Origin of the sequence: Candidatus Enterovibrio escicola (assembly GCF_002464935.1) — a bacterium.
GTDB lineage: Bacteria > Pseudomonadota > Gammaproteobacteria > Enterobacterales > Vibrionaceae > Enterovibrio > Enterovibrio escicola.
The window spans coordinates 1-57,671 of sequence record NZ_NBYY01000010.1; the positions used below are offsets into that span (position 1 = coordinate 1).

54 protein-coding genes, 1 other RNA gene and 7 pseudogenes (1 of these 62 running past the window's edge) are annotated in these 57,671 nt (G+C 41.2%); 38 read left to right on the forward strand and 24 right to left on the reverse strand.

The window, feature by feature from the left end; all coding sequences use genetic code 11:
- Positions 1 to 56: 56 nt before the first annotated feature.
- The 10 genes and pseudogenes from BTN49_RS03750 to BTN49_RS03790 form a co-directional block, all read right to left on the reverse strand.
- A pseudogene (locus tag BTN49_RS03750) lies at positions 57 to 268 on the reverse strand (transposase); the annotation flags it as partial.
- 98 nt (positions 269 to 366) lie between these two features.
- Positions 367 to 483, reverse strand: a pseudogene (locus BTN49_RS13795) (IS982 family transposase); the annotation flags it as partial.
- 91 nt (positions 484 to 574) lie between these two features.
- The gene (gene hpf, locus BTN49_RS03755) at positions 575 to 862 is read right to left on the reverse strand and encodes a ribosome hibernation promoting factor (RefSeq protein ID WP_097356071.1); all 288 of its coding nucleotides are present in this window, start codon (positions 860 to 862) and stop codon (positions 575 to 577) included.
- Positions 863 to 889: 27 nt separating this feature from the next.
- Positions 890 to 2,377, reverse strand: coding sequence for an RNA polymerase factor sigma-54 (locus tag BTN49_RS03760; RefSeq protein WP_097356072.1), 1,488 nt, complete (start codon positions 2,375 to 2,377; stop codon positions 890 to 892).
- A 77-nt stretch (positions 2,378 to 2,454) separates the two neighbouring features.
- A complete protein-coding gene (gene lptB, locus BTN49_RS03765) occupies positions 2,455 to 3,180 on the reverse strand; it encodes an LPS export ABC transporter ATP-binding protein (RefSeq protein WP_097356073.1) in 726 nt (241 codons plus the stop codon).
- A 15-nt stretch (positions 3,181 to 3,195) separates the two neighbouring features.
- The gene (gene lptA / locus BTN49_RS03770; RefSeq protein ID WP_097356074.1) at positions 3,196 to 3,705 is read right to left on the reverse strand and encodes a lipopolysaccharide transport periplasmic protein LptA; all 510 of its coding nucleotides are present in this window, start codon (positions 3,703 to 3,705) and stop codon (positions 3,196 to 3,198) included.
- Complete coding sequence (lptC, locus tag BTN49_RS03775; RefSeq protein ID WP_097356075.1) at positions 3,686 to 4,252, reverse strand: LPS export ABC transporter periplasmic protein LptC; 567 nt, start codon at positions 4,250 to 4,252, stop codon at positions 3,686 to 3,688. The genes lptA and lptC overlap by 20 nt, the downstream gene beginning before the upstream one ends.
- Positions 4,249 to 4,812, reverse strand: a complete 564-nt coding sequence (gene kdsC / locus BTN49_RS03780) for a 3-deoxy-manno-octulosonate-8-phosphatase KdsC (protein WP_097356076.1) — start codon at positions 4,810 to 4,812, stop codon at positions 4,249 to 4,251. The genes lptC and kdsC overlap by 4 nt, the downstream gene beginning before the upstream one ends.
- A complete protein-coding gene (locus BTN49_RS03785) occupies positions 4,812 to 5,780 on the reverse strand; it encodes a KpsF/GutQ family sugar-phosphate isomerase (RefSeq protein WP_097356077.1) in 969 nt (322 codons plus the stop codon). The genes kdsC and BTN49_RS03785 overlap by 1 nt, the downstream gene beginning before the upstream one ends.
- Positions 5,777 to 6,679 (reverse strand): calcium/sodium antiporter, encoded by a 903-nt coding sequence (locus BTN49_RS03790; RefSeq protein WP_097356078.1) that lies wholly within the window; start codon positions 6,677 to 6,679, stop codon positions 5,777 to 5,779. The genes BTN49_RS03785 and BTN49_RS03790 overlap by 4 nt, the downstream gene beginning before the upstream one ends.
- Before the next feature lie 455 nt (positions 6,680 to 7,134).
- On the opposite strand from BTN49_RS03790, the gene mlaF reads away from it, so the two are divergent.
- From mlaF to murA, 7 genes are read left to right on the forward strand one after another with little or no spacing between them, the layout of a single operon-like run.
- On the forward strand, positions 7,135 to 7,932 hold the full coding sequence (gene mlaF / locus BTN49_RS03795) for a phospholipid ABC transporter ATP-binding protein MlaF (RefSeq protein ID WP_097356079.1): 798 nt from the start codon (positions 7,135 to 7,137) through the stop codon (positions 7,930 to 7,932).
- An 8-nt stretch (positions 7,933 to 7,940) separates the two neighbouring features.
- On the forward strand, positions 7,941 to 8,711 hold the full coding sequence (mlaE, locus tag BTN49_RS03800; RefSeq protein ID WP_097356131.1) for a lipid asymmetry maintenance ABC transporter permease subunit MlaE: 771 nt from the start codon (positions 7,941 to 7,943) through the stop codon (positions 8,709 to 8,711).
- A gap of 5 nt (positions 8,712 to 8,716) precedes the next feature.
- The gene (gene mlaD, locus BTN49_RS03805; protein WP_097356080.1) at positions 8,717 to 9,199 is read left to right on the forward strand and encodes an outer membrane lipid asymmetry maintenance protein MlaD; all 483 of its coding nucleotides are present in this window, start codon (positions 8,717 to 8,719) and stop codon (positions 9,197 to 9,199) included.
- 2 nt (positions 9,200 to 9,201) lie between these two features.
- Positions 9,202 to 9,852, forward strand: a complete 651-nt coding sequence (locus BTN49_RS03810; protein ID WP_097356081.1) for an ABC transporter substrate-binding protein — start codon at positions 9,202 to 9,204, stop codon at positions 9,850 to 9,852.
- Complete coding sequence (locus BTN49_RS03815) at positions 9,852 to 10,175, forward strand: STAS domain-containing protein (RefSeq protein WP_223823778.1); 324 nt, start codon at positions 9,852 to 9,854, stop codon at positions 10,173 to 10,175. Before BTN49_RS03810 ends, BTN49_RS03815 begins: the two co-directional genes overlap by 1 nt.
- A 2-nt stretch (positions 10,176 to 10,177) precedes the next feature.
- Positions 10,178 to 10,435 (forward strand): BolA family protein, encoded by a 258-nt coding sequence (locus BTN49_RS03820; protein ID WP_097356082.1) that lies wholly within the window; start codon positions 10,178 to 10,180, stop codon positions 10,433 to 10,435.
- A 15-nt stretch (positions 10,436 to 10,450) separates the two neighbouring features.
- Entirely contained in the window at positions 10,451 to 11,707 is a 1,257-nt protein-coding gene (murA, locus tag BTN49_RS03825) for a UDP-N-acetylglucosamine 1-carboxyvinyltransferase (protein WP_097356083.1), read from the forward strand.
- Between the two features lie 295 nt (positions 11,708 to 12,002).
- Here murA and rpsI read toward each other — a convergent pair whose 3' ends face one another.
- From rpsI to zapE, 3 genes are all read right to left on the reverse strand, one after another.
- Positions 12,003 to 12,392, reverse strand: coding sequence for a 30S ribosomal protein S9 (rpsI, locus tag BTN49_RS03830; RefSeq protein WP_097356084.1), 390 nt, complete (start codon positions 12,390 to 12,392; stop codon positions 12,003 to 12,005).
- A 12-nt stretch (positions 12,393 to 12,404) separates the two neighbouring features.
- Entirely contained in the window at positions 12,405 to 12,833 is a 429-nt protein-coding gene (gene rplM, locus BTN49_RS03835; protein ID WP_097356085.1) for a 50S ribosomal protein L13, read from the reverse strand.
- Positions 12,834 to 13,067: 234 nt separating this feature from the next.
- Complete coding sequence (zapE, locus tag BTN49_RS03840) at positions 13,068 to 14,171, reverse strand: cell division protein ZapE (RefSeq protein ID WP_097356086.1); 1,104 nt, start codon at positions 14,169 to 14,171, stop codon at positions 13,068 to 13,070.
- Between the two features lie 182 nt (positions 14,172 to 14,353).
- On the opposite strand from zapE, the gene zapG reads away from it, so the two are divergent.
- The 10 genes and pseudogenes from zapG to BTN49_RS20290 all read left to right on the forward strand — a co-directional run bounded on the left by zapG (position 14,354) and on the right by BTN49_RS20290 (position 23,790).
- Entirely contained in the window at positions 14,354 to 14,767 is a 414-nt protein-coding gene (zapG, locus tag BTN49_RS03845; protein ID WP_097356087.1) for a Z-ring associated protein ZapG, read from the forward strand.
- Positions 14,768 to 14,878: 111 nt separating this feature from the next.
- A complete protein-coding gene (locus BTN49_RS03850) occupies positions 14,879 to 16,243 on the forward strand; it encodes a Do family serine endopeptidase (protein ID WP_097356088.1) in 1,365 nt (454 codons plus the stop codon).
- A 693-nt stretch (positions 16,244 to 16,936) separates the two neighbouring features.
- Positions 16,937 to 17,221 carry a hypothetical protein gene (locus BTN49_RS20270; RefSeq protein WP_394336634.1) on the forward strand — a complete coding sequence of 95 codons (285 nt, stop codon included), beginning with the start codon at positions 16,937 to 16,939 and terminating at the stop codon, positions 17,219 to 17,221.
- Entirely contained in the window at positions 17,196 to 17,423 is a 228-nt protein-coding gene (locus tag BTN49_RS20275) for a PDZ domain-containing protein (protein WP_394336633.1), read from the forward strand. The genes BTN49_RS20270 and BTN49_RS20275 overlap by 26 nt, the downstream gene beginning before the upstream one ends.
- A 23-nt stretch (positions 17,424 to 17,446) precedes the next feature.
- A pseudogene (locus BTN49_RS21895) lies at positions 17,447 to 18,013 on the forward strand (IS982 family transposase); the annotation flags it as partial.
- Positions 18,014 to 18,264: 251 nt separating this feature from the next.
- The gene (petA, locus tag BTN49_RS03870) at positions 18,265 to 18,855 is read left to right on the forward strand and encodes a ubiquinol-cytochrome c reductase iron-sulfur subunit (protein ID WP_097356134.1); all 591 of its coding nucleotides are present in this window, start codon (positions 18,265 to 18,267) and stop codon (positions 18,853 to 18,855) included.
- A complete protein-coding gene (locus tag BTN49_RS03875; RefSeq protein ID WP_097356135.1) occupies positions 18,855 to 20,120 on the forward strand; it encodes a cytochrome b in 1,266 nt (421 codons plus the stop codon). Before petA ends, BTN49_RS03875 begins: the two co-directional genes overlap by 1 nt.
- Positions 20,117 to 20,854, forward strand: coding sequence for a cytochrome c1 (locus tag BTN49_RS03880; RefSeq protein ID WP_097356090.1), 738 nt, complete (start codon positions 20,117 to 20,119; stop codon positions 20,852 to 20,854). The genes BTN49_RS03875 and BTN49_RS03880 overlap by 4 nt, the downstream gene beginning before the upstream one ends.
- An 87-nt stretch (positions 20,855 to 20,941) precedes the next feature.
- On the forward strand, positions 20,942 to 21,580 hold the full coding sequence (gene sspA / locus BTN49_RS03885) for a stringent starvation protein SspA (protein ID WP_097356091.1): 639 nt from the start codon (positions 20,942 to 20,944) through the stop codon (positions 21,578 to 21,580).
- Between the two features lie 1,354 nt (positions 21,581 to 22,934).
- A pseudogene (locus BTN49_RS20290) lies at positions 22,935 to 23,790 on the forward strand (IS982 family transposase).
- Positions 23,791 to 23,841: 51 nt separating this feature from the next.
- Here the strand turns inward: BTN49_RS20290 and BTN49_RS03900 are convergent.
- From BTN49_RS03900 to BTN49_RS03910, 3 genes are all read right to left on the reverse strand, one after another.
- The gene (locus BTN49_RS03900; protein ID WP_097356093.1) at positions 23,842 to 24,414 is read right to left on the reverse strand and encodes a BON domain-containing protein; all 573 of its coding nucleotides are present in this window, start codon (positions 24,412 to 24,414) and stop codon (positions 23,842 to 23,844) included.
- Positions 24,415 to 24,430: 16 nt separating this feature from the next.
- Positions 24,431 to 25,024: a phosphoheptose isomerase gene (locus tag BTN49_RS03905; protein ID WP_097356094.1), complete on the reverse strand. Its 594-nt coding sequence runs from the start codon at positions 25,022 to 25,024 to the stop codon at positions 24,431 to 24,433.
- Positions 25,025 to 25,423: 399 nt separating this feature from the next.
- Positions 25,424 to 27,154: a penicillin-binding protein activator gene (locus tag BTN49_RS03910; RefSeq protein WP_241896439.1), complete on the reverse strand. Its 1,731-nt coding sequence runs from the start codon at positions 27,152 to 27,154 to the stop codon at positions 25,424 to 25,426.
- A 142-nt stretch (positions 27,155 to 27,296) separates the two neighbouring features.
- On the opposite strand from BTN49_RS03910, the gene rsmI reads away from it, so the two are divergent.
- Both rsmI and rnpB read left to right on the forward strand, forming a co-directional pair.
- On the forward strand, positions 27,297 to 28,160 hold the full coding sequence (gene rsmI, locus BTN49_RS03915) for a 16S rRNA (cytidine(1402)-2'-O)-methyltransferase (protein ID WP_097356096.1): 864 nt from the start codon (positions 27,297 to 27,299) through the stop codon (positions 28,158 to 28,160).
- A gap of 52 nt (positions 28,161 to 28,212) precedes the next feature.
- Positions 28,213 to 28,591: RNase P RNA component class A (gene rnpB, locus BTN49_RS03920), an RNA gene on the forward strand.
- A gap of 187 nt (positions 28,592 to 28,778) precedes the next feature.
- On the opposite strand, the pseudogene BTN49_RS20295 reads toward rnpB, so the two are convergent.
- A pseudogene (locus tag BTN49_RS20295) lies at positions 28,779 to 28,886 on the reverse strand (IS1 family transposase); the annotation flags it as partial.
- A gap of 11 nt (positions 28,887 to 28,897) precedes the next feature.
- Entirely contained in the window at positions 28,898 to 29,023 is a 126-nt protein-coding gene (locus BTN49_RS20300; protein ID WP_097356137.1) for an IS1 family transposase, read from the reverse strand.
- 764 nt (positions 29,024 to 29,787) lie between these two features.
- Here BTN49_RS20300 and rsmH point away from each other — a divergent pair.
- The 14 genes from rsmH to lpxC all read left to right on the forward strand — a co-directional run bounded on the left by rsmH (position 29,788) and on the right by lpxC (position 46,307).
- Positions 29,788 to 30,741, forward strand: a complete 954-nt coding sequence (gene rsmH, locus BTN49_RS03940) for a 16S rRNA (cytosine(1402)-N(4))-methyltransferase RsmH (protein ID WP_097356097.1) — start codon at positions 29,788 to 29,790, stop codon at positions 30,739 to 30,741.
- Complete coding sequence (ftsL, locus tag BTN49_RS03945; RefSeq protein WP_097356138.1) at positions 30,741 to 31,052, forward strand: cell division protein FtsL; 312 nt, start codon at positions 30,741 to 30,743, stop codon at positions 31,050 to 31,052. The genes rsmH and ftsL overlap by 1 nt, the downstream gene beginning before the upstream one ends.
- On the forward strand, positions 31,052 to 32,803 hold the full coding sequence (locus BTN49_RS03950; protein ID WP_097356098.1) for a penicillin-binding transpeptidase domain-containing protein: 1,752 nt from the start codon (positions 31,052 to 31,054) through the stop codon (positions 32,801 to 32,803). Before ftsL ends, BTN49_RS03950 begins: the two co-directional genes overlap by 1 nt.
- Positions 32,803 to 34,284 carry a UDP-N-acetylmuramoyl-L-alanyl-D-glutamate--2,6-diaminopimelate ligase gene (murE, locus tag BTN49_RS03955; RefSeq protein WP_097356099.1) on the forward strand — a complete coding sequence of 494 codons (1,482 nt, stop codon included), beginning with the start codon at positions 32,803 to 32,805 and terminating at the stop codon, positions 34,282 to 34,284. Before BTN49_RS03950 ends, murE begins: the two co-directional genes overlap by 1 nt.
- A gap of 2 nt (positions 34,285 to 34,286) precedes the next feature.
- Positions 34,287 to 35,648 (forward strand): UDP-N-acetylmuramoyl-tripeptide--D-alanyl-D-alanine ligase, encoded by a 1,362-nt coding sequence (locus tag BTN49_RS03960; protein ID WP_097356100.1) that lies wholly within the window; start codon positions 34,287 to 34,289, stop codon positions 35,646 to 35,648.
- Positions 35,642 to 36,724, forward strand: a complete 1,083-nt coding sequence (mraY, locus tag BTN49_RS03965) for a phospho-N-acetylmuramoyl-pentapeptide-transferase (RefSeq protein ID WP_097356101.1) — start codon at positions 35,642 to 35,644, stop codon at positions 36,722 to 36,724. The genes BTN49_RS03960 and mraY overlap by 7 nt, the downstream gene beginning before the upstream one ends.
- Positions 36,725 to 36,727: 3 nt before the next feature.
- The gene (gene murD, locus BTN49_RS03970; protein WP_097356102.1) at positions 36,728 to 38,068 is read left to right on the forward strand and encodes a UDP-N-acetylmuramoyl-L-alanine--D-glutamate ligase; all 1,341 of its coding nucleotides are present in this window, start codon (positions 36,728 to 36,730) and stop codon (positions 38,066 to 38,068) included.
- A complete protein-coding gene (gene ftsW / locus BTN49_RS03975; protein ID WP_097356103.1) occupies positions 38,065 to 39,261 on the forward strand; it encodes a cell division protein FtsW in 1,197 nt (398 codons plus the stop codon). The genes murD and ftsW overlap by 4 nt, the downstream gene beginning before the upstream one ends.
- A complete protein-coding gene (gene murG, locus BTN49_RS03980) occupies positions 39,248 to 40,324 on the forward strand; it encodes an undecaprenyldiphospho-muramoylpentapeptide beta-N-acetylglucosaminyltransferase (RefSeq protein WP_097356104.1) in 1,077 nt (358 codons plus the stop codon). The genes ftsW and murG overlap by 14 nt, the downstream gene beginning before the upstream one ends.
- Before the next feature lie 12 nt (positions 40,325 to 40,336).
- Complete coding sequence (gene murC / locus BTN49_RS03985) at positions 40,337 to 41,800, forward strand: UDP-N-acetylmuramate--L-alanine ligase (RefSeq protein WP_097356105.1); 1,464 nt, start codon at positions 40,337 to 40,339, stop codon at positions 41,798 to 41,800.
- 215 nt (positions 41,801 to 42,015) lie between these two features.
- The gene (locus BTN49_RS03990) at positions 42,016 to 42,783 is read left to right on the forward strand and encodes a cell division protein FtsQ/DivIB (RefSeq protein WP_097356106.1); all 768 of its coding nucleotides are present in this window, start codon (positions 42,016 to 42,018) and stop codon (positions 42,781 to 42,783) included.
- A 17-nt stretch (positions 42,784 to 42,800) separates the two neighbouring features.
- Positions 42,801 to 44,069, forward strand: a complete 1,269-nt coding sequence (gene ftsA, locus BTN49_RS03995; protein ID WP_097356139.1) for a cell division protein FtsA — start codon at positions 42,801 to 42,803, stop codon at positions 44,067 to 44,069.
- Positions 44,070 to 44,102: 33 nt separating this feature from the next.
- On the forward strand, positions 44,103 to 45,275 hold the full coding sequence (gene ftsZ, locus BTN49_RS04000) for a cell division protein FtsZ (protein ID WP_097356107.1): 1,173 nt from the start codon (positions 44,103 to 44,105) through the stop codon (positions 45,273 to 45,275).
- A 114-nt stretch (positions 45,276 to 45,389) separates the two neighbouring features.
- On the forward strand, positions 45,390 to 46,307 hold the full coding sequence (lpxC, locus tag BTN49_RS04005; RefSeq protein ID WP_097356108.1) for a UDP-3-O-acyl-N-acetylglucosamine deacetylase: 918 nt from the start codon (positions 45,390 to 45,392) through the stop codon (positions 46,305 to 46,307).
- 77 nt (positions 46,308 to 46,384) lie between these two features.
- Here the strand turns inward: lpxC and BTN49_RS04010 are convergent, their stop codons facing one another.
- Positions 46,385 to 46,855: a DUF721 domain-containing protein gene (locus BTN49_RS04010; RefSeq protein WP_223823782.1), complete on the reverse strand. Its 471-nt coding sequence runs from the start codon at positions 46,853 to 46,855 to the stop codon at positions 46,385 to 46,387.
- Positions 46,856 to 47,356: 501 nt separating this feature from the next.
- On the opposite strand from BTN49_RS04010, the gene secA reads away from it, so the two are divergent.
- From secA to BTN49_RS21900, 3 genes and pseudogenes are all read left to right on the forward strand, one after another.
- Entirely contained in the window at positions 47,357 to 50,095 is a 2,739-nt protein-coding gene (gene secA / locus BTN49_RS04015; RefSeq protein WP_097356109.1) for a preprotein translocase subunit SecA, read from the forward strand.
- A gap of 130 nt (positions 50,096 to 50,225) precedes the next feature.
- Positions 50,226 to 50,651 (forward strand): 8-oxo-dGTP diphosphatase MutT, encoded by a 426-nt coding sequence (gene mutT, locus BTN49_RS04020; RefSeq protein ID WP_097356110.1) that lies wholly within the window; start codon positions 50,226 to 50,228, stop codon positions 50,649 to 50,651.
- A 564-nt stretch (positions 50,652 to 51,215) separates the two neighbouring features.
- A pseudogene (locus BTN49_RS21900) lies at positions 51,216 to 51,400 on the forward strand (IS1 family transposase); the annotation flags it as partial.
- Positions 51,401 to 51,609: 209 nt separating this feature from the next.
- Here the strand turns inward: BTN49_RS21900 and BTN49_RS17275 are convergent.
- The 5 genes and pseudogenes from BTN49_RS17275 to BTN49_RS04055 all read right to left on the reverse strand — a co-directional run.
- Positions 51,610 to 52,361, reverse strand: a pseudogene (locus BTN49_RS17275) (IS5 family transposase); the annotation flags it as partial.
- Between the two features lie 201 nt (positions 52,362 to 52,562).
- A complete protein-coding gene (gene yacG / locus BTN49_RS17280; protein ID WP_223823783.1) occupies positions 52,563 to 52,739 on the reverse strand; it encodes a DNA gyrase inhibitor YacG in 177 nt (58 codons plus the stop codon).
- Positions 52,740 to 52,767: 28 nt separating this feature from the next.
- Positions 52,768 to 53,508: a cell division protein ZapD gene (gene zapD / locus BTN49_RS04045; RefSeq protein ID WP_097356114.1), complete on the reverse strand. Its 741-nt coding sequence runs from the start codon at positions 53,506 to 53,508 to the stop codon at positions 52,768 to 52,770.
- Positions 53,505 to 54,119, reverse strand: coding sequence for a dephospho-CoA kinase (gene coaE / locus BTN49_RS04050; RefSeq protein ID WP_097356115.1), 615 nt, complete (start codon positions 54,117 to 54,119; stop codon positions 53,505 to 53,507). Before coaE ends, zapD begins: the two co-directional genes overlap by 4 nt.
- A complete protein-coding gene (locus BTN49_RS04055) occupies positions 54,120 to 54,989 on the reverse strand; it encodes a prepilin peptidase (protein WP_097356116.1) in 870 nt (289 codons plus the stop codon).
- A 1,276-nt stretch (positions 54,990 to 56,265) separates the two neighbouring features.
- Between BTN49_RS04055 and BTN49_RS04060 the strand changes: the two genes are divergently transcribed.
- Both BTN49_RS04060 and proC read left to right on the forward strand, forming a co-directional pair.
- A complete protein-coding gene (locus tag BTN49_RS04060; RefSeq protein WP_097356141.1) occupies positions 56,266 to 56,973 on the forward strand; it encodes a YggS family pyridoxal phosphate-dependent enzyme in 708 nt (235 codons plus the stop codon).
- Positions 56,974 to 57,068: 95 nt separating this feature from the next.
- On the forward strand, positions 57,069 to 57,671 hold the 5' portion of the coding sequence (gene proC / locus BTN49_RS04065) for a pyrroline-5-carboxylate reductase (protein WP_097356117.1). It continues 216 nt past the right edge of the window; only the first 603 of its 819 coding nucleotides appear in the window; its start codon is at positions 57,069 to 57,071; its stop codon lies off the right edge, out of view.

Here is a 57,671-nt window from a genome sequence, read left to right on the forward strand (position 1 = left end):
AGGGGATTTCAGAGCAGGACATTCATCAACGTAAAAACCGAATTGAGATAGCCTTATACTCCACGAAGAGGGAGTTTAAAAATGCCTTTCACCATCAGTTCCGTTTTAATCGAGGTATCCGAAAATATAAACTCACGGCTACAATGACCAGGATGCTTTGGACAATGCCATTCCTTAATAGTAGCGACATCTATCCAAAGACATCTATCCAAAAAGTGACTGAGCCACGGTTTACTAATTCTTGATTATATTGTTGCCAGTTGCTGATCTTGTGCTTTCCCTATCCCATCAATACTTCCCGCTTAACTCCATTATGATCTGATCGTAGGAATTGAGATTAGTTCAGATATTTGGGACACAATGCCGGCGAGACGGCTTGTTTCTTTGTTTGATACCGTAAGAAATTAGGTATTTTTTCCATGCAGGGAGGAAAGTTTGGCAGAAGTCGTCGATATCAACGAAAACAGCGTCTAAGTTGTTCATACCTAGGTTCTTATGCAGTCACTAGTTTTTCTCAAACGATCAGATCGCGACTTTAGCATTTAGTTCATTTCTTATGTGCAGCTCAGGTTAGTTAATGATGATTCATCTTTTTCTTGTGTTTGTTTAACTGCTTAGCCAGCTTATCGCTAAGCGAATCAACGGACGTATACATGTTATCTGAGTTAGATTTTGCGTGAATTTCTCCATTGTTTATATGAAGTGTGGCTTCGGCAATTTGGTGGAGTTTTTCGCGGCTAAGCACGATATGCACATTATTAATATGCTCAAAAAAACGCTCAAGCTTATCAAACTTCTGTATCACATGCTTTCGGAGGGACTCGGTGATTTCGACATGGTGTCCAGTGAGATTGATGTGCATAAACAACTTCCTTTTTGTTGAAATGCCCTACAGAAGGCATTTACGCTGATGAGACGGGGCAATACGCATAGACTCACGATATTTTGCAATTGTTCGTCGTGCGACTTGGATTCCTTGTTTTGCCAAAAGTGTAGCAATTTTACTGTCGCTGAGTGGTTTTACTGTATCTTCTGCAGCAACTAATTTTTTAACCAGTGCTCGTATTGCGGTGGAACTAAACTCACCGCCATTGTCAGTACTTACATGGCTAGAAAAAAAGTATTTTAATTCAAAGATACCTCTTGGGGTATGCATGTATTTTTGGGTCGTAACCCGAGATATGGTGGATTCATGCATGTTCACAGCTATTGCGATGTCATTAAGCACCATTGGTTTCATTGCTTCTTCACCGTACTCAAAGAAATCTTGCTGATATTCAACGATACAGCGTGTGACTTTGAGTAGGGTTTCATTGCGGCTTTCTAAACTTTTTATTAACCATTTAGCCTCTTGCAAATTATTTCGAATAAATTGTCTATCTGCACCACTGCAGCTATTTTTTATTAGAGCGGCATATTTTTGATTTATCTTTAGTTTTGGTATGTTATCTGGATTTATTTGTACGATCCATTTATCGTGTTCTTTGAATACAGATACGTCAGGAATTACATATTCAGCTTCATTGGTGACAATGAGATTTCCAGGGCGGGGTTCAAGGCTATGAATGAGATTCATGATTTCTTTGAGCTCTGGTTTTCGTAATTTGGTTTCTTTCATGATCTGGCGGAAATCTCGGTTTGCCAGCAAATTCATGTGAACTTTTAGTACTGACTTCGCCTCTGCTAGCCAAGGTGTGTATTCCGAAAGCTCGGCAAGTTGTAGCAACAAGCACTCTTGCAGCGAGCGTGATGCGACGCTTAGTGGGTCGAAATGCTGCACACGTTTTAGTACTGCTTCAACTTCATCAAGTTCGACATGGTCACTACCAAGACTCTCGAGAATATCTTCACAGGATATGGTTAAGTATCCTTTGTCATTAACCGCATCGATAATAGCTGTCGCGATCGCGAGGTCGACATCAGTAAACGGAGTTAGTTGAACTTGCCAATTAAGATAATCTTGGAGTGTTTCTGTGGTTTCACCCTGATACACGGGAAGTTCATCACAGAATGGAATGCCTATGCTTCCTGTATTGGCACTATAGACGTCATCCCAAGTAGTATCCACAGGGAGATCATTTGGCATTTCTTGCTGATTAATAGCATCGGCACTGTCTAGGTTATCTTCATGGTTTAGATGGTTTTCATTGTCTGTTGGGGCACTAAGACGCTCATCGTTTTCATAATCTTCTGACACATCATTGTTTGATGTGTACTCTGTAGGGTCTTCTTGTTCGAGGAGCGGATTTGCTTCCAGTGCTGCTTGAATCTCTTGTTGAAGATCTAATGTCGACAACTGTAGTAGGCGTATTGCCTGTTGCAGTTGTGGTGTCATAGCAATTTGTTGGCCAAGCTTTAGTTGAAGCGAGGGTTTCATAGTAATTTTGACACCTTTCCTATTCATGTTATCAGTGCATTATGTTAGACACTATTAAGCTAACACTTTTCTTTTAACTATAGCCTGAACTCATCTCCGAGATATACACGTTTTACATGCTCATTGTTGAGCACTTCATCAGGAGTACCATGAGCAATCAAATTCCCTTGACTTACAATGTAAGCGTATTCACAAACACTCAGTGTTTCACGTACGTTGTGATCTGTAATTAAGACACCTAAACCTCGGTCTCGAAGGTGTTCTATGATCTTTTTTATATCGATAACGGAGATAGGGTCAACACCTGCAAATGGTTCATCCAGCAAAATAAATTTTGGATTAGCAGCAAGGGCTCGTGCAATCTCCACTCGGCGTCGTTCCCCTCCTGAGAGAGTCAGACCCATGCTGTTTCGAATGTGTTGAATGTTAAACTCTTCGAGCAGATCCTCAGCTTTGTCCTGACGTTGCTCTTTTGTTAAGTCTGAACGTGTTTGAAGTACTGCCATTAGGTTATTGTATACACTCAGTTTTCTAAAAATAGAAGCTTCTTGAGGCAAGTAACCGATCCCCATTCGAGATCGGTTGTGCATTGGTTGTAAACTGATATCTATATCATCAATATGAATGGATCCTTCATCAAGGGTAACCAAGCCAACAATCATATAAAACGACGTGGTTTTTCCAGCTCCATTTGGACCAAGTAACCCAATGATTTCACCAGATTCAACTTTGAGACTGACATCAGCAACGACTTTTCGTCCGTTGTAGCTTTTCGCAAGGTTCTTTGCGGTAAGTATTGACATAAAGTATTAGTTCTTTTATTGTTTAGTGTGTGGTTGTAAAATGGTAGTGACACGACCGTTAACATCACTTTCTGCTACCAACTGTTGCTTATCAATCTGGTAGGAGATGAGCTGACCTTCAATCTTATTACCACCTTCTTGGGTCAATACAGCGTGGTTTCTCATCCTTAGAAAGCTTTTATCCACTTCATATTGAAGATCGTAGGCTTTACCAATCATTTTCTTGCCATCATCCATGGTTTGTTCGAATTCTGCAGGTTTACCAGAGGCATCAATAATTTCGCTCCCTTTTTTTCCACTAGGGCGAGTGACGATGACCTTGTCGGCGTTTAAACGAATTGAACCTTGGCGTAGATGTACGTTACCGTCGAAGACGACGGTGCCGGTTTTCATGTTCAAACTTTGGGTGTCTGAGTAAATATAAATAGGTTCCTCAGAATCACTTGATAATGCGAATACTCTGCTAAAAATTAGGATTTTTAGTATTAGTATAAAAGTGATAAGTTTATTCAATGTCTGGTGCATACTTGCTTTTCACTTGGTCAGTCAGTTCCATTTGATGGGATATAAAATTTCCTTTTGCCCGTTGTCCTCGGATTTGAAATCCTACACCAGTGATTTCCGTTTCGGTTTCAGACCAAAAATCCCGAGTAGTAAGATTTAGAGTTAATTTATCTACCTTGATAATTGCCATTCGAGCGTTAGGTAACAGGTTAAAAATTCTGACGTGACCTGTCATATTTAGGTAGTTGCTACTATCTAGAACTGCAAAATCTGAATGGATTCGCCATTCTTCTACAGTACTATCATTGTATGTCCATAAAGTGGGTTTATGAAAATGGGTTTCATCAAGTTTTTGATAGTGTTTGACGTGAATTGAATTCAATGTGTAGCTGCGCATACCGTGCTCGTTGTAGCGGGTAGATTTGATATTGTCAGCAGTAAATAATGGTTCTTCTGCATCTAGTTTGACCTTTATTTCTGACTCTAAATGATATTGACTCAGCAGGTAGTGACCTGTGAATCCACATATGACAAGTAGTGCAATACGACCGAGATGCCGAAGAATCATATGTTTAGCCTTTTATTCATATTAAGTTCTTCTCGTGCTTCAAGGATTAGATCACAGACTTCACGTACGGCACCATAGCCACCAAGTGTGCGAGTGATAAAATCAGCACGTTGTGCTAAAACTAAGTGTCCATCCTTCACACAAACAGACAAACCTACCTGTGACATGACTGGCCAATCTGTTAAATCGTCACCAATGTATGCTATGGTCTTTGTGGCAATACTAAGGCGATCAATCAAATCTTCAAAGGCAGTATTTTTATCATCTTGACCTTGATAGACGTGTTTAATACCAAGGTCTGACATTCTTTGCTCAACAATAAAGGATTTTCGGCCAGTAATAACTGCAACTTCAATACCTGCATTCATTAAAGATTTTATGCCATAACCATCGCGGATGTGGAAGGCCTTAAGCTCTTCCCCTTGATTACCCATATAAATACGACCATCAGAAAATACACCGTCAATATCACAAATTAGCAATTTGATACCAGCTGCGGTGTTAAACACGGTTTCAAGAATAGGTCCATATAAGCTTCCAACTGTTTGCGCCTTAGCCACTACATTACTCCTGCTTTTAAAAGATCATGCATGTTTAGTGCACCAACCAATTTGTTGTTGTCTGTAACGAGAAGACCGTTTATTTTTTTTTCTTCCATTAGTTTTAGACCTTCAGCGGCAAGCAGTTTTGCATTAACACAGGTTGGGTTAATACTCATGACATTACCAATGAGAGTGGAATGCAGATCATAACGCTGGTCAAGAAGACGTCTTAGATCTCCATCCGTAAAAATACCACAAATCGTACCGGTGTTATCAATAACGCCGGTCATACCTAAGCCTTTAGCAGACACTTCCAACAATGCATTGCGTAGGGATTCATCCACAAATACGGTTGGTAATGCATTACCAGTGTGCATCACATCCGAAATATGTAGCAATAGTTTTCGGCCAAGTGGTCCTCCGGGATGAGAAAGCGCAAAATCATCTATGGTGAAGCCTTTTGCTTGCATCAGCGCAACGGCAAGGGCATCTCCCATGACAAGTGTTGCGGTAGTGCTGGACGTGGGGGCTAATCCGATAGGACAGGCTTCTTTTGGAACTTTAATGCACAGGTTTACCTGTGCAAGGCGTGCCATGCTTGAGACAGGATTACCTGTCATGGTGATTAGCGTAATACCTCGGCGTTTAACCACTGGTAGAAGAAGGAGGACTTCGGACGTTTCGCCAGAGTTTGAAATGGCCAGTACGACATCTCCTTTTCCAATCATGCCTAAATCGCCATGGCTGGCTTCTCCGGGATGAACAAAAAAGGACGAAGTACCTGTACTGGCAAGGGTGGCTGCAATTTTATTACCAATATGACCTGATTTACCCATCCCCATTACAACCACTTTTCCGGAGGCTGCCAGGATAAGCTGGCAGGCTTTGACAAAGTTTTCATTGATATACTGTTCTAGCTGCACAAGTGCGTTAAGTTCAGTTTGTAGTACAGCTGTGCCTGCTTTGCGAAAATCAAAATCGGTCATAACGTTTCCGAATTAGGTTGTAATATCGGTGAGCAGATAGCCTCAAAAGTACACGAAGATGACCAGTGATGTGATTTTCGTTTCCAACGATTGAGGGGATGGGACTTACTAACTCTAAACAAAAACAACAGTACAGAAACTGCAAATATTAAACAGAAATCACGCTCTATGGTTAATAAGGGATTCAGAACTGATGGATTAATAATTTCTGCTAGAGTTATTATGGCAGGGATATCGAAAATATTCGAACTCATGATATAGTTAAAAACTAGATTATCTTCACCTTTAAGTACACTGGAAATCAATGCGAATAGTTCTGGATGACTTATACCTTCAGCAACGATAATTAGGTCAATAATCAGATCACTTATTCCAACGGTTTTGTAGATGAAAAGAGTGACTATATAGGAGGATACGATTATACCTGCGCTAGAGATAACAAGAATAAAACCCATAATCAGCGAGATAGTTGCTATGATGTTGCTTACGTCTTGTGGGGTTTTCGTTTCTTGTTTTGTAAGCATTAGGCTAAACGCTGTATTCTCTTGAACAATTTTCAACAGGATGAGCCAGAATGTATTAAACAAGATGGAAAGCAAAATACTTTTGTGAAATCTGAGCGTAGCATTCCATGAAATTACGCTAGAGATTGGGATAATAATCAGCATCAGAGGTAATTGTCGATGAATGAGGTTTGAGCTTATAGACAAAGGTTGAATGAGTGTAGAGATACTAGGAATAATAGTGATATTGGTTATGTTTGAATGAAGTATGTCACCGACGGCTGCATGGCTGTTATCACTTAACACTTCCTGAGCAGAGAAACTGTAGACTAACCTGTAAGGATAGCTTGCTAACAAACATAAGCCACTGACAAGCATGGTGATAGTTTCAGACACTTAATTACCTTTTGAATAGATAAGGTCAAATATAAGAAATGGTAATTCTGACTACTATTTGAGGAAATGTGAAGAAAAACTATGCAGTTAAATGACGCAACATAATATGCCAGTAGCACTGTAGTTAAAATCTACTCCAATAGTGAAATAGTAAATTTGATTTTGATTAGAATGTGGGTGAAGATAAGCATAGCGACCGAGTTGCCGATTAGGTTGGCGCACCTTCCGATTTATTTAAGTAAATAACCGGAAATCTAGTTGTATAACATTTTCGTTGCAGATAGACATTATGAATATGAAAAGGCAACGTTTTCAGGATAATTAAAGATTAGCAAGCATTTAACTAAAAATTTAAAAATGAATGCTGTGTAATTACTCGCCTTGCACTTACTCTCACTACTAGAGCAGTATTAATAAGTCGTGAATAAATCAAGTCAACACAATAGGCTATATTAATGGGTGCAAATAATTTGGTTGAAATCAGCAACCTGACCTTTTGTCGGGAAAGAAAGGTTATCTTCGATAATATCAGCCTGACGGTTCCCATTGGTAAAGTAACAGCAATTATGGGACCTTCAGGGATAGGAAAAACCACACTTTTACGCCTGATCGGGGGGCAGCTGTTGCCTGAAAGTGGCATAGTTAAGTTTGCAGATCAAGATATTACAACCCTCTCGCGTCGTAAACTTTATGAAGTTAGAAAGCGCATGAGTATGCTATTTCAATCAGGTGCACTTTTTACTGACATGACGGTGTTTGACAACGTCGCTTTTCCGTTACGAGAGCATACCTATCTTACCGAGTCACTGATTAAAACCCTTGTATTATTGAAACTTGAATCAGTAGGGTTGCGTGGTGCTTCACAACTCATGCCAAGTACACTTTCTGGTGGGATGGCTCGACGAGTAGCCCTTGCACGTGCGATTGCACTTGATCCTGAACTTATTATGTTTGATGAACCTTTTGTGGGACAAGACCCCATTACCATGGGGGTATTGGTTTCGTTAATTCGTAATTTGAATGAGGCACTTGGGCTAACATCAATAGTGGTATCACACGATGTTCCTGAGGTGATGAGTATTGCTGATCATGTCTACTTGTTGGTTGACGGTAGCATTGTCGCATCTGGCGTGCCCCAGTCGATTTGTGACAATCCTGATCCTCGAGTGATTCAATTTCTTAGAGGTGATGCTGATGGTCCGGTGCCTTTCAAATACCCTGCTAAAGACATTATACAGGAGTTGTTTTCGTGATAGTTAATATGCTTCAAGAGCTGGGTGCATGTACGTTGGCTGTTTCACGAACAATGGGTCGAGCAACGTTTATGTTACTCGGTGCCTTGATTGGAAAACCACAGCCTAAGAAGATGTTACCGCTTCTGATTATTCAACTTTATTCGGTGGGTGTACGTTCGCTGGGTATCATCATGGTATCTGGTCTGTTTATTGGCATGGTACTTAGCCTGCAAGGTTATTTAGTTTTGGTAGATTTGGGTGCTGAAAGCTCACTGGGTCAAATGGTTGCGGTAGCGTTACTGCGCGAACTTGGTCCTGTAGTTACGGCCTTGCTCTTTGCTGGTCGTGCGGGTTCTGCGTTGACCGCAGAAATTGGGTTGATGAAAACGACGGAACAACTTTCTAGTTTAGAAATGATGGCGGTAGATCCATTGCGCCGTATTATTGCCCCGCGTTTATGGGCAGGTGTAATTTCGATGCCACTGCTGACAATGATCTTCATCATGATAGGTATTTGGGGTGGGCAACTTGTTGGCGTTGATTGGAAGGGCATTGATTACGGCAGTTATTGGGCGGTCATGCAATCTTCCGTCGAATTGGGTTATGACATTGGCCAGTCGTTCATTAAAAGCATCGTGTTTTCCATCACCGTAATTTGGATTGCTCTTTTTAATGGCTATGATGCTATCTCTACGTCTGAAGGGATAAGTCGTGCTACTACACGTACCGTCGTACATTCGTCTTTAGCAGTGTTGGGGTTAGATTTTATCCTCACTGCATTGATGTTTGGGAGTTAATTTAGATGCAACAAAATCGTAAAACTGAATTCTGGGTAGGAACATTTGTGTTGGTGGGAATTACAGCTGTATTACTACTTTCTTTTCAAGTTGCTGGTGTGAAAAGTTATTCTCGTTCTGACTATTATTCACTTGATGCACATTTCGACAATATTGGTGGTTTGAAAGTGCGCTCTCCTGTAAAAATTGGGGGGGTTGTTGTTGGTCGTATTAGTGATATTAGTTTAACTGCACCTGATTATGTGCCGATGGTGACGATGGAGATTGAACGTAAATATGGCTTCTTCCCTGAGACTAGTTCTGCTGTAATTCTAACGTCAGGTTTACTTGGTGAACAGTTTATTGGTATTCGTTTAGGTTTTCTTGCTGAAGGCATCGATGTATTGGAAGACGGTGACTTACTAGAAGATACTCGTTCGGCAATGGTATTGGAGGATCTCATCGGTCAGTTTCTTTACAGTGTCCGTAGCGGTCCGAAGGAGCCGTGAATATGAAAAAGTGGTTAAATCTCTGTATCCCTACGATCGGTTTGATCATGTCATCGCCCATGTTTGCTGACGTGGATTCGAGTAATCCATACATATTGGTTAATAGTGTGGCACAAAACACGTTTAGTCGACTAAAAGATAACAAAGACAGATATCAGGCCAATTCAGATCTACTTTATGTCGTAGTTGAAGAAGAGTTGATGCCTTATATTAATGTTCGCTACGCAGCGATGAAAGTGCTGGCATCACAAGCAAGAGAAGCTACGAAGGAAGAGCGAGATCTATTCACTGAGGCATTTTATGGTTATATGGTGGAATCTTATGTACATATTCTAAGGGGATATACAGATCAGGAGCTTAAAGTTGAGCCAATAAAAGCTGTCGATCTAAAGCAAAGAATTGTCTCCGTCCGTGTCGAAATTATGGATAGCGTTCGTCCACCAATTCGGTTTGATTTTATACTGCGAAGAAACGGGAAAACTCATCATTGGCAGGTATTTGACTTACAGATTGAAGGCGTGAGTATATTGGATGTTAAGGCCGGTGAGTGGAGTGCCAAACTTCGCAAAAATGGTATCAAAGCTGTGGCTAAAGAACTAGAACTTCGTTTAAAGTCACCTAATAATAAAGGAAATAAAGTAGAAGGTGAATAGTGAATGAGCCATTAGTCTGGCGAATGGTAACAAATGGGTATTATTGTTTATCAGGAAGGCTTGACCGTGGTACAGTCCCCGTTTTTTGGGGGTACCGTGCGGACTGGCTCCCTGCAGATAGAGTAATTATACTTGATCTTTCTGATGTGAAACACGTGGATTCATCTGGAATGTCGATGTTGCTTCACTTGTGGCAACAACTCAGAGTAAATAAGCAAATGCTGACTCTTATTCATGTACCATCTAAGCTTAACTTGTTATTGAGGTTAAGTAATGTGGAAAGTTTATTTATGGATGACCAGACATTGTGTGACGGGAAATAATCGTGGAAGCTATTGAAATTAAAGTAATCCTAGAAAAAAGCTTAACCCTAGATGAACTCCATGTGAAAGGTGATGGTAGTTACTTTGAAGTTATTGCTGTGGGTGAAATATTTGACGGGATGTCTCGTGTTGGAAAACAACAAATTATCTATGGACCCCTGATGAAATATATTAAAACCAATGCCGTTCACGCGCTGAACATAAAAGCTCTAACCCCAATCGAGTGGTTACGTGACAAAGAACTGATGCAATTGTTATAAGTTTAAAGGAAAAACATGCAAAAATTTCGTGTCTATGGTGGTGGACCAATATGTGGTGAAGTTACAATCTCTGGCGCTAAAAATGCAGCATTGCCTATCCTTTTTGCGGCATTGTTAGCCGAAGAGCCCGTGGAAGTTGGGAACGTCCCTAAGCTGCGAGATATTGATACAACCATGGAGTTACTTTCTCGGTTGGGTGCTAAAGTCTCACGCAATGGCTCTGTGCATGTCGATGCGAGTAACATCAATGAATTCTGTGCACCTTATGAATTAGTAAAAACCATGCGAGCCTCTATTTGGGCACTTGGACCTCTGGTGGCACGTTTTGGTAAAGGTGAAGTATCACTTCCTGGGGGCTGCGCTATTGGCGCTCGTCCGGTTGATCTGCATATTCATGGCTTAGAACAATTGGGTGCAACCATTACACTTGATGAGGGTTATGTAAAAGCACATGTCGATGGGCGCCTTAAGAGCGCCCATATTTTCATGGATAAAGTCAGTGTCGGTGCCACCGTGACTATTATGTCTGCAGCTACCTTGGCTGTAGGGATAACTGTTATTGAAAACGCTGCGCGTGAACCCGAAATCGTTGATTGTGCAAAGTTTCTGAATGTTCTTGGTGCAAAAATAACAGGTGTCGGCTCTAACACAATCACTATTGAAGGTGTTGAACGTTTGGGCGGTGGTTATCATGAAGTGGTAGCAGATCGCATTGAAACGGGCACATTCTTGGTAGCTGGGGCAGTGTCTGGCGGAAACGTAATTTGCCGAAATACATCACCAAAACTGTTGGAATCAGTTCTCTCTAAATTGGAAGAGGCAGGGGCTGCCATTGAGAGTGGTGATGATTGGATTTCTCTGGAAATGACAAACAGGGAATTGAAGGCAGTTAATATTCGTACTGCACCACATCCAGGTTTTCCAACTGACATGCAAGCACAGTTCACATTGTTGAATTTAGTTGCTAAGGGAACAGGTATCATTACGGAAACTATTTTTGAAAATAGGTTTATGCATATACCTGAACTTCAACGTATGGGTGCTCATGCAGAAATTGAAGGTACAACCGTTATCTGTGGTGATTGCGACGGACTGAGTGGTGCACAAGTTATGGCGACAGATCTACGTGCATCAGCAAGCTTGATTATTGCGGGTGCGATTGCTAGAGGAGAAACTATTATTGATCGTATTTATCACATCGATCGCGGATATGAACATATTGCAGATAAACTGCAGAAACTTGGTGTAAAAATCCAACGATTTAATGATTAACTTTAGTATTATATTTTTCAGTTGAAGAAGCGTTGTTGATATAATTATGATTATAACACACTGATTCTAATCTTTTTTACAGTCTTAATTTGTTTGCTGGTGAACAGGCATAGCGAGTCTTGTAACTTCGTTTATCGCTTTCATATTTTACCAGCACTTCACTAACTTTAGAATTTAGTTCTGTTCTTATGCACAGCTCAGGTTAATTAATTTATTGAATACATGACCATAAAAAAGCCTAGCAAATAAACTAGGCTTCAGGATCCATGTTCCCGAATAAAAATTCGGAAGTGAATTAACGTTTAGAAAACTGTGGACGTCGTCGTGCTTTGCGTAAACCGACTTTCTTCCGTTCAACTTTACGCGAGTCACGAGTGACAAAACCCGCTGCACGCAGAGTAGGGCGCAAAGATTCGTCGTATTGCATTAGTGCACGGGTAATACCATGGCGGATCGCACCGGCTTGACCGGAGATACCACCACCGGCAACTGTGATATATAGGTCCATCTTCTCGGTCATCTGAACAAGCTCAAGCGCCTGTAAAACGATCATCCGAGCAGTTGGACGTCCAAAGTATTCTACCAGCGAATGCTGGTTGATCACCATGTTACCTGTTCCAGGCTTGAGGAATACGCGAGCTGTAGAGCTTTTCCGACGACCAGTTCCGTAGTATTGTTCTGCCATTGTTAAATTCCCTTAGATGTTCAGTACTTGCGGGTGTTGTGCCGTGTGCTTGTGCTCGTTTCCCGTGTAAACCTTCAGTTTACGGAACATCGCACGACCTAAAGGACCACGTGGCAACATGCCTTTAACAGCAAGCTCGATGATCATTTCTGGTTTCTTCATGATCAGCTTATCGAAGCTAATTGACTTGATACCACCCATATAACCTGAGTGGCTATAGTACATCTTATCAGTTGCCTTCGCGCCAGTTACGGTAACTTTATCCGCATTGATAACCACGATATAGTCACCAGTATCTACGTGTGGGGTATATTCTGGCTTATGTTTGCCACGTAGACGAGAAGCGATTTGAGTTGCGAGACGACCCAGAGTTTTACCTTCTGCATCTACAATATACCAGTCGTGTTCTACAGTTTCTGGTTTAGCAACGAAAGTCTTCATGCTTATAAATATCCGATTTTTTAGGAATTTCACTTAAGGAGCAATTGCTCCCACTGTTTAAGAGTCCATGCAACACCCCTTCGAATGGTGTACTCTTGGCTTAAGCCTTTCAACAGTAACGGTGGGTTGCGAGATTATAGAGAAGGGTGTAAACAAAATCACCTTTTTTCCCAAAAAAGTCCTGACTTTTTATTCAGCTGAAGAATAATCACGTTCTAACCAAACTATGCCATATCATGGTAGGTGTTTTAAGGCTAAATAACTATAGCTTTGCATTTCTTTTAGGCGAGAACAACATCTTTTAAAATCAAAGCTCAGCCGTCCATCCAAGTACAAATCCTCTAAGGTCACCTCTGCTGAAATAATTAGCTTGACATTTCTTTCGTAGAATTCGTCTACCATGGCAATAAATCTCTTTGCTACAGCATCCTTGCATATTCCCATTTGTAATACATTTGACAAGAAAACTGTATGGTACAAACGTGCAATCTCGATATAATCCCATTGGCTGCGAGGTGCATCACAAAGCGTTGAAAAATCAAAATGAATAACTCCTTCCACCTCTCTGATTGTTTTAAGCAAGCGGTTGTTGATTTTTATAACGTGATCTTCGATGTACGGTGCCATTGCAAGCTTACAGAAATACAATTCAAGATTTGTTTTAGCTTTCATGTCTAGTGGGTAATGATAAATTTCTGCTTGCTCAAGGGTACGTAAACGATAGTCGGTTCCACCATCTACGTTCTCAACCTCACAATGCTTATTAAGCAACGCAATCGTGGGTAGGAACTGGATTCTCTGTAAACCATTTAGATAAAGGTTCTCGGGCACTATATTGGACGTCACGACTAAACAAATACCACGTTCAAACAACGCTTCCATTAACCTCCCTAAAATCATTGCATCCGTAATATCAGAGACAAAAAACTCGTCAAAACAGATTATATGAGATTCATCAGCAAGTTTTCCGGCGACTTTCTTCAAAGGGTCTATTTCGCCAGGAAGTGCTTGTAGCTCAAGATGAATACGCTGCATAAAACGATGGAAGTGCAGGCGTATCTTTTTTTCAAAAGGCAGGCATTCAAAAAAGGTGTCAACGAGATACGTTTTACCTCGACCCACACCTCCCCACAAGTAAATACCTCTTTCTGGCTGTACTCTTTTTGTTTTTTTTCTAAACATCTTTTGCCATAATGGATGTTTTTCTGTGGGGGTATTAACCCTGTGTACAAGACGATGGTATAAATCATCCAATAACATGATAGCATGTTTCTGAGATGGATCTTCATAAAAATCTGAGTGTTGCACGTCTTTGTGGTATTTCTCTGACGGTGTCATTTTCTGAACCTAACTGTAGATGAAGACATATGTGTTCTCAAAATCAGTAGTACCCTGTGTAACTTTTGCCATGTTATAATAAAAAAGAGCATTAAGGGAATTACGTGCGACATCCCTCTGATTAGGTAGAACCATAAAGATTCTCGGCTATCCATAAATTTATAAAACATTAAGGAGTAGTCATGACTTGGATCAACTCGCTAGTTTTTATGATCATTGGTATGGTCATTGGTTTCCTTGTTTCCCGATTGACAATATGTAGTAACTCCCATCAGAAAGGTCTAAGAAAAGAACTTGAAAAATCAAGATATGAGCTAGAACAATACAGGCAAGAACTGGTTGATCATTTTGCCCAAAGCGCTAACCTTCTGGATAATATTTATCGTGATTACAGTAGGCTATATCAACATTTGGCAACCACAACGGCAGAACTAATGCCTAATCTACCAGAGCAAGATAATCCATTTGCTAAACGTGTTAGTAAGCTATCAGACATCTCCATTGAGCAAAAAGTTCCTCAAGAACCACCTCGTGATTATTCAGATAAATCGACGGGGATACTTGGCAATGCAAATAAAACAGGCACGATAAGTTAACTAGATCACAATTATAACCTAATGATCACAATTATAACCTAATGCGGTATTGAACTTTTCTAATTACCTCCACTCTTAGACCGTACCGAGTAGTAATAAATGGGAGTGTTTATGAAAAAAAAAGCTTTATCTTTGTTGGGTGCATTGGTACTCACTTTTAGTATATCTTTTATTGCCTTACCTGCTGCTGTTTTTTCTGTAGCTGTTTATGGTGATAGTCTACCAAGCTTGGCTCCTATGCTTGAATCTGTTAGTCCTGCAGTTGTGAGTATATCTGTAGAGGGTAGTCACACCTCAAAACAACGCCTCCCAGAGTCTTTTCGCTTCTTCTTTGGCCCAAATTTTCCCTCAGAACGAATCGAAGAACGGCCATTTAGGGGTCTAGGTTCAGGAGTTATTGTAGATGCAGATAAAGGGTATGTAATCACCAATCATCATGTCATTGATGGTGCAAAAAAAATAAGCGTTCAATTATATGATGGGAGAGAATACGATGCGCAACTCATTGGCAGTGATAGTCTATCAGACGTTGCGTTACTCAAACTCGAAAAAGCAAAGAATCTTACCAAAATAGAATTTGCCAACTCTGACACCTTGCGTGTGGGTGATTTCGCCATCGCCATTGGGAATCCATTTGGCCTTGGTCAAACCGTTACATTGGGAATTATATCTGCACTTGGCCGCAGTGGCCTCAACCTCGAAAATGTAGAAAACTTCATCCAAACTGACGCTGCTATCAATAGTGGTAATTCTGGTGGTGCGCTTGTCAACCTAAATGGAGAACTCATCGGTATCAACACCGCGATTATGGGACCAAATGGTGGCAATGTTGGAATAGGGTTTGCTATTCCTGTGAATATGACTAAAGGCCTCATTGAACAGATTCTTGAATTCGGGGAGGTTATACGTGGGGTTTTAGGTGTCAAAGGTGGAGAATTGACCACCGAACTCGCCGAAACTTTTGGTTACAAAACTACTCACGGTGCATTTGTCAGTGAAGTCCTTCCAAACACAGCGGCAGATAAAGCAAACATCAAAGCAGGTGATATCATCGTGTCGGTAAACGGTAAAACAATCCGTACCTTCAGTGAACTCCGAGCTAAAATTACCACATTAGGTGCAGGTAAGGAAGCTACACTCGGGTTAATCCGAGATGGAAAGGATTTAACCGTCAGCGTAATTCTAAAGAAAGAAGACAGTGTTAAAGCAAAAGCAGAAACCTTTCATGAAGCACTAACAGGTGCTGAACTGGAGGATAATTCTGAAAGTAAGGTAAAAGGAGTCCGTGTATCCAGTGTAGAGAAAGAATCTATTGCGGCTCGTTATGGCCTCAAAAAGGGTGATATCATTGTTGGCCTTAATAGGCAGGCTGTACATAGCATCGGTGATCTAGAAAGACTTTTAGAGGTCAAACCAAACATACTTGCACTGAATATTAAACGCGGTGATTCAACAATGTATCTAGTTATCCGCTAGTTACAATCCTCAAAATAAAGGAGTCTGTTTCACTTAGGCTCCCTTTCAATATCTATTTTATCCATGTTTCGATGCTATGATCGGTAACTTGATAATAACAACCTTGTTTAGGAGTGGAATGCTACATTTTATGGTGCGTCTGGTTTGTTTATAGAGTGTTTATTGCCACATTCCCATTACTAAAAACAAATAAGTTGGTGTAGGAAGTAACGCTCACTCAATCCGAGATTAACTCTTTTTTACTTTCCTATAACTATGCTGTTCGACGCGCCTCCCCTGTAGTGGTGAATATATATACACGCTGTTATAAGTAGTTAAAACCGACTACAACTTAATACTGAAGGTTTAGGTTTAAGTGTCATAATAAACGACAAAGGCTACATTATGACAAATTATCACGTTGTTGCATGCGCCGATCAAATAATCATTGCTCTGCAAGACTGCTGAATTCGTACTGCATAACTGGTCGGTAAAAACCGGCATACAGATCTAGCAGTCCTCAAAATAGAGCAGGATAACTTACCTGTTATCCCCTTCAATGACAGTTACAAACCTGCTGTCAGCTATGTTGTTCTAGCCATTGGTAACCCCTACAATCTTAGATAAACCACCACCTTTGATATAATTTTTGCTAAAGGTCGCCTAGGGATTAGTTGCAACCGACAACAAGACTTTCTCCAAACTGACGCCGCAATTAATCGTGATAACTCAGGTAGCGCACTGGTAAATAGTCGTGGTGAATTGGTGGGGATTAATACTGCTTCTTTTCAACAAGCTACCGATCTTGAAACTTATGGTATCTCTTTTGCCATCCCCTCTTCTTTGACTGTTAAAATTATGCAGAAACTTATTGCTGATGGACGTGTTATTCGAGGATATATTGGCATTGAAGGGCGAGCAGTAAACCCAAGAATGGCAAGTATTTTCGATGTTGAACAGTTAAGTAGGCATTATGATTACAAACATCGAAGTAAATAGTCCAGCAAAACAAGCGGGGTTAAAAGTTAACGACTTGATTATCGATATAGATAATCAACCTATTCTTAGTTTTAGGAACGCCTTCGATATCGTGGCAGATATTTGGCCAGAAACGACTGTTCCATTTAAAATCATTTCGCGATGGGATAACTGTGGAATTTCCCGTCAACATCAGCGAAGAACTTGCATGGTAAATTTATAATGATAACTCGATTATCAATCTTAACGGGGATTGCCTTCTTTGATTAGTCTAAGCTACAGGTTTGTCACAACCTACGCATTCTTAGATATTAGATTTTTAAAGGTACTGCGAAGCGAGGAAAAGGAACGATGGGGTGGTTCTAGAGTTTTAAATTACACCTTATTATCAATTACCAAAGTGGCATTATCTCAGTCAAAGTGACGACGGTTAACGTGGATGATAGAAAGCCTGTATCCGAAATGGTTGATGATCTTTGAGGGTGTTTATACGAAAATAAAGGTTATATCTATGATCCATTGGACCGAGAACTTGCAGACAAGGGAGTGACACTGATAACGGGTGTGAAAAAATATGAAACCCAAAGTGATAAAACTTTGGAACTGCCTGATGCTCCGGAAAAGATTTATTATTGAAATCGTTTTTGACCAACTAAAAAACATATCCCAAATCAAGGATTTTAGGCACCTTAATTGTATCAGCTTATGGTCAACAAGCTGGCTTGGCTCATCGCGTATTCATTTCAATTAAAAAAGCCGAGTGTCAAGATGACTCGGCTTGATAAGCAAGTGCTTATGCAGATCTTAGGTTGATTTAATCAACAACACCTAGAAGAATATTAAAAACCTCATAATTTCTATAAAAGATTAGCTTTTCCTTGTTCTAAAGTGGGGTTATGCTTATTATTTAATCAATATATTAGATAGATCACCTTGAGATGGTCTGATTTTATTTACGCAGGTACCGGCTCGGTAAGGATATCTTTTTTGATTTAGCCGTACACTCCAAGTATGCATATGGATAGAAATAAGAAACCATGCCGGAGCACATGGGAGAATGTTGGATGAGCAATACACCAGTGAATTCGGGTAGACGCCGTTTCCTAACTTTATCGACTGCTGTGGTTGGTGCTGTAGGTGCAGTAACCGTAGCTGTACCTTTTATAAGTTCATGGAACCCTAGCTCTAAAGCAAAGGCAGAAGGTGCGCCGATCGAAGTTGATATTAGCAAGGTCAGAGAAGGACGATTAAGCAGGGTTGTTTGGCAAGGAAAGCCTGTATGGGTAGTGCGTCGTAGCGAACAAACCCTGAGAGAATTAAAAGAAATTAGTGGTAAGCTTCGCGATCCAGACTCACTAGAACCACAGCAGCCTAAGTATATCACTGCAATTTATCGCTCTATTAAACCAGAACTTTTTGTTGCTGTTGGCATTTGTACGCACCTAGGTTGTTCGCCAACGTATCTCTCAGTCGGTTTTGGTGAGGAGGATCAAGGTGTGACTTCAGGTTTTTTCTGTCCTTGTCACGGCTCTAAGTTTGATATGGCGGGTCGTGTTTTTCAGAGTGTTCCTGCACCCCTTAATCTGCTGATCCCACCTTACACGTATATTAATGATAACCGTATTATAGTTGGTAATGACGAGGCATCTGCATGATGGATAGTTTATCTAACTGGATTGAAGAACGTCTTCCAGTAATGAATGCGTATAAAAAGCATCTATCTGGATATCCGATGCCAAAGAACTGTAATTTTTGGTATCTTTTTGGCTCGTTGGCCATGTTTGTGCTAGTAAGTCAACTATTGACAGGTATTTGGTTGACTATGAGTTACAACCCCTCCGCGGAAGGGGCTTTTGCATCAATTGAATACATCATGCGTGATGTGGAATACGGTTGGTTGCTTCGTTATATGCACTCTACAGGTGCATCTGCCTTTTTTGTTGTGACCTACTTGCACATGTTCCGAAGCCTAATCTATGGTTCATATCAGAAACCTCGTGAACTTCTGTGGATCTTCGGCATGTTAATATTTTTGGCTTTGATGGCAGAAGCCTTCATGGGATATTTGCTTCCATGGGGACAGATGTCTTATTGGGGTGCTCAGGTAATCATTTCTCTGTTTGGTGCAATTCCCGTTATTGGTGACGACTTAACCTTGTGGATTCGTGGTGACTATGTTTTGTCTGGTGTGACTCTTAATCGTTTCTTTGCACTACACGTTATCGCTTTACCAATCGTCATTCTATTATTGGTTGTCTTGCATATACTTGCGTTGCATGAAGTGGGTTCAAACAATCCTGACGGTATTGAAACCAAATTGCCTAAGGGCAGTAAAACTGAAGATTACAAAACAGAATTCTCTTTCCACAGTTACTATACCAAGAAATATGACATCATCGACTCTGTTCCTTTCCATCCGTACGGAACAGTGAAGGATCTGATTGGTGTGGTATGCTTTTCAATTTTGTTTGCTTATGTCATTTTCTTTAATCCAGAAATGGGAGGCTATTTTCTCGAGTCACCTAACTTTGAAGTTGCTAATTTATTAAAGACACCTGAGCATATTGCACCTGTTTGGTACTTTACTCCGTTTTATGCCATTTTGCGTGCAGTTCCAGACAAGCTGTCTGGCGTGTTGTTAATGGGACTGTCGATCGTGTTTCTTTTCCTGTTGCCGTGGTTAGACCGTTGTAAAAAGCGTTCTTACCGTTATCGTAGCATGTGCCATCAGGTAAACATTATTCAGTTCATCATTTCATTTTGTGCATTAGGTATTCTTGGTACATTACGGGTAACAACATCTTACACACTGTTGGCTCAGATCTTTAGCTTTGGTTACTTCATGTTTTTTGTTTTGTTGTTATTTTACAGCAAAAACGAAGTAACAAAACTATTACCGGAGAGAGTGCACTATAAATGAAGAAGTGGTTTGTAATTTTATTTACACTATTGCCTTATTTTACTTTGGCAGCAGGTGCTCAAGTTTACTTGGATGTTGCGAATAATGATTTATCAGATAAAGTCTCTCTACAAAACGGCGTAAAGATATTTATGAACTATTGTTTTGGTTGCCATGCTACGAAGTATCAGCGCTATGAACGTATCGCAAATGACCTTGATATTCCAGATGATCTGATGTTGGATAACTTGGTATTTAATAAGAATGCTAAAATTGGTGATCTGATTACCAATGCTATTTCTATGGATGATGCTACAAGATTCTTTGGTACTCCAGCGCCAGATTTAACCTTAGTAGCTCGGGTACGTGGTACCGATTGGATTTATACGTATCTCCGTTCGTTTTATGCAGATCCATCTCGACCGTTTGGGGTGAATAATACCGTGTTTCCTAGTGTCAACATGCCGCATATTCTTGAGGAACTACAGGGTACACCCATTAAACTATATAAAACAGTAATGGTTGACGGTCAGTTAGTTGAAGAGTTTGTTGATATTAAATCTTTAGGTAACGGTGAGCTGAGTCCAGAAGAATATGACGCCGCGATTCTCGATTTGGTTAACTTTCTCGAGTACTCTGGAGAGCCAAATAAATTGGAACGGTTGCAACTTGGTTATTGGGTTATCGGATTTTTGTTAATATTCCTTGTATTGGCTATCCTGCTTAAAAAAGAGTATTGGCGTGATGTGCATTGATCGGTTAGGCTAACTGGCTTCTGATCTACAATGGAGAATAAGTGTCTCTATTGTTCATACTAATGATGAAATATTCTGGAGGAGTTAATGGCTGTTGCTGCTAGCAAACGCTCGGTGATGACGTTGTATTCCGACGCATCAGACATATATAGCCATCAGGTGCGTATTGTTCTTGCAGAGAAAGGTGTAGCTCATGAGGTTGAGCTTGTTGATCCAAATAACCTACCAGGAGAATTATTGGACCTAAGTCCATATAATTCGGTACCAACTTTGGTTGATCGTGAATTAGCGTTGTATGACGCGAAGATTATCATGGAATACCTAGATGAGCGTTTTCCTCATCCTCCTTTGATGCCTGTTTATCCTGTGGCGCGGGGTAATAGCCGCCTGATGATGTACCGCATTGAACGTAACTGGTACAGCTTTATTGGGAAAATTGAAAAAGGTAATGAAGAGGAAGCAGATAAAGCCCGTAGGCAGCTTCGTGAAGAGCTACTGGCTTTGGCGCCTGTATTTGCGGAATATCCATTTTTTATGAGCGAAGAATTCAGTTTAGTTGACTGTTATTTGACACCTTTATTGTGGCGATTGACGGTCATGCGTATTGAACTTACTGGTCAGGGTGCCAAAGAAGTTAAAACGTACATGGCACGTGTATTTGAACGTGATTCGTTTTTAGCATCATTGACTGAAACCGAGCGAGAAATGCGTTTAGCGGGTCAATAAAGAATAGTAAAAATCTTGAATCACGACATGCTTACTTGTTACGAGTATTTTACGGTTGGTTATAGACCAACTACTGGTGACAATACTGATCTGTATGGTTATGGGACTTGTCTGCGTAAAAACGACGCTGGGACTATTTTTAACTTTGAGCATTCTGTATATTGGGGTGAGTTTGAGAAAGTAAAATACATCGTTGGGTTCGTAGATACATATGAGTCTATGAATCAACAATCTACATCTTCTGATAAGGAACTGAGAGGCAGATCGACATTACCCTTCGCTAAATAAAAAGCAGCTGAGAGGCTGCCTTTCTCAGTCATATTTTTAATAGGTAACTTCAAATCTGTATAAGCGCGACTTTTTCAAACCGAGTAATTTTAAGGCTAGATTTTTCTGGTTTGAACGTATAGAAATAAGTCTAGCAATAATGTTAACCATAAAACTCACTCCACTTCAGTGCCGAGAATACTCTATTTGGGATATGTTTTTTTATCTGATTAAAGACTACCTCGATGATCAATCGTTTTCTAAATATCAGATGATCCTAAATCTTCATTACCTTTAATTTCATGTTATTCCGTGTGTTTGCGATGAAAGCAACCCATTTTTTGGCGAATATTTCTAAGGAAACTAGATAGATATCCCCTATCTAACATAGAGTTATCTCCATAGATTATCTGGTCATATTAGGCAAGGGTTTTCTGTCATCAATATTGGCTTTTGTTACCGTTACCAACATGATACTGATTTGGTCTTTGATGAAAATATATAATAATCGACATAACTTCACTGATTGAAAGGCGAGAAGATTTATTTCTTTTTTGAAACCTAAAATCAGGTGTTTTTCCAAATAGGAAGGGGAACCTGACAGAAATCGTCAATATCGGTAGAACAACGTCTAACTTAGCCATGTTAAAGTCTTTCTGTGACTTATTCTTTGATTTAAACGATCAGATCGCAATTTGGGAACTTAGTTTATTTTTTATATTCAGCTTAGGTTAATTACAATGCTTAAGTTGGTGGAGTGCTGGCCAATATGAAAGTGATAAACAAAGTTATAAGACTCGGTATGCCTATTTGCCAGCAAACAAATTAAAACTGTAAAAAAGATTTGGATTAGTGCGTTATAGAGCTATATTAATCAATAAAACTGTATAAAATCCCTAATTTTCTCATGGTGATCAGCACTATTGATAAGGAATGGTATTTGTATGTTATACACCAGTGCGACCCTGTTAATGGTCATGCTGACTTGCCTAATAACTTAACCTGAACTGCGCATAAGAAATGAACTAAGTTCCCAAATTGCGATCTGATCGTTTAAAAAAACTATTGACTGCATAAGAACTTGGGTATGAATAAGTTAGACGCTGTTTTGTCGATATCGATGACTTCTGCCCAGATTTCCCTCCCTGCTTGGGAAAAATACCTAATTTCTTCCGGTGTCAAATAAAAAAACAAGCCTTCTCAGTTATCGAAGTGATGACGATAGTGATAGCTTTCCATCAATCTGGGTGTCGAGACTTCAAAATCTATTACATCTACTTTGTTTGTCGCTACCTCACCAACGAATTTCCTGGATTAGTTAGCTACACAAGGATGCGCAAGCTCATGCAAGGTGTTCTGGTTCTGCTTTGCTCTTATCTCATTCACCGTCAGGCAAGGCCAACAGGGATTGTCTTCGTTGAGTCGTCTAAGCTACAGGTTTGTTACAACCTCCGTATTCTCAGATATCAGGTTTTAAAAGTACCGAGAAGTGAGGAAAAGGAATTATGGGGTGGTTTTTCAGTTTCAAATTACACCTTATTATCAATGACCAAGGTGGCATTATCTCAGTCAAAGTGACGACGGCTAACGTTGATGATAGAAAGGCTGTGTCGGAAATGGTTGACGAGATTTTGGGGTATTTATACGGAGATAAAGGTTATATCTCTGGTCCATTGGAGCGGGAACTTTCAAACAAGAGAGTGACACTGATAACGGATGTAAAAAACATTAAACCCAAAGTAATGAAACTTTGGAACCGCCTGATGCTCCGGAAACAATTTATTATTGAAACCGTTTTTGACTAACTAAAAAATATATCCTAAATCAAGTATTCTCGGCACCGTAGTTGTATTAGCTTTATGGTCAACTTGCTGGTGGGGCTTATCGCGTATTCATTTCAACCAAAGAAGCCGAGCATCCAGATGACTGGATTTGATAAGTAAGCGCTTATGCAGATCTGAGGTTAACTTATTGTAGACATGACCGCCTTTCTCTTATCTTACATGATGCGGTTTATTTGTTTTTTCCGCTTTGTCCTCATTGTACTGAAATCCTTTAATTACTCGCTTTACTCCGCTTATATTTCGAGTTATTTCAACCACGTCGTTGGCTTGTTCTCTGGATACATACCCTAATAAGAACACTTCCCTGTCCTCCGTGATGACTTTGATGTCAACGTCTCGTAACCTTTTACTGCTAATTATCGCAGATTTTACCTTTGCGGTTAGCCATGTATCTTTGCTGACCTCGTAGAGAGAGAGCGGTACTTTGATGCGGATTTGATCATAAACAATCTCGATACCATCTAGTTCCCTAATTTTAGTAATCAGAGATTGCTTAAGTAATTCAGTTTTTGCTTGGCCGACTAAGAGTACTTTTCCGGCATAGCTAGCAGCGTTGACCCGAATGCTATCTATAAAAGATGCCCTGTTCACTATACCCGCAATTTTCATGGAAATCTGCCTATCTTCCCACTCTATTTTTGTACTGCGAGTATCTTGTTCATAGATCAAAGAGCAGGCATTTAACATTAACACGCTTGCAAGGAGAAAGGTTCTTTTTCCCATAAGTTATCTCCAGTTATCAGTATTCACCATGTGTTGGGAATAAGTTATGATCAATGAGATCACATAGGGTATGGAGGGTAACCAAGTGGACTTCTTGAATGCGAGCTGTACGTTGAGAAGGTACACGAATTTCTACATCTTGTTGCCCGAGCAACCCTGCTATTTCTCCCCCGTCTTTACCTGTCAGAGCGATAATTGCCATATCGCGGGTTACTGCAGCTTCTATCGCTTTAATAATCTCTTTGCTGTTACCGCTGGTAGATATGGCCAAAAGTACGTCACCACCTTGTCCAAAAGCACGGACTTGCTTGGAGAATATTTTATTATGGTGATAATCGTTTGCTACGGCCGTCAGGGTTACTGTATCCGCAGAAAGTGCAAGCGCTGGAAGACTGGGGCGCTCTGTTTCAAATCGGTTGAGCAAGCAGGATGCAAAATGTTGGGCAATGGCAGCAGAGCCGCCATTGCCACAGCATAGAATTTTGTTACCATTAAGAAGACATTGAACTAGTATCATTGCGGCCTTGTAAATCGGTTCAGGCAGCGCTTCTGCTGCTGCAATTTGCGTTTGAATGCTTTCGGTGAAGCTTCCTTTAATGCTTTCTAGCATTGGTTACCCTTCGAATAAAATGTTCGTGAACTAGTTTACAGAGTTTAAGTTGCCCTCAAAAGTCAGCCTATCAGAAATAGATTTAGGACTTGTTGCTACCTCCCTGTTTAATTAGCAATACATAGGCGATGATATGCGTTAGATGAGGCGTTTGTTTATTTGCAGAGATAGCAGCTAAAGGTTAATTAACTGATGCTAAATTTTTAAATTCCACCTCATTAAATATGATACAAGACGATCTATCATGGTCAATTTAAGCTTGCTTTGTTTAAAGCGCCTATTACTATCTATGGGAATTTAATCCTAATTATTTTTTAAATTAAGACCTGCAAGGCGCTTATGGAAATCGATAGTTTTTTATCACTTAGTTTTTGATTTTTAGTGTGTAGAAACAATGCTCTAATCTCCATGCATTACCCATGATACTGTTCGATGTACAATACAGTTATCACCTAAAGATAGCATACCTGATTGGCCTTCAAAACGGTATTCTGGGAATATTTGCATTTGCGGTAATGCTTCAATCAGTGAATATGCATCCATTCCAAGGGCGTATAAACGTGTCATGCCATTGCCAAGTTCAGGCCACATTTGATGGAAACGTACGAAAATTGGATGGTCTTTTTTAACCAGCAAAGGCATCTCACTGAATTCTATACCATTAAGTTCACCCACTTTATCTACACCATTTAGTCGATTGTTACTGCGCGAGCTAGCATACAGTTTTGGTGGTTTGACATTAGGGTTGATTGCTACTTCTATGAATGGTTTGAGCAAAGTGAGTTCGCTAGTATTGGCAATCAAATACACTGCATCAATATCACGTCGGCTTCGTTGTTCTGCTTCTATATCAAGATCTAGGATTTGCCTAAGTTGTTGAATGCGACTTTGGCTTTCAGTAAGGCCAAACACCTGTTGAACTGTTTTGTGCAGGGTTGCAAGGTTTTTGAAAAATGCCTTTTCGGCGGTATGTCCCGTGATTTCTTGCCATTTCCTAGAGAACGCTTCACTGACTCGGTGACCAAATTGATTATCCTCTGCGATTATAAGAGGGTAACGGTGTTGGTTTTGCGCAATATGAAGTGCTGCTTGTTCAGCTTCTTGCTCAGGTGACAAAGTGAAGAAACAGACATTCGTCTTGATAGTTGCATCTTGTGGGATGTTCAAGGCAAGTGTTGGGTATGCATGTTGACTGGCGATAAGAAAGGAATCTAGCTTGTCTTTTTGTAGAGGTCCAATAACAAATTGAACACCATTACTTTTCATTTTGGAAACGATCTCTGTCATAGACATCGCATTAGTATCATAAAACATCGTAGCGGGATTCTCTGAGTTTTTATTGTCAAGGAGTGCTTGAATAAAGCCATTTCGAATGGTTTCACCTTGCGCTGAAAATTGTTCACTTAGAGGCAGTAATATAGCAATACGCTCTGGGCGTATGATATTCATCGCTTGAAGTCTCTTCAGATTCTTTGGTAGGTATTGATTTGTGGGAAGCCCTCTGTTTTCGATTAACCACGTATTTAGTGCGTACTGTTGTTCTGCTGGTCGTCCGTCATATTGATGCAACAAGATCATTAATTTGACCCAAGCAGACAGTATTTTATTGCTATGCTCGGCAAGTTCCTTGAGTTCGTTCGGTTTCATTTGCAGAAGCAAAGCCCAAACTCGTTCACAGTTTTGTTCCTTCTCAAAGGTTTCTGCAAGATAAGGGTAGGCCTCAGTGTAAGAAAGTAAGGAACTTGGGAGATTGCCGACTGTTTGATAAAGTTCGGCTTCCAATAGGTAGTAACGCTTATACTGAAGGTTTGGTAATTGCCAACTTGGTGAGAAATTCAAATTATCTATTGCTATCTGAGGTTGACCTTTTTGCTGTATTAGCTTGGCTCGATTGAGTTGCCATTCAGACAGCTGGAGTTGTGTCAGCATAAGTTTAGATAAATGACTAATCAAAACATCGGACTGTACAAATTGCTTTTCCTTAATTAGTGCTTTTAATGCGAGCAAATACCAGTCGACCTTTCTTTTACCGGTACTGTCTTCAGCTTTCAGCAAATAGAATGTTGAGGATTCAAGTGCAGGCGTTGTGATGTCAGATTGAGACGTCCGAAGAACTGATGGGATGATCATACACGACGAAAGCGCCAATGCTAGCGCAATTGGTGAGATAATTCGTGATATAGCTTCAAGCTTATGGGTTATTTTACACATGAATATCTTCTGTATATAACTTGTTACCTATTATATTAATAACAGAATGGTTGTGAAACAAATGACTGATGAAACTTCAACCATGGTTGACACCTCAACTTTGTATATTGTACCGACACCGATTGGAAATCTGGGAGATATCACACAGCGTGCATTATCAATTTTGGAGCATGTTGGAATTATTGCTGCTGAGGATACCCGTCACACAGGAAGATTACTGTTACATTTTGGTATAACGACCAGACTTGTCTCGCTTCATGACCACAATGAGCAGTATAAAGCAAATATCTTGATAGAAAAACTGATCTCTGGGCAAACCATTGCATTGGTCTCTGATGCAGGCACGCCGTTGATATCTGATCCAGGTTACCACTTAGTGTCACGTTGTCATCAAGCGGGTGTCAAAGTTGTTCCGTTACCGGGGGCATGTGCTGTGATTACTGCACTGAGTGCATCTGGATTACCTTCTGATCGATTTAGCTTTGAAGGCTTTCTTCCTACGAAAAGCAAAGGTCGACGGAATAAGTTCACTGAAATTGCACAAAACCCACGAACCATGATCTTTTATGAATCACCGAATCGTCTTCTTGATGCACTTGACGATATGCTAGCAGTATTAGGTGGAGAGCGTGTTGTGGTGTTAGCTCGTGAACTAACGAAAATTTTTGAAACTATCCGTGGTGGGCCTTTATCTGAAATCATTGATTGGATAGATGAGGACACCAACAGAATTCGTGGTGAAATGGTGTTATTGGTTGCGGGTCACCGTGCAAAGAAAAATGATTTACCGTTGGAAGCTACCAACGCAGTGGTATTGTTAGTGAAAGAATTACCACTAAAGAAAGCAGCCGCTATTGCGGCTAAACTTTTCTGTGTTAAGAAAAATGTGCTCTATAGGTGGGGATTGAACAATCTTCATCAATAGGATTTTATTTAACTCTAGATTAGGGGTGGTAACTTCTATATAATCAAGCGTATGAGTTGGCTGGGTAGTCGCTGCTTTGTCGCTGCAGTTTGGCAGACCGACGAAGGGGAGGAAAGTCCGGGCTCCATAGGGCAGAGTGCCAGGTAACACCTGGGGGGCGAAAGTCTACGACGAGTGCAACAGAAAGTAAACCGCCGATGACTCTTTTGAGTAAAGGTAAGGGTGAAAGGGTGCGGTAAGAGCGCACCGCGCGACTGGTAACAGTTAGTGGCATGGTAAACTCCACTCGGAGCAAGACCAAATAGATCCTTATGAGCGCGGCTCGCGTTGAGGATGGGTAGGTTGCTCGAGCCTATGAGTGATTGTAGGCCTAGACGAATGGCTACCACCGTATTTCGGTACAAAACCCGGCTTATAGGCCAACTCAACTCATAAACAGAAGGCGAGCATTAGCTCGCCTTCTCTAATTTTAATAAAGATGGACTTATTAGATGAATAATCTTTTGAGTTTGTTAATATTTCGTTAAATTTTATCGAGAAACGGATACGTGGATTACCTATACTTTTTGTGTATCTCATGATACGTAGATGTCATGTATTTAATAAGTTGATTATGATTTAAAGATAATACTCACGTTCAATGAATAACCCTATCACCGTATCGTGTTTTTCCGTTGACTTTGAGTATCCAACCGTTCCTAGATTGAATCGTTTCAGGCGTGTAGGTAGGGTAAAATTTACCTCTTAATGCGTTGTGTATAAAGCTTGCTAGCTAGGTGTTTATTCGCGGGAAGGATATCGTACATATTGAAATTGTTCGTGCACCAGAATACAACATTGAATATAGATAACAGGTGAAAAATAAATTAAATATTTCTCTTCTATGACCATCGAATGCGTGAGCAATCATTTTTCAATCGAGGCTCACAAGTATACTAAAGCTGACGACGGTATGCTTGTTTCCCGGGAAAGACCATTGCTTATCTACTTCGCAGATAAATATTACTTTCTGTACATCAAGAGGGAATGTTGTTACATAGCGTAGTGTGCGTTTTTTTAAAACACGGACAAACAGATTAATGCTGATTTGTAGCACTCGAGAGAAATCTCGGATACCCCAGTGGGGTAGTGTGAAATCAAAGTGGATTATTCTGGTATGAAAGGCAAGAAAACAGTATGTTAAGGCGAGTTTCAGTTGTTTTACTCGATACTAAGTGCTGTGTAGAATTGCCGAAATGTTATCGGGAAAAACTAGACCGTTGTTGTGATGGTACGTTTGTCTGGATAATTGGGAATTGCCTGTCAGAATAGACGAGTATTAAAGTTAACCTGACTTAAATTTCTAGTTTTTATCTCGCCTAGTGAAGATTCTAAGGGCTACTTATCCGGTCACTTATTTTGATGTAAAATGAATGATTAAGGACGGGTTATGATTGCACCTACTTTGCGGGATCATGCAGTATTCACCCAATAATGAAATGTTAACTGGACAATTAAACAAGTTTGGACTTGTGGCTTAGTACCTTGGAACAACAGCAGATCTATCAAGATCTTCAACTTCTAAGCGGAATCAGCAGAGAGGTTGAGTTTTAGACTTGCCGCACTCTCGCTTTAGGTAGTAAATATTATGTCAGGAAATTTCTCACACATATCCGCACTGCTTCATCAATCCATTGATGGTTTAGCAATAAAACCAAACGGTATTTACATTGATGGAACCTTTGGCCGTGGTGGTCATAGTAGAGAGATTCTGTCACGTCTTGGCAAAAATGGTCGTCTTTTCAGTATAGATCGTGATCCACAAGCGATTGCAGAAGCTGCAAACCTTGTTGATCCCCGTTTCAATATTATTAATGGCCCTTTTTCTAATATCCAACAATACATGGAAGATCGTAGTCAAAATGGTCAGATTGATGGTGTACTGTTGGATCTCGGGGTTTCGTCACCTCAGCTAGATGATCCTGAGCGAGGATTTAGTTTCATGCGAGATGGGCCATTAGATATGCGTATGGATCCTACTTCTGGTGTTCCAGCAGCACGGTGGTTGCAAGAGGCGAATACGGAGGAAATTGCATGGGTGTTGAAAGTGTTCGGTGAAGAGCGTTTTGCTAAACGTATCGCTATCGCTATTGTGGAGCATAGGAAGGACAAACAAAAAGCTCCATTAACGCGCACCTTACAATTGTCTCAACTAATTACCAACGTATCTCCAATCAAAGAAAAAAAGAAGCACCCAGCTACACGTAGCTTTCAAGCGATACGTATTCATACCAACGGCGAGTTGGATGAAATTAGGATTGGATTGCAAAGTTCACTTAATGTATTAGCACCTGAAGGGCGTCTGTCAGTAATCAGTTTTCACTCACTGGAAGATCGTATGGTGAAGCGTTTCATGCGTCAACAAAGTAAAGGGCCAGATATACCATATGGCTTGCCAATGACTGAGGCTCAAATTAGTGAAATGGGTCGTGCACGTTTGAAATTGGTGGGTAAGGCACTAAAACCCTCAGATCTGGAAATATCAAAAAACCCGCGTTCACGGAGTTCTGTGCTTCGTGTTGCCGAAAAGATAGGTGATTGATCTTGTCTAATCCGAGCTTAATTAAGCAAATTATCCACGACTTTATTACGGTAGGTAAGGTTCCATCTATTCTGTTTATTTTGATTTTATTTTCGGCATTAAGTATCGTTTATGTCACGGAGCAAACGCGTACTACGATTGCTAATAATGATCAGTTGTTAATGGAGCAAGAACGTTTAGAGGTTGAATGGCGGAATCAACTGTTAGAGGAGTACGCATTGTCAGAGCACAGCCGTGTTGAAAGTATGGCACGGAAAAGTCAGAATATGAGACGCCCCGATAGTAAACGCGAAATCATAGTGAGTCGATAGTGTTTAAGGGAAAAAAGAAAGAAGTCAATTATAGAACCAAAAAACCAGCACCAATTTTTATCAAATGGCGCTTCGTGACGGTTTGCTTTTTTGTTTCTTTCGTGTTTCTAGCATTGATTTCGCGCGCTGCTTTTATTCAGGTGATTGAGCCAGACCGCCTTCGTTATGAAGGCGATTTACGTTCTGTACGGGTAAAATCCTTTTCTTCTGCGCGTGGTATTATAACGGATCGGAATGAAGAGCCATTGGCAGTGAGTGTGCCAGTGCAAGCCGTTTGGGCAGATCCTGTACAAGTGTTCAGAAATGATGGTTTGGTTGATACCGTACGTTGGAATGCATTGGCGGATGTGTTGGGTCTTGATCGTAAGAAGATGTTAGTGCGTATTGAAGAAAATAGAAATAAGCGGTTTATCTATCTCCAACGTCAAGTTGGATCCGCGATGTGTGATTATATCAAAGGCCTTAAACTTCTGGGTATTGGTCTTAAGGAAGAGTCTCGTCGCTTTTACCCTTCGGGTGAAGTCAGCGCGCATCTAGTGGGAGTGACGGGGATTGATGGTCGTGGATTAGAAGGGATTGAGCGGGGGTATGATAACTGGCTCAGTGGAGAACCAAGACGTCGTATTGTACGTAAAGATAGATATGGCCGTGTGGTTGAAAATCTATCTCTTGGAGTTCTTAATGAAGGAAAACCACTGCAATTGAGTATTGACCAGCGTTTGCAAGCAATGTCTTATCGTGCGATCAAACAAGCTGTGGCAGACTATCGTGCGACATCAGGTTCGTTGGTGATGGTAGACGTGCGTACAGGAGAAGTGCTCGCCATGGTCAATGTTCCATCATACAATCCTAATAATCGAGCTGATCTGAAAAGCTATAAGATGCGGAATCGTGCTATCACTGATGTATTCGAACCTGGTTCAACCATTAAACCCTTGGTGATATTGGCAGGATTAGAAAACGGTGTCGTAGACGAAAATACCATCATTGATACCGGAAATGGTGTCATGTCGATCGGTGGTTCAAAGGTACGAGATGTCACGAAAGTTGGTAAAGCTGATCTACGTAGTATTCTTAGGAAATCTAGTAACATTGGTGTAAGTAAACTTTCACTGTCCATGCCTGTGGAAACCTTGTTGGGTTTATACAGTATTTTCGGTATAGGCGATGTTACGGGTGTAAATTTGGTGGGTGAGTCTCTCGGTCTTTATCCTTATCGTCGTAGTTGGTCTGATTTTGAACGTGCGACCTTGTCATTTGGCTATGGCTTTTCTATTACGCCTACTCAGCTTGTACGCGCGTATGCTGTTCTTGGTAGTGAAGGTGTTAAACGTCCGTTGTCAATTTTAAAAACTGAATCTGTCGTCCTAGGTAAACAGGTGGTTTCGAGGAAAAATACTCGCAAGGTGTTAGATATGCTAGAATCAGTGACCGAAAAAGGTGGTAGTGCACGTCGTGCTGCGGTGGCGGGGTACCGTGTTGGGGCGAAAACAGGTACGACCAAAGTGGCTATTAGGGGTGGGTATGGTGATGATTACGTTGGCTACACGGCGGGCATTGCACCGATTAGCGCTCCTCGTATTGCCATGGTGGTGGTGATTAACGAACCACAGGGTGATAAGTATTACGGAGGTCAAGTAGCGGCTCCTATTTTTTCTGAAGTTATGAAAAGTACGTTACAGATATTGAATGTCCCGCCTGATGGGAAACTGACCATGTTGCAGACTGCAAAAACAAACAAGAATAGCTGATGCACGAGATAAGTTTTAATGAACTTATGGCGCCATGGTTAGAATATGTACCAGAGAAAAAAATTACTGGACTTAAATTAGATAACCGTCAGATTGAGCTAGGGGATGTATTTATCGCTATTCAGGGACATAGTCTGGATGCGAGAATTTTTATCGCTGATGCTATTAGTGCAGGTGCAGCGGCCGTGATAGCTGATGAAGGCGATACTGGCGGACAATTTGGTGTCACTATGCATGATACTGTACCCGTTGTCACTTTTCCTGATCTTAAGTCTAATCTTTCTGAGATCGCAGCGCGCTTCTATCAATTGCCAAGTCAACGGATGATGATGATCGGGGTGACGGGTACTAACGGTAAAACCACTGTCAGTCAACTTATTGCACAATGGATTGATTTGATGGGTGGTTACACCGCAGTGATGGGTACAACAGGAAATGGTTTTCTTACTGAATTAAGGCCGTCGTTAAATACTACAGCGAGTGCAGTAGATATCCAACAACAATTGGCATCATTCCAACACCTAGGAGCGACCCATATTGCAATGGAAGTGTCTTCGCATGGTTTGGTACAAGATCGTGTCAAAGCAGTCACATTTGATGTGGCTATTTTCACCAATCTGAGCCGTGACCACTTGGATTACCACGGAAGCATGGAAGCTTATGCGGAAGCTAAGTTCCGTCTATTCACAAAATTTGGTTCACCAGTGTTCGTTATGAACGCCGATGATGGGGTGGGTGCACAATGGTTAGAGAGCATACCTGAAGCTATTGCGGTGTCGCTGTCTGAAGAGGGCGTGAAAGCTTACTCCGGACGTAAACTATGGCTTACATCAGTAAATTACACCATCAGTGGCGTGACGGTAGAATTTGCATCGGATTGGGGTGCTGGAAAATTCAGGGCACCATTGGTGGGTGAATTTAATGTAATGAATTTGCTGCTTAGCCTAGCTACCTTACTTGGGATTGGTTATGACAAGTCAGCATTAGTTAATGTTGCCCAGCAACTTCGGACTGTTAACGGTCGAATGGAAGTTTTTTACCGCGCTGATAAACCCCTGTTGGTGGTTGACTATGCTCACACTCCGAGTGCTCTTGGGAAAGCACTCACGGCGTTGCGACGCCATTGTGAAGGGCAACTTTGGTGTATTTTTGGCTGTGGTGGAGATAGAGATACGGGTAAGCGCCCTATGATGGCAAAGATTTCGGAAACACTTGCGGATAAAGTTATTTTGACAGATGACAATCCTCGATCTGAATTACCACAAAGCATCGTTGCGGACATGCTTAAAGGGATGCATTCGCCAGAAAAGGCGATTGTCCTCCATAATCGTGTGCAGGCTTGTCATTATGCCTTTGAAAATGCATTTGAAAATGATGTCATTCTCGTAGCCGGAAAAGGTCATGAGGACTATCAAGTATTGATATCTGAAACGATTGCATATTCAGACCGTGAGACTGTGCGGAAGTTATTGGAATTTTAGGGATGATCCCGATTTCTATTAAAGCGTTGCAAACTTTGCTCAACGCCGATCTTGTTGGAGAAGATGTGGTTATTGATGCGTTGTCAACTGAAACATCCACATTAAGCCATGGTTCTTTGTTTGTCGCGTTGGTTGGTGAGAGGTTTGATGCACATGACTTTGTTATTACCGCCAAGCAGAATGGTGCGTCTGCACTATTGGTTTCTCAGCATGTTTCTTGTGATTTACCCCAACTAATTGTAGAGAATACCAAATTGGCTCTTGGCCAATTGGCCACGTGGGTGAAAGTGCAATGTGATGTGAAAACTATTGCACTGACAGGAAGTTGTGGAAAAACTACGGTCAAAGAAATGTTAGCGTCGATCCTTTCTCGGAAAGGACAAACCCTTTACACTGCGAATAATTTTAATAATGATATTGGTGTCCCTTTGACGTTACTGCGTTTGCAGCCGTCGCATGACTATGCAGTTGTCGAATTGGGTGCAAATCACATCGGTGAAATAGAATATACCACGAAAATGGTTAAACCTGATATTGCTCTAGTGACAAATATTACTGCAGCCCACTTGGACGGGTTTGGCTCACTGGAGGGAATTGCGAGAGGCAAAGGTGAGATCTTTGAAGGTCTTGCCGATGGTGCACCTGCGATTATCAATTTAAATAGCAATGGAGGTTTGTATTGGAATTCAGTACTGGAAAGTAAGCAATTACTTACAATGTCAGAGTCGGACAAATCTGCTGACTATCATGCTCTAAATGTACATCAAATTGACGAAGGTTGTTTTCAGTTTGATATGGTGACGCCTGTTGGCATCTTCCCGATTATTTTGAGCTTGCCAGGTGAACACAATGTCGCCAATGCGCTTCTTGCTGCGAGTGCTGCATCAAATGTTGATGGTATCACTATGAAAGAGGTGACGGAAGGTTTGGCTTCTGTTGCAGCATTGAAAGGCCGCGGTATGATTACATTTCCACGTCCCGGTCTTCGGCTAATTGATGATAGCTATAACGCGAGCGTTGCAGCTATGAAAGCAGCGGTAGATATGCTCGATAGCTTTGACGGTGACAAAGTAATCGTCCTAGCAGACATGAGAGAAATGGGTAAATATTCTGGTACCGTTCACCAAGACGTTGCAGAACACCTTAATAAAGCATCGATTCAAACCATAATTACTTACGGGTCAGCAAGTGCTGTGATCAGCGAACATTGTGGTGGTCAACATTTTGATAACAAAGATAAGTTGATTGCGTACGTAGTAAAACTCATAAAAATAAAACATACAGTTTCTGTGTTGATAAAAGGTGCTCATGGGATGAAAATGTCACAAGTGGTTGCGGCTATTGAGGAGGCTACAACATGCTAGTTTGGCTTTCTGATCTCCTTGAACACTACGTTCCTTTTTTCCGTCTTTTCGACTACCTGACGTTTCGGGCAATTGTTAGTGTGTTGACAGCGTTGGTAATCTCGCTATGGATGGGGCCTCACATGATTGTTCACCTTCAGATATTGCAAGTTGGTCAGGTGGTGCGTAATGACGGGCCCGAGTCACATTTTCGGAAACGTGGTACGCCTACCATGGGGGGCATTATGATTTTAACTTCCATTACGGTGACGGTATTGCTTTGGGCTGATTTATCCAACCCTTATGTATGGGCGGTATTGGTTGTTACATTGGGTTACGGTACCATCGGATTTGTTGACGATTACCGTAAGGTGGTTCGTAAGAATTCGGATGGTCTCGTTGCATGTTGGAAATATTTCTGGCAATCCACCATTGCGCTGGCTGTTGCGTTTTTTCTTTATATACACGGTCAAGACACTGTTGTAACTCAGCTTGTAGTGCCTTTCTTTAAAGATGTGATACCACAGCTTGGTTTGTCCTACATCATTCTAACGTATTTCGTTATAGTGGGAACCAGTAATGCTGTCAATCTTACTGATGGGCTTGATGGTCTTGCGATCATGCCAACTGTTATGATTGCTGGTGGCTTTGCGTTTATTGCGTGGGCAACGGGTAATGTTAACTTTGCAGAATACCTACACATTCCGTACATTAAAAACGCCAGTGAACTGGTAATCCTGTGTGCCGCGATTGTTGGTTCAGGTCTTGGATTTTTGTGGTTTAACACCTATCCCGCCCAAGTTTTCATGGGTGATGTGGGCTCATTAGCACTGGGTGGTGCGTTGGGTACCATAGCAGTACTAGTGCGTCAGGAATTATTATTGGTGATTATGGGTGGTGTATTCGTGATGGAAACCCTGTCTGTGATTCTGCAGGTAGGCTCATTCAAACTGCGAGGACAACGTATTTTCCGCATGGCACCCATCCATCACCATTATGAATTAAAAGGTTGGCCAGAACCGCGCGTTATTGTACGTTTTTGGATTATTACTTTGATGTTGGTTTTAGTTGGACTTGGAACCTTGAAGGTACGTTAAACTATGGCAAACGCCACGAGAAAAAAGATTGTGGTGATAGGGCTCGGTATGACTGGGCTTTCTGTTATTCAACATTTTGTTAGGAAGGGCAGTGATACTGATATCAAAGTGATCGATACTCGAGTCACACCTCAGAGAGTTGAATTATTGCCACCGAATGTCTCATTACACACGGGTGGATGGAATATGGACTGGTTGCTCACCGCGGATCAAATTGTTACAACTCCCGGTGTTGCATTATCAACTCCAGAACTGAAACAAGCGACGGTAAAAGGAATTGAGATCGTAGGCGATATTGAACTTTTTGCACGTGATGTGAGTACTCCAGTTATCGGTATTACAGGCTCTAATGGCAAAAGTACGGTGACGAATCTGGTGGGAGATATGGCAAAAGTAGCTGGGATAAATGTTGGTATCGGTGGCAACATTGGTTTTGCTGCACTGGACATGCTAGCAAATGACCATGCACTTTATATCCTTGAACTGTCAAGTTTTCAGTTGGAAACAACATCATCACTCAATCTGACGGCTGCGGTGTTTCTGAATTTATCAGAAGATCATATGGATAGATACACGGGCATTAATGATTACCGTAATGCCAAACGTCGAATTTTCGACAGGGCAAAACTTGCAGTTTGGAATCAAGACGATTTGCAATCAAAAGCATTAAATCATTCGAACATGATCAGTTTCGGTTTTACTAATGGTGATTACACGGTCACATTACTTGATGGTAAGGAGTGGTTAACTGCAAAAGGTATCCCAATTATGCCTGTGTCTGATATCGCATTGGTTGGCCGTCATAATGTCGCAAATTGCCTTGCAGCAATGGTGCTTGCTGATGCGGTGGGCATAGATAGACAGGTGCAATGTACGGCAATGCGTCAGTCTAGGGGATTACCTCACCGTTGCCAGCAAGTGTTAGAACATAACGGTGTTATGTGGATCAATGATTCAAAGGCGACTAATCCAGCGAGTACGTTAGCGGCATTGGATGGACTTCAATTTGCAGGACGATTACATTTGTTGCTGGGAGGTGATGGAAAAGGTGCTGATTTTTCAGTTTTGAAACCTGTACTTGAAAGGTTAGATATAACTCTGTATTGCTATGGCAGAGATGGTCATAAATTTACTGAATTGTCTGCCCACACAAGGGTGGTGGACACCATGCAGCAGGCGATGGACCTCGCAGCACAAAACGTAACCTTTGGGGATATAGTGCTACTATCTCCAGCGTGTGCAAGTCTCGATCAATTCACTAGTTTCATGGAACGAGGCGATACTTTCTCGGCCTATGCAAGTGAAATTGCTGCACGAATGAATGAGGGTAGGGTTTCAGTATGATGGGTACCAAGTGGGAAAAGATCAATGTTTGGCGTTGGTTATCGTGGCCTGATCAAACCACTTTGTATGACAGATACATCGTCTGGATCTCGTTAGGCTTGATGCTAGTGGGGTTCATTATGGTATCATCGGCATCGATTCCATTGTCGAGTCGTTTAGCTGACCAACCATTTTACTTTGCAATACGTCAGGGCATTTATCTCATTGGCGCGATTATCGTTGCAGGGATGATGATGCAGATATCTTTGGATAAGTGGCAGCAATTTAGTGTCCCTATGCTATTGATCTCACTATCCTTACTAGGAGCTGTGCTGTTTATTGGCCATTCTATTAATGGTGCGTTACGCTGGCTCCCACTAGGTATTATTAATCTGCAACCAGCAGAAGTGGCAAAGCTTTCACTATTTTTATTTGTGTCTGGTTATTTAGTTCGCCGACACGAGGAAGTAAGAGAGAGTTTGACGGGGTTTCTTAAACCTTTAGCGGTGCTTATCGTCATTGCCTTACTGTTGTTAGCACAGCCAGATTTAGGCTCTGTCGTCGTGATGTTTGTGACCACGTTAGGAATGCTGTTTATTGCGGGTGCAAAACTTTGGCAATTTTGCGTCCTTCTTTTTTCAGGGATTGCCCTAGTGGCCATGGTTATCATCACTGAACCTTATCGTATTAGCCGTGTCACGTCATTTTTGGATCCATGGCAAGACCCATTCGGAAGTGGTTACCAACTTACTCAATCATTAATGGCATTCGGCCGAGGTGATTGGTTGGGGCAAGGTTTAGGTAACTCGATTCAGAAACTTGAATATTTACCTGAGGCACATACGGATTTTGTGGTTGCGGTTTTGGCGGAAGAACTGGGGCTTGTGGGCGTTATATCTGTACTACTGATGATATTTGCATTGGTGTTGCGTGCACTGTTTATTGGCAAACGATGCTTAGAAGTTAACCAATTGTTTGGTGGTTTCCTCGCGTTTGGTATTGGGATCTGGTTTGCCTTCCAAACCTCTGTTAACGTGGGTGTTGCCATGGGTCTTATGCCAACAAAAGGCTTAACATTACCCTTGGTAAGTTACGGAGGGTCTAGCTTATTTATTATGTCTACTGCGGTGGTGCTGTTATTGAGGATCGATCACGAATACCGATTAACTGCCTTCGAAACTCATGAACGAGTTACGGTACATGACAAAACATAACGAGCAACAAGGAAAACGCTTATTGGTGATGGCAGGTGGAACAGGAGGTCACGTTTTTTCAGGACTATCCGTAGCAAAGATGTTGCAGCAAGAAGGGTGGGATATTCGTTGGTTGGGTACTACTGGAAGAATGGAGGCAGACATAGTACCAAAACATGGCATAGAGATCGACTTTATTGAAGTAAAAGGGCTGCGCAACACTAATTTCACGCGTAAACTTTCTGCTCCTTGGATGGTAGTGAATGCTGTTTTACAAGCGAGAAAACACATCCATCGCTGGCAGCCTGATGTAGTACTTGGCATGGGTGGTTACGTGAGTGGGCCGGGTGGTTTGGCTGCATGGCTAAGTGGTATCCCTGTGGTAATTCATGAACAGAATGCTGTAGCAGGATTAACTAACAAGTGTTTGTCTAGGATTGCTCTCCGTGTGTTGCAGGCATTCCCAAGTGCTTTTCCAAAGGGAGAGGTAGTGGGAAATCCAATTAGAGCAGGTTTTTGTGTATTACCTGCTCCTTCAGAAAGACTCAGTGAAGTGGATCATCCACTAAAAGTGTTTGTGATGGGTGGGAGCCAAGGTGCTCACATCCTTAACTATATCGTACCGTTAGTGATGTCAAGTTTACAGCGAAACATCTTGATCTGTCATCAGGCGGGTAAAGGTAACCAAGCGGATACTATGCAGCGATACCAAAAATTAAATGTGGCTAATGTTGAAGTTACCGAGTTTATAGATGATGTCGTCGCCACTTACCAGTGGGCGAACCTATTAATTTGTCGTTCAGGTGCATTGACTGTATCGGAGGTTGCTGCTGCGGGTGTTGCAGCTATTTTTATCCCTTTTCAGCACAAAGATAATCAGCAAGTATTGAATGCAAGATACCTAGTAAATAAAGGTGCCGCAATCATGATTGAGCAGCCAGAACTTATAGCAGAAAAGCTAACTGAAATGTTGGGTACATTAGATTCTAATACCTTGAGGACAATGGCAGAAGCGGCACGTAACGCTGCCGTTATAGATGCTTCTTCTCGGGTTGCCAATATCATCAAGGGAATAGTGGATTAAGAGAACAAAGTGATGAGAAAGTTGGAACGTCATCAACTAAACAAGATCAGAGTTATGGTGCCAGAAATGCACCGTGTAAAACGTATCCACTTTGTCGGTATTGGTGGAGCAGGTATGTGTGGCATCGCAGAAGTGTTAATGAATGAAGGGTATGAAATTACAGGCTCAGATCTTTTAGAAAGTTCTGTTACCCACCGCTTGAAAAGAAAAGGTGCCAAGGTTTTTATCGGTCATGCAGAAACAAACATTGAGGGCTCTAGCGTGATTGTCGTGTCAACAGCTATTAAACAAGACAATCTAGAATTGGTTGCTGCTAAAGTTGCACGTATTCCTGTGGTATGTCGAGCCGAAATGCTGGCTGAGCTGATGCGCTACCGGAGGGGCATCGCGGTTGCAGGGACCCATGGTAAAACCACTACCACTGCACTCACGACATTGATTTATCAAGAAGCGGGTCTTGATCCAACATTCGTTAATGGTGGTCTAGTTAAAAGTGTGGGTACCAATGCGCGTTTGGGATGCAGTCGATACTTGATTGCTGAAGCTGATGAAAGCGATGCATCGTTCCTACATCTGCAGCCGATGGTGTCCATTGTGACTAACATCGAAGCGGAGCACATGGACACGTATGGTGGTGATTTCGAAAAGCTGAAGGAAACCTTTGTTGAGTTCCTGCATAAGCTTCCGTTTTACGGTGAAGCTGTGATGTGTATCGATGATCCAGTGGTTCGAGAACTGATTCCTTTAATCGGTCGTAAAGTAATTACCTATGGATTTTCTAACGATGCTGACGTGAGATTGGAAGATTATCGTCAGGAAGGACAAAAAGGTATTTTTACGATTATTCGTGCTGGCAAGACGAATCTAGATATTGAACTCAATATCCCAGGTCGTCATAATGCATTAAATGCCGCAGCAGCCATTGCTGTTTCTACCGAAGAGGGTGTTGACGATAATGCAATTTTGCGTGCGTTGTCGAACTTTGAGGGGACGGGTCGTCGCTTTGAACAATTGGGTTTATTTCCAGTAGAGGACGGACACGCCTTGCTGGTAGATGATTATGGTCACCACCCAAGTGAAGTGGATGCAACCATCCAAGCAGCCCGTGCAGGTTGGAACGATGCACGATTGGTGATGGTATTCCAACCGCATCGTTATACTCGTACTCGCGATTTATATGATGATTTTGCGAATGTGCTTGAACACGTTGATGTGTTGTTGATGCTGGATGTTTATTCTGCTGGTGAAGTGTCGATTGTAGGCGCTGATGGTAGAAGCCTATGTCGCACGATTCGTGTTCGAGGGAAAATTGATCCAATTTTTGTTCCAGATGTGAAATTATTGCCAGCGGCACTCGCTGCGGTTATTCAACCTGGTGATTTGGTATTGACACAGGGTGCAGGTGATATTGGTAAAGTAGCTAAAAAACTGGCTGAACTGAAACTGGATAAGAAGGCGTTGAACGATCACGTTTGATAACCGTCAAATAACATTGAAAAGCTTCCGGCGAACAAGTGGTTAGTGTTTGATTTTTGCTCGGATATTGATGATTTCGTATGTATCTAAATCTAAGCTTTGTAACTTCTGCGTAAACAAGGGTTTGTGAGCTATCAAACTGACCGCTATAATTGGTCATTGTTGCGAAATAAAAAATAGGTTGCCTGGAATAGCTGCGAGACCATTACCTGACTATGACTGATGTAATTGAAAATTATATGCCGTCTCAACCTTCAGTGTTTAAAGTGCATGGAGGGGGGCTGGTGTTCCTGTTGTGTGTCATCTCAGGTATTTTATGGTCTTTGTTGCGTGTTCTGGTTTGGATGGGTGACGAAACTCAGTTACCGTTGTCCCAAATAGTTGTACAAGGAAAGTTGACTCATTTATCCGTATTAGATATCCGCAATGCTGTGCTTAAACTTGGGCAATTGAATAGTTTTATGTTGCAGGATGTGGATGATATTCATGACGCGATTTCTTTATTGCCATGGTTGGCAAATGTTGCAGTAAGAAAACAATGGCCCGACACACTCAAAGTGTGTGTGTCAGAGTACCAGCCAGAGGCAATCTGGAATGGTTCTCAGCTCTTGGATGTGTCCGGTATTGCGTTTGATGTAGATCCGGAAAATGTCTTGGATATGGTGCTAGTCTCTTTACATGGTCCTGATGGTAGCGAAAGTGAAGTATTGAAAACGTGGCGAGAAATGCAGAAGATTATTTCACCAACAAAATTAGAAATTGCCACCTTAGCACTAAATGAGCGCCACTCGTGGCGAATAGTAACGCGAGATGGTATACGAATTGAGCTAGGGCGCAAGTCTAAAAATGTACGATTAGAACGCTTTGTTAGCTTGATCAATGCGATTAATGCAACAGGGAGAACTATGCAATATGTGGATTTACGCTACGACACGGGTGCTGCGGTAGGCTGGAAGGTTATGCAAACACTCAATGAAGAGTAAACCTGAGAGTGGGTGGAATGAAACAAACAACAGACAGACCGCTTATTATTGGATTAGACATCGGGACATCGAAGGTTGCGGTGTTAGTCAGTGAAATATTGCATGACGGTGCAGTAAATGTTCTAGGTGTAGGTATCACACCCTCTCAGGGTATAGATAAAGGTGGAGTTAATGACCTTGAGTCCGTGGTGAGATCGGTCGAACGCGCTATTAATGATGCCGAATTGATGTCAGATTGTAAAATACGATCGGTCTTCCTTTCATTGTCCGGTAAACATATTCATTGTCAGACTGAACGCGGGATGGGAACGATTTCCGACCAAGAAGTCACCCAAGATGATATCGATATGGTAATACATACGGCAAAGTCTGTAAAAATAAGCGAAGATCAGCGTGTCCTGCATGTGATTCCGCAAGAATATAAAATCGATTACCAAGAAAGGATTAAGAACCCGCTTGGCTTGTCGGGTGTTCGAGTGGAAGTAAGTGTTCAATTGATTACCTGCCATAGTGATACTGCAAGAAATATTGAAAAAGCTGTAGAACGTTGTGGCCTAAAAGTTGAGCAATTAATTTTCTCTGGTCTTGCGGCGAGCCATGCCGTTATCACTAGAGATGAGAGAGAGCTAGGGGTTTGTGTTGTCGATATTGGTGGAGGAACCATGGATATCGCAGTGTGGACAGGTGGTGCGTTACGACATTCTGCTGTTATTCCCTACGCTGGAAATGTCATCACTAGTGACATCGCCTATGCCTTCGGTACGCCATTAAGCGATGCTGAAAAGATAAAAGTGAAATATGGCTGTGCGTTAAGTAAGTTAGTGAACACGGATTCCAAGGTGAATGTTCCAGTCAATGTACCAAGCGTAGGTGGGCGTCCTTCGCGAAGTTTGCAACACCAAACATTAGCTGAAGTCATTGAACCACGTTGTAGTGAACTGTTGGGGTTAGTTCACCAAGAACTGGAGCGGGCTCAGGAACGCTTACGTGCGCACGGCGTAAAACATCAATTAGCTGCAGGTATCGTCTTGACAGGGGGTACGGCACACATGCAGGGTTTAGTGGAGTGCGCCGAACGTGCTTTTCAGAATCAGGTACGCGTGGGACTTCCTACGGGAGTGGTGGGGTTGACCGACTATGTTAATGATGCATATCACGCAACCGCGGTTGGTTTGCTGCATTATGGTAAAGATAATCTATTGAATGAAATGAACGAACGTCAGCCAAAACGAACTGTAGCAGGAATGTTCAGTAAGCTTGGTGGTTGGCTTAAAAAAGAATTTTAAACCTGATGTGAACAGGAATAACGGAGAGAACCTATGTTTGAACCGATAATAGAAATGTCCAATGATGCAGTAATTAAAGTTGTGGGTGTTGGTGGTGGCGGTGGTAATGCGGTTGAACACATGGTGCGTGAGTCAATTGAAGGGGTAGAATTTATTACCATAAATACAGATGCGCAGGCACTTCGTAAGACTGCGGTTAGCACAATCATCCAAATCGGTAGTGATATCACTAAGGGGCTTGGTGCTGGTGCAAATCCACAAGTAGGTCGTGAATCCGCGATGGAAGATCGAGAAGTGATTAAAGCTGAGTTCGAAGGTGCCGATATGGTGTTTATTGCCGCTGGTATGGGAGGTGGTACCGGAACAGGTGCAGCCCCCGTTATCGCTGAAGTGGCGAAAGAGCTAGGTATTCTGACCGTTGCGGTAGTTACAAAACCTTTTAGCTTTGAAGGTAAAAAGCGTTTGACGTTTGCTGAACAAGGAATCGAAGAACTGTCAAAGCACGTTGATTCACTGATCACTATACCTAACGAAAAACTTCTGAAGGTACTAGGCCGTGGTATTACATTACTTGATGCGTTTGCAAAAGCGAATGATGTATTACGTAACGCGGTGCAAGGAATTGCAGAACTTATTACACGTCCTGGTTTGATAAATGTCGACTTTGCCGACGTACGTACTGTGATGTCCGAAATGGGTCACGCAATGATGGGTAGCGGTGTAGCAAGCGGTGAGAACCGTGCAGAAGAAGCAGCCGAGATGGCAATTTCTAGCCCACTACTTGAAGATATTGATTTAGCGGGAGCACGGGGTGTGTTGGTCAACATTACTGCTGGTTTTGATATGAGACTGGATGAATTCGAGATAGTGGGCAACACTATAAAAGCATTTGCCTCAGATAATGCTACTGTGGTTATAGGTACTTCAATGGATACTGAAATGAGTGAAGAACTCCGTGTTACTATTGTCGCTACGGGTATTGGTAACGAGCAGAAGCCTGATATGACTTTGATTTCTGGTACACAAAAGAAATCGGCAGTGGAATATAACACACAATCTTTGCGAGAAACACGTAAGACAGCAATATCTGTATCGGAGGGACGTTTATCGGATACATCCGTTCAGTCCCAAACATCGAATGTTACGCCGCAACAAGAACAAGACTACTTGGATATTCCTGCCTTTCTTCGTAAGCAGGTCGATTAATCCAGCAACTCTTGGTTTGTGTACGGTGACATGCTAACATTATGTTAGTTAACTCAGTTATGAAAAGGTAATTAGTAACTTATTACAGGAACTAATTCTAGTTGGAAATGCCAGATGATTCGACAACGAACATTAAAAACAATTGTTCAGACGACTGGGGTAGGTTTACACTCTGGTCGTAAGGTCACGTTGATCCTTCGCCCAGCTGCAGCTAACAAGGGTGTTATCTATCGTCGTACTGACCTTCATCCATCGGTTGATTTTCCGGCGGATCCTGCATCAGTTCGAGATACTGTGCTGTGTACTGCATTAGTTAACGATGATGATGTGCGTATTTCTACGATAGAACACCTCAACTCTGCATTGGCGGGAGTGGGTATTGATAATGTCATTGTTGAAATAGATGGCCCAGAAATTCCAATCATGGACGGTAGTGCTAGTCCATTTGTCTATCTGTTGCAATCGGCAGGTATAGAAACCTTAAAAGCACCTAAACGTTTTATACGAATTTTGAAACCTGTACGCATTGAAGATGGCGATAAGTGGGCGGAATTGTTGCCTTATAACGGATTCCGACTCGATTTCTCCATCGACTTCAATCATCCAGCAATTGAAGCAGAACAACAAAGTCTAGTGTTTATTTTTTCTTCACAGTCTTTTATTAAGGATATCAGTCGAGCTCGTACCTTTGGGTTTATGCGTGATATCGAATATCTACAATCGTGTAATTTATGTTTGGGGGGAAACTTCGATTGCGCTATTGTTCTTGACGATTATCGCATCCTGAATGAGGATGGACTTCGTTATAGTAATGAGTTTGTTAAACATAAGGTATTGGATGCCATCGGTGATCTCTATATGTGTGGACATAATATTATTGGTGAAATGCGTGCACATAAATCTGGACATTCTCTGAATAACAAGCTTCTTAGCGCAATGTTGGCGGATGAAAAAGCGTGGGAATGGGTGACCTTTGAAGATACACATATATCGCCAGTAAGGTTTGTAGAACCTGGTATGGTTATGGCCTAAGGGTTTAGAGATTATAAAATTCAGTCTATTTTGATTTCTTGTGTATCAACACTCTCATTATGCTCTCATTGAGATTTTTACTCTGTGCTGTCACTATTAGATAATAAGGTAGCAATGGCTTCTAACTTTTTCTTGATTTTTTCGGGGACTATTCCCGTAACATCTCTTAGATATTCTGCAGAAATATGGCTAACAGTTCGTTGTTGGATGGGAGCGTATGTCACTTTTTTTGCAGTAGATTTTGCAAGTTCTGGATTTACCTTGATTTCAATCGTTGATAGTGACGGTAACGCTTCTTTACGAAGGGCGGATATCAACGTTTGTCTGTCATAATTCAAGCGGGTTCCCCAAGATGAAGAGCCACACTCAATGACAAGTATTCCGTCACGAAAGTTTGCAACTCGGCAATGTTTTGCGGGTTGTTCTGGAAGCAGGGCTTGAAGCTGCATATTTAACTTCAACAAGGCAATAGCCCGTCGATGCACTGATCCAGTCGTGCTGTTTTTCAATAAATCTAGTGTTGCTTGTGGTCTGTGATCTCTCATCATATTCTAGATTTATCATGATTTTTCGTTATTACATCGGTATGTATATATCCCAGAATGGCCAATAAACCCCACAAATTACATATCAAACAAATTATACATTAAACGTTCTCGCATCCTTAAGGATGGAACTTGCCGTAATTTGACAGTATACCACACTTCTTATATAGGTGGGATGCTGTATCGACAAAGCTTATTATAGACTGTCATACTAAAGCTACTTAACATGCTGTTTTAGCAAGAGTAATTGCCTTTGTTTACAAGGCATTTCTTTGTGTCCTACTTGAAAGGAGTATATATACTTCACGTAGCTTGATTAAATGATTCATTACCCTTGAAATATTCATCTAGGGATACCAGATTATCATCACGGGTATGGTAGATTTTCTAACAAAAACTTCTAAAAGTTTTTGTAGGGGATGTTATGTTCATCCCTCGCAGCGCGGTATCCTTGCTTTAGCCCGGATGCTAAAGCGTAAAAATCAGGAGATAAACGGCAAAACCATGTTATTGAAATTAATTACAAAAGCAATCGGAAGCCGCAATGACCGCACACTACGTTGCTTACGCAAAATCGTAAACCAGATTAATAAATTTGAACCACAATTGGAAGCTTGTAGTGATAAAGAGTTAAAAGCAAAAACTACTGAGTTTCGTCAACGCTTAGAGCAAGGCGAAGAACTTGATGCTATTTTACCTGAAGCATTTGCAACTGTGCGCGAAGCATCTAAGCGTGTTTTCGGTATGCGTCACTTTGACGTCCAACTAATTGGCGGTATGGTATTGAATGATAGCCAAATTGCAGAAATGCGCACAGGTGAGGGTAAAACTTTAACGGCGACCCTACCTGCCTACCTACATGCTCTTACTAGAAAAGGCGTTCACATCGTTACAGTAAACGACTATCTTGCGAGACGTGATGCGGAAACTAATCGGCCACTGTTTGAATTCCTTGATATGACGGTGGGCCTCAACGTACCGAACATGATCCCGTCAGAGAAAAGATTGGCGTACCAAACGGATATTCTTTATGGAACTAATAACGAATTTGGGTTCGATTATTTACGTGACAACATGGCGTTCCTCCCTGAGGAACGTGTTCAGCGCGAGCTTTATCTTGCTTTGGTAGATGAAGTTGACTCTATCCTCATTGATGAAGCACGTACTCCTCTTATCATTTCAGGCCCTGCAGAAGATAGCTCTGTTATGTATGCACGAATTGATACACTAATCCCTCAACTTGTTAGACAAGATAGAGAAGACAGCGAAGAATACCGAGGTGAAGGTCACTTCACTGTTGATGAAAAGTCTAAGCAAGTATATTTGACTGAAACAGGTCAAGAGTTTGTAGAGGATCTGCTGAGAAAAAAAGGCCTCATGGCTGACAATGATACGGTTTACTCTCCAGCTAATATTTTGCTGTTACACCATATTAATGCTGCATTACGTGCGCATGTACTGTTTGAAAAAAACGTTGATTACATCATTAATGATGAAAAAATCGTCATCATTGATGAACACACAGGACGGACTCTGCAAGGTCGTCGTTGGTCTGAAGGCTTACATCAAGCTGTTGAAGCCAAAGAAGGCGTAAAGATCCAAAATGAAAATCAAACACTTGCATCAATTACCTTTCAAAACTATTTCCGTCTTTACGAAAAATTATCAGGAATGACAGGTACGGCCGATACCGAGGCGTTTGAATTCCAGTCTATCTATGGTCTAAATACTGTGGTTATTCCAACTAATCAACCAATGGTTCGAGATGATATGGCTGATCAGGTTTATATGACGGAACGTGAAAAATTCGATGCGATAATTGAAGATATTAAAATACGTAGTGGAAAGGGTCAACCTTCCTTGGTGGGTACCGTGTCCATCGAGAAATCTGAGCTGTTGTCTAATGCACTTACTAAAGTTGGAGTAAAGCACTCGGTACTGAATGCTAAGTTCCACGCACATGAAGCTGATATCATTGCAAACGCGGGTTCTATAGGTGCGGTGACTATAGCAACCAATATGGCGGGTCGTGGTACTGATATTGTGCTGGGTGGTAACTGGGAAGTTGACATGGCGAAGTTGGAAAATCCAACCAAGCAACAGATTGAAAAAATCAAAGCTACATGGCGTAAATGTCATGAGGAAGTTAAGGAGGCGGGAGGTTTACACATTATCGGTACTGAGCGACATGAGTCTCGTCGTATTGATAATCAGTTGCGTGGTCGTTCAGGTCGTCAGGGTGATCCTGGTTCAAGCCGTTTTTATCTCTCTATGGAAGATTCACTGATGCGTATTTTTGCATCGGAACGTGTATCTAATATGATGAAAAAATTTGGAATGGAAGAAGGTGAAGCTATTGAACATCCATGGGTGAATAAGGCAATTGAAAATGCTCAGCGAAAAGTTGAAAACCGTAACTTTGATATCCGTAAGCAATTGCTTGAGTTTGATGACGTAGCGAATGACCAACGTAAAGTGGTTTATGAACTGCGTGATGAACTTATGGAAACTCACAACATCAGTGATATGATCAATCATAATCGGGGAGATGTGATTAGAGATGTTGTGGATCAATATATTCAACCTCAATCTCTGGAAGAAATGTGGGACGTAGTTGGTCTAGAAGCGCGTTTGAAAGTAGATTTTGACGCTGAGTTACCATTAGAAAAATGGTTGGATAACGACGATGAGCTTTATGAAGAACAAATGCGTGGGCGTATTCTTGATTACATAGCTAATATGTATAAGTTAAAAGAATCGATCGTGGGAGAAAAGGCACTACGCAATTTCGAAAAATCGGTAATGTTGCAAACACTGGACACGTTGTGGAAAGAGCATTTAGCAGCCATGGATCACCTTCGTCAGGGTATTCATTTGCGGGGTTATGCACAAAAAAACCCTAAACAAGAATATAAACGTGAATCGTTCGAACTATTCTCAGATATGCTTACTACACTGAAAGTAGATGTTATTATGATACTGAGTCGAGTTCGCGTGCAGCAACCAGAACAAGTGGATCGCATGGAAAAACTACTCCTTATTAATGCTAAGAAGTCAGTGTATCGTCAAAAAGTGAGCCATGCAGCAGCGAAAAACCAATTAGATGATAGGCACGGAAGTCATGAATCAGAAACAATTGTTCGTGAAGGTCGTAAAATTGGTCGAAATGAATTATGTCCATGTGGTTCTGGTAAAAAATTTAAGCAATGTCACGGTAGGATTAACGTATCCTCTCTAAAGTAAGAGGAGTTATTTCTAGGCTTTATCTCATGAGGAAAACGAAGTTGATAGCACTGTAACTCCTGAAAGAATACTAAGTGTGATGTAAAGACCGTACAGTAGACCGTTTTAATGGAACTAAATTCGTATAATTATGGCAGAAAAATCTAAAAGTTGTGTTCATATCGCGGTAGGTATTATAGTTAATACTGAATGTAGTATGATTTTCATCACTCAGCGTTCTGGGAAAGCACCCAACGGGAATTTATGGGAGTTTGCGGGTGGGAAGGTAGAGGTAAATGAAACGGTAGAACAAGCTGTATACAGAGAACTTAAAGAGGAAGTGGGTATCAATGTAAAAATGGCAGAGCCATTTATCTCATTAATCAAAAATTGCTCAGATAAAATTCTGGCAGTAGATTTTTTTCTGATAACGTCGTTTGAGGGTGAACCCTTTGGTAACGAAGGACAGATTGGATATTGGGTACCAGTTTCCAAGCTTTCGGAGTTTAAGTTTCCAGAAGCAAATAAACCAGTGTTGGATAAGTTAGTGGCACGATTTTGCGAGAGCCTGAATTAAGGTTTGAAGTGAGGTACTTTTTAATCAAGTGGCTAAAGCTATTTCTGGTTATGTGTTCAATAGGGCTTTCTTCGTGTAAAATGCCTATTTTTGCATGGTGATTTTTATACCTAACGTTGATGTTAAATGTGGTTTTTGCCAGCATACAAAAGTGGTTAAATAAGGAAAGTATTGACCTGGGTAGCACAGATCTCGTTTCCAGTTATGTTTTCCAGCTTGGATATACATACATGGCTTGTTAGCTTGGGATGAAAAAGCAAATTGTTGAACTTTTTATGAACAGTGCGTGGGTGTATAGGAAGCTCCTTTCGAGGGCCTTACATCAGCATTAATGCGGTTGTAAGGGTTTTAAGAAACGTACCTCCTTGTTTAACCAAATTCCCTCTTACATGTAAAGGAAGTGGTACTTATCTGAGAAGTAGATGAGTAATCATTTTTCGTGGGTAACAATAATAACCAGTGCGGGTTCTGGTATGCTGAGTAGCTTCGATTGAAGAAAATGATTACTCACGCATTCTACTGTTGTGGAAGAGAAATATTAAATTGATCTTTCAATCTGTTATCTATACTCAACGTATAGAGAGGGAAGATTTGATCCTACGTCCATACTTGAAACGATTAAATATGAAAACAATTGGATATTCAAATCAACGAAAATGCATGATAAAATGCTTGGTACGTTTATTGAATATGCGTCCAATCTTTGGATTACGATCAATCTATTGAATGCACAATCCAATTTATTTTAAATGAAGGATGCGGAAATCCTAAAAATTTTTTATGATAAGCTCCGGTTAGTTAGAAACTTTATCCTAAATAACCTGCGTTGCGCATAAAAAATGAACTAAATGCCAAAGTCGCAATTTAGATTTTTTAAAAACTATTGATTGTAGAGGTGTTGTTGATTAAATCAGGCCTATAACGCTATAATGCACTGATATGAATCTTTTTTACAGTTTTAATATGTTTGCTGTTGAACAAGCATACCGAGCCCTATAACTTTGTTCATCGCTTTTACGTTTGGTAGCTCTTCACTAACTTGAGCATTGTAATTGCGAAGAGTAAGTTTAGGGCTGAGCAACTGTTTATAGCGAAACGTTTCTGTCTCTGCTAATGAGCGTTTGTGATAACTTCTGTCCTTTTCCACTCCGCCCGCTTGGCTTCTTTTAAAGCCTTTTCAGCTTCATTTCTAGGATGTACTTCCTCCAAGTACCCCGCGTTGCTTGGCGGTGGAGTACTGTCGTTATTCCTTTGTTCTTCAGTACGTGGGGGAACATGCTCTTGTGTCATAGGATCCATCAGCACTGACTTGCTGTATCTTTCGTCGTAATGGGTTAAGCAATATAGGTAAAACCTCATTATCACCTACAAAAACTAGGTTAACTTCTGCAGCAATAACCTCCTGAGTAAACACATCAACGGCAAGATGAAGTTTTCGCAAGATACGTCGCTTTTCCTTACCGTGTGTATGCGTTTTCCATCCACCTTCGTCATATTATTTTAGGACTATGGCATCAATAACGACGTGGGAAATAACTCCTTTACTTGCAAAGGGTACTTAATTTTTACGGTCTCCCAATGGTTAATAATGCAAGTGTATGTAGGTAATTTAAGCGGGATATTTATCAACGTAAAAACTGAATTGAGAAATCCTTCTAATTCACGAAGTGGAAGTTTACAAATACTTTTCACTATCAGTGCTATTTCAATCTCGGTATTTTTCTAAATATGAGCCTATTTATGAGTATCAAGGTTGGAAAAGTTTAGAAACAGAATTAAGGTGAAGTTGGGTTTGGTTTTTCGCCCCGTTGCTAGTAAGTAAAAGCGAGTATTGATAGGTATACCTCTGTGAAGAGTGCCCCTAAATCCTAGTATATTCGGTACTATGACCTATTGATCCGGAAACCAACTCTAATCATCAGATATATCTAGGACGTTGGAAATACTTTTCTCTCCCTTTTCCCACTCACCTAAATCAATAAGTTGACAGCGTTTGTTACAAAATGGACGAAATGGGCTGATATCGCTCCATACAACAGGAACTCCACATTGCGGGCATTTAACGAGGGTTAATTTTTGTTGATCCACAATTACCTCAGAATAAGTGATGGGTTGCTCAGCAAACTGATAGATACAATACCATTGTATCTGCGATAGTTTGTCGGTCGTCGAATGGCATAAATCGAATCGAGAATCGTGATTTATGGCCTGAGACCAATGGAAATACATTATAGTCTGGTGAAATCTGAATACGCAAAAGACTTGCACCTATGACTTCTTTCTGGAAGAATCCGGTGTGAATGGTGAAAGGTTGCATCGTGGCGCTGCCTCGAGTTAAACGTAACCAGAATGAGAGTGCGTGGCTAAGAGGTTTGAGCGATAATTGCCAGGCTAAAGCATCGCTTTGGCGATGCGCAATCGGTAGGTTGTGCCAGTGATGGAGCGCTGGTAAATCGAAGCTACAGGTTCCTCCTGGGATTGAGAAGCGTTGACGAATAGACGATAGAAATCTGTTTTCACGAATTTCTTGGCCTAAACGAGGAGCCTGCAACAAGTCTCGTTGTAACTGACGGCTTTCAGTTAATAATGTGACAAGCTGATCCTTATCGACCTCTGGTACGTTCAACCATGCTTGAAGTTTTGCACGCTGTTTATCGAGATCTTTTGCTAATTCGGTTTTGATTTGAATTTGTTCTAGTATTTCAATAAGGTCGAATAGGCTCTTCAAAAACACATTGGAATAATAACTTTCTGATAGTGAACTGGCATGAGAGATTTGACGGAGCAGGTGTTCAAGGCGCAAGTAAACGCGAACCTGCTCATTTAAGGGGTGTTCATAAAGTGTCTCGCTGGTCATGATGATTCTCGTTGTTTCTCTAATAGCGCAAGATACTTATTGTGTAAGGTTTCAACCCTTGTTCTTAATTCTTGATCGCTATATTCATTTTCAATAACGTCGTTTGCAAAGGATAGGCGCTCGGTTCTTGTTGCCTGCCTAGCGAGGATTTTTTTTACTTGTGTCTCATCTGTGTTATCTCGATGAATGGTACGCGCAATTTGTGTTTCTTTCGATACATCTACTACAAGAACCCGATTACACAAGACTTGAAGTCTATTTTCAATCATCAGGGGTATAACTAGTAAGCAATAAGGTGAAGAGACTTGTTGTATTTGTAAAATCATTTCTTTTTTGATCTGGGGATGGAGTAAAGCATTCAACCAATTTCTGTCCTCTGGGTGAGAGAAAATATGCTTGCGAAGTGCATTACGGTTTAGTTCTCCGTTATCACCAAGGATCTGTATACCAAACTTAGCAACAATTACAGCAAGTCCAATTGAACCTAACTCGACAACTTGTCGGGCGATGATATCTGCATCAATAACAGTGATACCGTGTCTTCCAAACATATTTGAAACGGTAGTTTTCCCGCTGCCAATGCCTCCTGTCAGCCCAATTACAAACACCATTTATATCTCTAAATACAAAGTTAAATACCAAGCAACAATACTATTGTACCAGAGTAAACTTATCCAGCCAGCAATCACGAGATAGGGTCCAAAAGGGAAGGGTATTTCTTTTCCCGTACCTTTAATTAACATCAGTATTACTTCTACAATCACACCTGTGGAGGAAGCGAGAAGGATAACTAAAGTCATAGGCTGCCATCCAAGCCAAGCACCAAGTGCAGCAAGGAGTTTGAAATCACCATAACCCATTCCTTCTTTGCCAGTGAGTAGCTTGAAAAGATGAAAGATACTCCATAGTGAAAGATAACCAGCCATTGCACCAATCAATGCATTTTCAAGAGATACTGGTGATATACCTATAAGTGCCATGAGTAGTCCAGCCCACATTAATGGTAATGTCATTTGATCCGGCAATAACATTGTATCAATATCGATGAAACAAAGAGCAATCAGTACAAAGGAGGCGAAAATAACCGCCAGTGACCAATATGATCCAGGAATAACGTAGGAGACTAAGCCAACAGAAACGGCGGTGAGTAGTTCCACCAATGGATAACGGCTACTTATCTTTATGTGGCAATGGCGACATTTTCCTCTTAGTAACACCCAACTCAATACAGGGATATTATCGATGGCATAGACTTGCTGTTTACATGACGGGCAATGAGAGCGTGGGACACTTAGGTTAAATGGTTTGACTTTCTCCTGCTTGGGTAAATAAGTAGAAGACGCATGGCATTCGATTTGCCAATGTTGTTCAAGAATCTTAGGAACACGATAAATCACGACATTAAGAAAACTACCTACAATCAGACCAAGAAAAGAGATGATTAATACATATAAACTTGGGGAGTCAAATAGCCAATCCATTTTTTCATCCAGTTTTTATTCAATGGGATATAATAGCGAGTTCTGCTACTAGTCTCTATCCACTTTCGTTTGAGCTTATTTAAGTGTTACCGCCGATGTAAAAACGATCTATTTAAAGCAAAATGTTTGTTCGTTTAACAGATAAACTGGTCATGTATTCAATAGATATTTCTTCGTGTAAAATACCTGCTTTTGCATGGTGATCATTACAGCTAGAGTTGCCGTTAAATGTCGTTCTTGCTGATATAAAAAACGGTCAAAAACTAGGGTGTCGTCTGGGATGGAGACCAACGCTATCGTTGCTAGTCATGTCGTCGAACCTTCTAGATTGTATAGACAGACATGGCTTGTCAGTTTCGGATCAAAGTGAAACTTGTTGAACTTGCTATTAACAATGCGGGTATCTGAGACTAATTTCGAGTGCCACACATCAGTATTAATTTGGTTTTAAGGATTTTAACAAACTTATACCCTACTGTGTGACCACATTCCATTCTGATGTACAGGTAGTGGTGTTTATCTGCGAAGTAGATGAGCAATGGGATAATAAAAACAACCTTTGCTAGCTCTGGTCTGCTTGATAATCTCACTTGAATAAAATACTTGCGCACACCTTTGATTATCCATATCACTCTCCGTCAGATGAAATGCATAACCCATAAACCATAAACAGTTACATGATAGAAACCAGTCTTATATTGAACAATGTCCTTTAACACCTTGATGTCAGACCATGGTATAGATTTTTCCGATCATGAAGGGGTTACTGAAATTACCAATGCTGAATGAGCATACCAATGCTCTAATAAAGCGCAGATCTGCGCTTAACTAAAAACCAGCCAGATTTCAGCGTTGTAACAGATTCCTTAGGTCTGCTTTAATGTAAGGCGATGACTATATACACCGTAAGAATTGTCTGGAATATGGCGCTTTGTTTCTACCACTGATAGTGGAGTGAGCATGGTCAAGTGTTTGGGAAATCTGGCATTATCATTTGATTTTTTATGGGCTATGCAAATTTTCAAACCAAAAGAGAATTTGTAGAATGTACTTTAGTCTGGTTGGCTCTCCGAGATGTTGTATCTTTCACCTGACGGAGGGCAATATATTGAATATATGACCGAAGGTCACATAGCTCCTGAATATCGAGCATCCACTCCGATTATAGGAGGCCTAGATCAGAAAGATGTAGATCTGGATCATTATCCTTTACACTAAGAGCCCGTAATTGAGTAATATTCATTAATACATGTCCTTATATAAAATAGAAGCAATCATGTGTAGTATCAAACGAAACCTAAAACAGATCAGCCTACAAATAAACGAAGTTGTGCGGAAATGCGGGAGAAATACCTCTAGCGTACAACTACTTGTGGTGAGCAAAAATCAAAGTGTTGATGCGATCGCTGATGCGGTGCTCGCTGGACATCGTAAGTTCGGCGAAAATTGCGTGCAAGAAGGAACAGAGAAGATCACTCATTTTCGCAAACACCACGTAGATCTAGAATGGCACTTTATCGGCCCTATCCAATCTAATAAAACTCGCCAAATTTCTGAACACTTTGATTGGGTGCATTCTATTGACCGTAGTAAAGTTGCACGCCGATTAAGTGAACAACGGCCAGTTGTTATGCCTCCATTGCAGGTGTTAATCCAAATAAATACTAGCGGTGAGAATTCAAAATCTGGCGCTAAATTTGACGAAGTGAAAGCGCTGGCAGACAATATTGATCAACTGCCGAATATTAGATTGCGTGGTCTTATGTGCATCCCACAACCGGCCACAAATTATAATAATAGACTTGCATCATTTGCACCAATTTCCATACTGTTTAAGGCGATGCAGGCTACGCGTCCTCGATTTGATACCCTGTCAATAGGTATGAGCGATGACATGGACGCAGCCATTGTAGCAGGTAGTACCATGGTACGGATTGGTAGAGCTATTTTCGGTGTGCGGAACTATAATAAGAACAAGGTATAATTGTAACGATTTCCATCACGGGTACCCACAAACCCATATAAGTAATAATAATATCCGTTTTTTGGCATTACAAATGACTAACAGGGAAAAGGCCAATGGAACAACGTACAATTGCCTTTATTGGTGCAGGAAACATGGCATGCTCAATTATTGTGGGTCTTCTCCAATCAGGCTATAAAGCTTCTAGGATCACAGCGGTTAACCGTACGTCGGAAAGAAGTGCCATTTTTCGTGATATCCATGGTATCAATGCCAACGAAAATGTGATGGAGGGTGCTAGGAATGCAGAAGTTGTTGTCCTTGGTGTGAAGCCTCAAAGCATGGAAGATTTACTAGCTTCTATGAAAAATATAGACTGGAGTAGGAAACTGGTGATTTCAATCGCGGCTGGTATTTCAGTTTCACGATTATCCGAAATGGCACAAGCAACACTGAACCTTATTCGCGTAATGCCGAATATGCCAGCGTTAGTTGGTGAAGGGATGAGTGGCCTCTACGCACCAGACTCTGTTTCAAACCAAGATCGTGTGTTCTCAACTCAACTTCTTGAAGCTGTGGGGGAAGTTTGTTGGGTAACTAACGAAGAAGAAATTAATGGTATAATTGCAACTGCAGGCAGTGCACCTGCGTATTTCTTTCTGTTTATGGAAGCCATGCAAATTGAAGCTGAACGTCAGGGTTTTGACAAACACACTGCC

Excerpts from the sequence above, each read along its gene's own strand:
- hpf (WP_097356071.1), bottom strand. The coding sequence starts at position 862 with ATGCACATCAATCTCACTGGACACCATGTCGAAATCACCGAGTCCCTC.
- BTN49_RS03760 (WP_097356072.1), bottom strand. The coding sequence starts at position 2,377 with ATGAAACCCTCGCTTCAACTAAAGCTTGGCCAACAAATTGCTATGACA.
- lptB (WP_097356073.1), bottom strand. The coding sequence starts at position 3,180 with ATGTCAATACTTACCGCAAAGAACCTTGCGAAAAGCTACAACGGACGA.
- lptA (WP_097356074.1), bottom strand. The coding sequence starts at position 3,705 with ATGCACCAGACATTGAATAAACTTATCACTTTTATACTAATACTAAAA.
- lptC (WP_097356075.1), bottom strand. The coding sequence starts at position 4,252 with ATGATTCTTCGGCATCTCGGTCGTATTGCACTACTTGTCATATGTGGA.
- BTN49_RS03785 (WP_097356077.1), bottom strand. The coding sequence starts at position 5,780 with ATGACCGATTTTGATTTTCGCAAAGCAGGCACAGCTGTACTACAAACT.
- mlaF (WP_097356079.1), top strand. The coding sequence starts at position 7,135 with ATGGGTGCAAATAATTTGGTTGAAATCAGCAACCTGACCTTTTGTCGG.
- mlaE (WP_097356131.1), top strand. The coding sequence starts at position 7,941 with ATGCTTCAAGAGCTGGGTGCATGTACGTTGGCTGTTTCACGAACAATG.
- mlaD (WP_097356080.1), top strand. The coding sequence starts at position 8,717 with ATGCAACAAAATCGTAAAACTGAATTCTGGGTAGGAACATTTGTGTTG.
- BTN49_RS03810 (WP_097356081.1), top strand. The coding sequence starts at position 9,202 with ATGAAAAAGTGGTTAAATCTCTGTATCCCTACGATCGGTTTGATCATG.
- murA (WP_097356083.1), top strand. The coding sequence starts at position 10,451 with ATGCAAAAATTTCGTGTCTATGGTGGTGGACCAATATGTGGTGAAGTT.
- rpsI (WP_097356084.1), bottom strand. The coding sequence starts at position 12,392 with ATGGCAGAACAATACTACGGAACTGGTCGTCGGAAAAGCTCTACAGCT.
- rplM (WP_097356085.1), bottom strand. The coding sequence starts at position 12,833 with ATGAAGACTTTCGTTGCTAAACCAGAAACTGTAGAACACGACTGGTAT.
- zapE (WP_097356086.1), bottom strand. The coding sequence starts at position 14,171 with ATGACACCGTCAGAGAAATACCACAAAGACGTGCAACACTCAGATTTT.
- zapG (WP_097356087.1), top strand. The coding sequence starts at position 14,354 with ATGACTTGGATCAACTCGCTAGTTTTTATGATCATTGGTATGGTCATT.
- BTN49_RS03850 (WP_097356088.1), top strand. The coding sequence starts at position 14,879 with ATGAAAAAAAAAGCTTTATCTTTGTTGGGTGCATTGGTACTCACTTTT.
- BTN49_RS20275 (WP_394336633.1), top strand. The coding sequence starts at position 17,196 with ATGATTACAAACATCGAAGTAAATAGTCCAGCAAAACAAGCGGGGTTA.
- petA (WP_097356134.1), top strand. The coding sequence starts at position 18,265 with ATGAGCAATACACCAGTGAATTCGGGTAGACGCCGTTTCCTAACTTTA.
- BTN49_RS03875 (WP_097356135.1), top strand. The coding sequence starts at position 18,855 with ATGGATAGTTTATCTAACTGGATTGAAGAACGTCTTCCAGTAATGAAT.
- BTN49_RS03880 (WP_097356090.1), top strand. The coding sequence starts at position 20,117 with ATGAAGAAGTGGTTTGTAATTTTATTTACACTATTGCCTTATTTTACT.
- sspA (WP_097356091.1), top strand. The coding sequence starts at position 20,942 with ATGGCTGTTGCTGCTAGCAAACGCTCGGTGATGACGTTGTATTCCGAC.
- BTN49_RS03900 (WP_097356093.1), bottom strand. The coding sequence starts at position 24,414 with ATGGGAAAAAGAACCTTTCTCCTTGCAAGCGTGTTAATGTTAAATGCC.
- BTN49_RS03905 (WP_097356094.1), bottom strand. The coding sequence starts at position 25,024 with ATGCTAGAAAGCATTAAAGGAAGCTTCACCGAAAGCATTCAAACGCAA.
- BTN49_RS03910 (WP_241896439.1), bottom strand. The coding sequence starts at position 27,154 with ATGATCATCCCATCAGTTCTTCGGACGTCTCAATCTGACATCACAACG.
- rsmI (WP_097356096.1), top strand. The coding sequence starts at position 27,297 with ATGACTGATGAAACTTCAACCATGGTTGACACCTCAACTTTGTATATT.
- rsmH (WP_097356097.1), top strand. The coding sequence starts at position 29,788 with ATGTCAGGAAATTTCTCACACATATCCGCACTGCTTCATCAATCCATT.
- murE (WP_097356099.1), top strand. The coding sequence starts at position 32,803 with ATGCACGAGATAAGTTTTAATGAACTTATGGCGCCATGGTTAGAATAT.
- BTN49_RS03960 (WP_097356100.1), top strand. The coding sequence starts at position 34,287 with ATGATCCCGATTTCTATTAAAGCGTTGCAAACTTTGCTCAACGCCGAT.
- mraY (WP_097356101.1), top strand. The coding sequence starts at position 35,642 with ATGCTAGTTTGGCTTTCTGATCTCCTTGAACACTACGTTCCTTTTTTC.
- murD (WP_097356102.1), top strand. The coding sequence starts at position 36,728 with ATGGCAAACGCCACGAGAAAAAAGATTGTGGTGATAGGGCTCGGTATG.
- ftsW (WP_097356103.1), top strand. The coding sequence starts at position 38,065 with ATGATGGGTACCAAGTGGGAAAAGATCAATGTTTGGCGTTGGTTATCG.
- murG (WP_097356104.1), top strand. The coding sequence starts at position 39,248 with ATGACAAAACATAACGAGCAACAAGGAAAACGCTTATTGGTGATGGCA.
- murC (WP_097356105.1), top strand. The coding sequence starts at position 40,337 with ATGAGAAAGTTGGAACGTCATCAACTAAACAAGATCAGAGTTATGGTG.
- BTN49_RS03990 (WP_097356106.1), top strand. The coding sequence starts at position 42,016 with ATGACTGATGTAATTGAAAATTATATGCCGTCTCAACCTTCAGTGTTT.
- ftsA (WP_097356139.1), top strand. The coding sequence starts at position 42,801 with ATGAAACAAACAACAGACAGACCGCTTATTATTGGATTAGACATCGGG.
- ftsZ (WP_097356107.1), top strand. The coding sequence starts at position 44,103 with ATGTTTGAACCGATAATAGAAATGTCCAATGATGCAGTAATTAAAGTT.
- lpxC (WP_097356108.1), top strand. The coding sequence starts at position 45,390 with ATGATTCGACAACGAACATTAAAAACAATTGTTCAGACGACTGGGGTA.
- BTN49_RS04010 (WP_223823782.1), bottom strand. The coding sequence starts at position 46,855 with ATGATGAGAGATCACAGACCACAAGCAACACTAGATTTATTGAAAAAC.
- secA (WP_097356109.1), top strand. The coding sequence starts at position 47,357 with ATGTTATTGAAATTAATTACAAAAGCAATCGGAAGCCGCAATGACCGC.
- mutT (WP_097356110.1), top strand. The coding sequence starts at position 50,226 with ATGGCAGAAAAATCTAAAAGTTGTGTTCATATCGCGGTAGGTATTATA.
- zapD (WP_097356114.1), bottom strand. The coding sequence starts at position 53,508 with ATGACCAGCGAGACACTTTATGAACACCCCTTAAATGAGCAGGTTCGC.
- coaE (WP_097356115.1), bottom strand. The coding sequence starts at position 54,119 with ATGGTGTTTGTAATTGGGCTGACAGGAGGCATTGGCAGCGGGAAAACT.
- BTN49_RS04055 (WP_097356116.1), bottom strand. The coding sequence starts at position 54,989 with ATGGATTGGCTATTTGACTCCCCAAGTTTATATGTATTAATCATCTCT.
- BTN49_RS04060 (WP_097356141.1), top strand. The coding sequence starts at position 56,266 with ATGTGTAGTATCAAACGAAACCTAAAACAGATCAGCCTACAAATAAAC.